We start from the raw sequence: 57671 nt of genomic DNA on the forward strand, positions 1-57671 counted from the left end.
GCGTCCAGGCTGACCGTCGCGCGGCGGCGCTCCGCCACGCGGCCGACGGCGGAGAGTCCGGGCGGCGCGGCCAGCGGGGCGACGGCGGCGCGCCAATAGTCGAGTTCGCCGGCCAGCGCGGGCGCGGCTTCCGCCAGCGAGCGCGCCCAGGCCCGGTAGCTGACGGCCACCGGCGGCAGCGAGATCTCTACGCCGTCCGCGGCCTGGCCGTAGGCCTGGTCCAGGTCGTCCAGCAGAATGCGCCAGGACACCACGTCCACTACCCAGTGGTGGGCGATCAGCAGCAGTTCGGGGCGGCCGTCCGGCCCGGCCTCGATCAGCACGGCGCGCAGCAGCGGGCCGCGCTCCAGGTCCAGCGAGGCTTGCAAGCGCGCGCCGTGGGCTTGCAGCTCCGCCTCGCGCGCGGCCGCTTCCGTTTCCCGCAGCGTCAGCGTTTCAAGCGGCGGCGCGGCGCGCGGGCCGTAATGCTGGCTCCAGCCGCCGTCGGGCTCGCGGCGCAGCTTCAGGCGCAGCGCGTCGTGCCGCAGGGCCACGGCCGTCAGCGCCGCCCGCAGCGCGGCCGGGTCCGCGGCGGCGTCCAGGCTCAGCCGCAGGCTGAGGTTCCAGTGCTGCGGCGTGGGCCAGTCTTGTTGCAGGAACCAGCGCTGGATGGGCGCCAGCGGCGCCTCGGCCTGTTCCGGCTCCTCGATGTGGGGCCGCCGCGCTGTCGCGCCGGCCACCGCCGCCAGTCCGGCCACCGTGGGATGGGCGAACAGCGCGCGCGGCTCGATGTCGAAACCGGCCTGCTTGGCGCGCGAGACGATTTGCAGGGCCAGGATGGAATCGCCGCCGGCGGCGAAATAATTGTCGTGAACGCCGATGCCGCCGCGTCCCAGCGCCGAGCGCCAGATCTCCAGCAGCGCGGCCTCGGCCGGGCTCAGCGCGGCGTCCGCGTCCGGCGCGTCCGGCGCGGCGTCTTCCGGCGACGGCAGCGCCGCGCGGTCTATCTTGCCGGCCGGGGTCAGCGGCCATTGGCGCAGGATCAGGATGGCCTGCGGCAGCTCGTGGGCCGGCAGCCGGGCGGCCAGGTGTTCGCGCAGCGTGGCGGCGTCGGCGGCGGCCTCCGGCTTGAGCCGGGCGTAGGCCAGCAGCTGGCGGCGCTCGCCGTCCCGGCGGATCAGTGCCAGCGCTTCGTCCACGTCCGGATGGGCGTTCAGCGCGGCGGCGACGCCGTCCAGCTCGATGCGGTAGCCGCGGTGCTTGACCTGGCCGCCGGCGCGGCCCAGGAAGCGGATGCCGCCGTCGGGCAGGTATTCGCCCAGGTCGCCGCTGCGGTACAGCCGCGCGCCGGGCAGGCCGGACACCGCGTCCGGCACGAAGCTGGCGGCGGTGCGGCCGGGCTGGCCGATATAGCCGCGCGCCAGCGCCTCGCCGCCGATGTGCAGCTCGCCGGGCACGCCGGGCGGCACCAGGCCGCCCCAGCGGTCCAGCAGATAGAGGCGGACGCCGGCCATGCCGCGGCCTATGGACGGCAGCGGCTCGAGCGCGTCGCAGGCCTGCATGCTGGCGCAGACCGTGGCCTCGGTCGGGCCGTAGGCGTTGACCACGCGGCGCTTGGCGGCCCAGCGCGCCAGCAGGCCGGGCGCGGCGGTTTCGCCGGCGGAGATCAGGGTGCGCAGGCCGGGCAGGTCGTCTTGCTCCAGCGCCGCCAGCAGCGCCGGCGGCAGGGTGGCGTGGGTCAGGCCGTGACGCCGCGCGGCGCGGCGCAGCGCGCCGGCCGGGTCTTGCGCGGCGTCGGCCTCCGGCAGGCACAGGGCCGCGCCGCTGCCCAGGGCCATGAAGATTTCCGACACCGAGGCGTCGAAGCTCAGCGGGGCGAACTGATAGACGCGGCTGCCGGCGTCCACCTGGAAAACCTCGCATTGGGCGCGGCAGAGGTTGGCGACGCCGCGATGGCTGACGCCCACGCCCTTGGGCCAGCCGGTGGAGCCTGAGGTGTAGATCAGATAGGCCAGATTGTCGACGCAGGCGGCGCAGGGCGGCGCGGCGTCCTGCGCGGAGTCAGCAGCGTCAGGAGCTTGATCCAGCAACAGTAGCTTGGCCGGCAGCCGGCTCAGCGTCGGCAGCAGGCGCGTTTCGCTGAGCAGGATGGCGGCGCCGCTGTCGGCCAGCATATAGTCCAGCCGTTCGGCCGGATAGGCCGGGTCCAGCGGCAGATAGACGGCGCCGGCCTTCAGCGTGGCCAGCAGCGCCGTCACCGCGTCCGCGCCGCGCGGCAGCAGCACGCCCACCACGGTTTCCGGGCCGGCGCCCAGCGCTTGCAGCCGGTGGGCCAGTTGGTTGGCGCGGCGGTCCAGTCCGGCGTAATCGAGCGCGCCGTTCTCGTCCAGCAGGGCCGGCGCGCGCGGCGCGGCGGCGGCCTGGCGCTCGAACAGGCGCTGCGCCAGTTCCGGCGAGGCCAGCGGCGGCCGGGCGGCGTCGGCGATCCGCGCCCGCCGCGTGTCCGCGGGCAGCAGCTCGATGGAGGCGACGGCGGCGTCCGGCGCGGCGACCATGCGTTCCGCCACCGCAAGCCAGCGTTGCAGCAATTCCTCGGCCGCCGCGTCGGCGACGCGGCTGCGGTCGAAGGTGAGCTTGACGGTCAGGGCCGCGCCGGGGATCACGGCCAGCGTCAGCGGGTAGTTGGTGTGTTCGCTGAAGCGCGGCGTTTCAAAGCCCAGGCCGGCGGCCTCGTCGCGCAGCAGCGCGTCGGCGGGGTAGTTCTCGAAGACCAGCAGCGAGTCGAACAACTGGGCGTTGTCGCGGCCGGCCCAGCGCTGGACGTCCACCAGCCGGTTGTGGGCGTAGTCCTGTACCCGGGCCTGATCGGCCTGCACCTGGGCCAGCAGCGCGCGCGCGTCGGCGGCCGGATTGAGCCGCACCCGCAAGGGCAGGGTGTTGATGAACAGCCCTATCATTTCGCCTATGCCGGGCAGATCGCCGTTGCGGCCGGACAGGGCCGCGCCGAACACGATGTCCTCGCCGTGGCCGCTGCGCGCCAGGGTCAGCGCCCAGGCGGCCTGGAACAGGGTGTTCAGCGTGCTGGCGCAAGCCTGCATCGCGGCGGCGGCGCGCGCGCTCCACTCCGGCGACAGCCGGATTTCCCGCTCGACGAAGTCGGCGCCGCCGCCGGCGGGGCCGGCGAGCAGGGTGGGCTGTTCCAGCCCGGAGAAATAGCGGCGCCAGAAGCGCTCGTCCGAGCGGGCGCGGCGGCCGGCGCGGTCCAGCCAGCCGATATAGGCGGAGAACGGCCGCGCCGGCGGCAGGGCCGGGGCCTCGCCGCGGCTGAGCGCGCGGTACAGGGTCAGCAGCTCGCGGAAGAACAGCGGCAGCGACCAGCCGTCCAGCAGCAGGTGGTGATAGCTCCAGATCCAGCGCCAGCGGTCCTGGCCCAGGCGGATCAGCGCCAGCCGCATCAGCGGCGCGGCGTCCAGCGCGAACGGCCGCGCGGCGTCGGCGGCCAGATAGTCGGCCAGCGCTGCCTCGGGCTCGGCCAGGCCGGACCAGTCCAGCCGGCTGATCGGCAGCGGCGCCGCGCGCATCGCCGCCTGCAGCGGCTGGGCCAGGCCCTGCCAGTGGAAGCCGGAGCGCAGCAGCGGATGGCGCGCCAGCATCGCGCGCCAGGCCTCGGCGAAGGCGTCCGGGTCCAGAGGGCCGTTGACCACGCTGCTGAGCTGCTCCAGATAAGCGCCGTCGGCGGCGTCGGCCACGCTGTGGAACAGCATGCCCTGTTGCAGCGGGGACAGCGGATAGAGATCGTCGAAAGGGCCGCTCCGGCGCGCCAGCTCCTCCACGGCGGCCTGCTCCAGCCGCGCCAGCGGGTAATCGGCGGCCAGCAGCGGCGCGGCCTCGATCTCGTCCAGCGCCAGCGCGAGTTCGCGGGCGAAGGCGTCGGCCCAGCCGGCGACGGTGGCCGCTTCGAACTGGCCGCCGGGGTAGCGCCAGTCCACGCGCAGCCTGCCGTCCAGCACCACCAGCACCAGGTCCAGCGCGAAGGGGCGCAGGTTGGCGGCGGCGCGTTCGCCGGCAATCAGCTCGGGCCGCAGTTGGAACCAGGCGTTGTCGACGCCGCGCGGCGCGCCCAGGTAATTGAAGCTGATTTCCGGCAGGCCGGCCGCGTCCAGCCGCCGGCGCGCCTCTTTGTCCGGCCCCAGCCAGCGCGCCTGGCCGTATTCCGGCGCGATGGGGGTCAACAGCGACAAGGGCGCGGCGATGGCGGCCAAGAGTTCGGCCGCGCCGGCGACGGCGGCGTCGCCGGCCACGCTCAGCGGATACAGCGCGGTGAACCAGCCCATGGTGCGGGACAGGTCCAGGCCGGATTCCGCGTCGCGGCCATGGTGTTCCAGCGTCACAGCGAAGCGCGGCGCGTCCAGCCGGGAGGCCAGCGCGCGCCATAAGGCCAAGAGCAGCAGGGCGCTGACGCGCTGGCCGGCGGCGCGGGCCCCGGCGGCCAGCAGGCGGCCGGTCAAGGCCGCGTCCAGCTCGCGGCTGAGCAGCCGCGAGGCGGCTTCGGTATTGGCCGCCGGCGCAGCGAAGTCGCGGCGCAGCGTCGGGAAGCCGGCCGCGGCCTGGCCGAGCCAGGGCGCGGGGTCTGCCTCGGCGGCGTCGGCCCGCTGCCGCTCCGCCCAGCGCCGCCAGTTGGCGGGCACGGCGGCGAGCCGCGGGGCTTCGCCGCGCGTCAGCGCGTCCAGCGCTTGCGTCAGATCGTCCAGCAGAATGCCCCAGGACACCGCGTCCACCGCCAGATGGTGGACGATCAGCGCCAGCAGCGGCGCTTGCCGGCCGCGGCGCAGCAAGAGCGCGCGGGCCAGCGGGCCGGCGTCCGGGTCCAGCTGGCGCTGGGCCTGTTCTATCGCCGCGCGCGCGGCCTCCTCGCTCTCGTCCGCCAGCTCCAGTTCGCGGCAGGGCCAGCCGCCGGCCGCCTCGGCCAGCGTCGGCTCCGGCGCGAAGCGCAGGCGGAAGGCGTCGTGACGCGCGGCCACGGCGTCGAGCGCGGCTTGCAGCCGGGCCGCGTCCACGGGACGGGCCAGTTGCAGCGCCAGCGCCTGGTTCCAGTGCCGCGGCTCGGCCAGCTCCTGGCCGGCGAACCAGCGCTGGATGGGCGTGGCCGGCAGCGGGCCGGCGGCCGCGGCGTCTTCCTCGGCCGCCGCCGTGCTGAGCGCGGCGGCCAGCTGGCGGATGCTGGGCTCCAGCAGCAGCTGGCGCGGACTCAGCGCCAGGCCTTGCGCGCGGGCGCGGGCGACGACTTGCAGCGAGAGGATGGAATCGCCGCCGAGGGCGAAGAAGTTGTCGTCGATGCCGGGCAGCGGCACGGCGAGGACCTCGGCCCAGATCTGGGCCAGCGCGCGTTCGGCGTCCGAGCGGGCTTCGACGCGCAGGGCGGCGCTGGCCGCTTGCGGCGCGGGCAGCGCGGCGCGGTCCACCTTGCCGTGATGGGTCAGCGGGAAACGCTCCAGCGCCACGATGACGGCGGGCAGCATGTGTTCGGGCAGCTCGGTGGCCAGCGCGGCGCGCAGCGCGGTGGGTTCGGCGTCGCCGACGGCGTAGGCGACCAGCCGCGGTTCGCCGGCGGCGGGGCGGTCCAGCAGCACCAGCGCCTCGCGCACCGCGGGCAGCCGGCACAGCGCGGCTTCGATTTCGCCCAGCTCGATGCGGAAGCCGCGCAGCTTGACCTGGTGATCGGCGCGGCCCAGGTATTCGATCTCGCCGTCGGCGCGGCGGCGGGCCAGATCGCCGGAGCGATAGAGGCGGGAGCCGTCCGTGGCGAAGGGATTGGGCAGGAAACGGGAGGCGGTCAGCGCCGGACGGTTCCAATAGCCGCGGGCGACGCCGGGTCCGCCGACATAGATCTCGCCAGGCACGCCGACGGGCACCGGCTGCAGGAAGCGGTCCAGCAGATGGAAGGCCAGATCGGCAATCGGCTGGCCGATCACCTGGCCGCGACGGGCGTCGAGATCGGCCTGACGGATGGCGCGCTCGGTCACGTGCACGGTGGTTTCGGTGATGCCATACATATTGACCAGCTCGGGACGCTGATCGCCGCGTTGTTGGAACCAGGGCTCCAGGCTGGCCAGTTCCAGCGCCTCGCCGCCGAAGATCACCAGGCGCAAGTCGGGCAAGGCGTGAGCGGCGGCGGCGGGAATCAACTGGCGGAAGGCGGCCGGGGTCTGGTTCAACACCGACACCCGGTGTTGTTGCAGCCAGCCGGCGAAGGCTTCGGGCGAACGCGACACCCAATAAGGCACCACCAGGCAAGTGCCGCCGAACAGCAGCGGCCCCCAGATCTCCCAGACCGAGAAATCGAAGGCGTAGGAGTGGAACAGCGACCAGACATCGTCGGGGCCGAAGGCGAAACGCTCCGAGGTGGCGGCGATCAGGCGGACCACATTGTGGTGGCTGACCACGCAGCCCTTGGGCGTGCCGGTGGAGCCGGAGGTATAGATGACGTAGGCGGCCTGCTGCGGATGCAGGCGGCGCGGCGGCGGCGTGTCGTCGCCGGAGGAGACGGCGACGTCCAGCCAGCGCAGCGCCAGTCCGGCGGGCAGGGCATCGGCGGATTCGGCGTCGCCGACGACGACGTGGATGGCGCTGTCGCGGACCAGGAACTCCAGGCGCTCGGCGGGATAGCCGGGGTCCAGCGGCACATAGGCGGCGCCGGCCTTGAGGATGGCGAGGATGGCGACCAGCAGATCCGGCTGGCGTTGGCAGCAGAGGCCGACGCGCTGTTCCGGGCTGACGCCGAGCTGGAGCAATTGGTGGGCCAGTTGGTTGGCGCGGGCGTCCAGTTCGCGGTAGCGCAGCGCGGCGGTGTCGCCCTGGACGGCGACGCGTTCGGGGAAGGCCTGGGCGGCATGCTCGAACCAGCTGCACAGATCGGGATGCGGCGGCGCGACGACGAGAGGCGTCGGGCCCAGGGCCTGGGCGGCTTGTTCGGCGTTCAGCAGCGGCAGCCGGGCCAGCGGGCAATCCGGCTGCGCCGTCGCCGCCTGCAATAGCTGGCGGTAGTGTTCCAGCCAGCGGGCGGCGGTGTCGGCGCCGATCAGGCCGGCGCGGTATTCCAGCGTGGCGCGCAGGCCGTCGCCGTCCGGCTCCAGCATCAGGCTCAGGTCGAACTTGGCGTCGGCGGGGAACAGCGGCAGCGCTTCCGCCTCCACGCCCTGCCAGTCCAGGCGGCCCAGCGGCGCGTTCTGCAACGCGAACAAGGCGCGGAACGGCGCGTCCTGCGCCTGGGCGCGCGGGCCGGCCAGCTTCACCACTTGATCGAAGGGCGCGTGCTGATGGGCGAAGGCGTCCAGGCAGGCGGCGCGGTTGCGCGCCAGCAATTGGGCGAAGCTGGGCGCGCCGCTCAAATCCTGTCGCAGGATCAGGGTGTTGACGAAGAAGCCCAGGGTTTGTTCGAACTCGGCGCGGTCGCGGTTGGCCACCGGGCTGCCGACGCAGATGTCCTCGCGTCCGCTCAGCCGCTGCAGCAGCGCCTGGAAGCCGGACAGCAGGGCCATGAACAAGGTGGAGTCGGCGGCGCGGGCCTGGACGCGCAGCGCCTCGGTCAGCGCGGCCGGCAGCGTCAGGCTGACGTGGCCGGCGGCTTCGCTCCGGCTTGGGCCGGCGGCGTAATCGCCGGGCAGCTCCATCTCGCCGTCCAGGCCGGCCAGCCGTTCGCGCCAGTAGTTCAAGGCCTCGTCGTCTTGGACGCGGGTTTCGCGTTCCCATTCCGAGAAATCGGCGTATTGCAGCGCCTCGGGCAGGGCCGGCGCGGGCAGGCCGGCGGCCAGCGCCGGATAAAGCGCGCCCAGCTCGCGCACCAGCACGCCCAGCGACCAGCCGTCGCAGGCGATGTGATGGATCACGATGGACAGCACATGGTGTTGCGGGCCGAGGACGAACAGGCGGGCCCGGATCACCGGATCGCGCCGCAAATCGAAGCGCAGGGCGGCTTCCGCGCGCAGCAGCGCCGTCAGGCCGGCCTCGTCGCAGGCGCTGCGCGGCAGTTCGCAGCCGGCTTCCGGGCGGATCAATTGGCAGGGTTCGCCGTCGATCAGATCGTATTGGGTGCGCAGGATCTCGTGGCGCGCCACCAGGGCGCCCAGCGCGGCTTGCAGCGCGTCGGCGTCCAGCGCGCCGCGCAGGCGCAGGGCCAGCGGGATGTGGTAGGCGGTGGAGTCCGGCTCAAGGTCCGTCAGCGTCCATAAGCGGCGCTGGGCGCCGGATTGCGGGAAAACATAGGCGTCGAAAGAGGCGTGGGCGTCGATTGCGTTCATGGTTGGCCTTGCTTGGACTGCTGGAATGAGGTGTCGCCGTCGGCGCCGGGGGTGACGCGCGCGAGTTGGCGGCGCGCCGGCCGCACCGGCGCGGCGGCCGAGGCCTGGCCGCGCAGCGCGTCGGCGGCTTGCGCCAGTTCCGCCGCGCGTGGATGTTCGAACAAGAGGCGCAGCGGCAGCGGCACGCCCAGGCGCTCGCGCAGCCGGTTGGCGGCGCGCACCGCCAGGATGGAGTCGCCGCCCAGCTCGAAGAAGCTCTCGTCGCGGCTGACTTGCGGCAGCTGCAAGAGCTCGGCGAAGGCTTCGGCCACCAGGTATTCGCTGGGCGTGCGCGGCGCTTCGAAGGCGCGCCGGGCCAGCGGCTCCGGCGCCGGCAGCGCGGCGCGGTCCACCTTGCCGTGATGGGTCAGCGGGAAACGCTCCAGCGCCACGATGACGGCGGGCAGCATGTGTTCGGGCAGCTCGGCGGCCAGCGCGGCGCGCAGCGCGGTGGGTTCGGCGTCGCCGACGGCGTAGGCGACCAGCCGCGGCTCGCCGGCGGCGGGGCGGTCCAGCAGCACCAGCGCCTCGCGCACCGCGGGCAGCCGGCACAGCGCGGCCTCGATCTCGCCCAGTTCGATGCGGAAGCCGCGCAGCTTGACCTGATGATCGGCGCGGCCCAGGTATTCGATCTCGCCGTCGGCGCGGCGGCGGGCCAGATCGCCGGAGCGATACAGACGGGAGCCGTCCGTGGCGAAGGGATTGGGCAGGAAACGGGAGGCGGTCAGCGCCGGGCGGTTCCAATAACCGCGGGCGACGCCGGGGCCGCCGACATAGATCTCGCCGGGCACGCCGACGGGCACCGGCTGCAGGAAACGGTCCAGCAGATGGAAGGCCAGATCGGCAATCGGCTGGCCGATCACCTGCCCTTTGCGGGCGTCGAGATCGGCCTGACGGATGGCGCGTTCGGTCACGTGCACGGTGGTTTCGGTGATGCCGTACATATTGACCAGCTCGGGACGCTGATCGCCGCGTTGTTGGAACCAGGGCTCCAGGCTGGCCAGCTCCAGCGCCTCGCCGCCGAAGATCACCAGGCGCAAGTCGGGCAAGGCGTGAGCGGCGGCGGCGGGAATCAACTGACGGAAGGCGGCCGGGGTCTGGTTCAACACCGACACCCGGTGCTGTTGCAGCCAGCCGGCGAAGGCCTCGGGCGAACGCGACACCCAATAAGGCACCACCAGGCAAGTGCCGCCAAACAGCAGCGGTCCCCAGATCTCCCACACCGAGAAATCGAAGGCGTAGGAGTGGAATAGCGACCACACATCATCGGAGCCGAAGGCGAAGCGCTCGGCGGTGGCGGCGATCAATCGGACCACATTGTGATGGCTGACCACGCAACCCTTGGGGGTGCCGGTGGAGCCGGAGGTATAGATGACGTAGGCGGCCTGCTGCGGGTGCAGACGGCGCGGCGGCGGGGTGTCGTCGCCGGAGGAGACGGCGACGTCCAGCCAGCGCAGCGCCAGTCCGGCGGGCAGGGCGTCGGCGGATTCGGCGTCGCCGACGACGACGTGGATGGCGCTGTCGCGGACCAGAAACTCCAGGCGCTCGGCGGGGTAGCCGGGGTCCAGCGGCACATAGGCGGCGCCGGCCTTGAGGATGGCGAGGATGGCGACCAGCAGATCGGGCTGGCGCTGGCAGCAGAGTCCGACGCGCTGCTCGGGCAGCACGCCGAGTTGCAGCAATTGCCGGGCCAGCTGATTGGCGCGGGCGTCCAGTTCGCGGTAGCGCAGCGCGGCGGTGTCGCCCTGGACGGCGATACGCTCGGGGAAGGCCCGGGCGGCGTGCTCGAACCAGGCGCAAAGATCGGGATGCGGCGGCGCGACGACGAGAGGCGTCGGGCCCAGGGCCTGGGCGGTTTGCTCTGCGTTCAGCAGCGGCGCGGCCAGCCAGTCGGCGTCCGGGTCGGCGGCCAGCGCCGTCAGCGCCTGTTGCAGATAGGCGGCCATCTCCTCGATCTGCGGCGCGTCGAATTCCGCCTCGTCCCAAGCCAGCGTCAGCTCCAGGCCCTGGTCGCGCGGGTCGCGGCTGAACTGCACCAGGCAGGGGAAGTCGGTTTCCTCGAACACTTCCACGCCTTCCACCGTCACCTCGGGCAAGCGCAGGGCCTGTCCGTAGACATGGAAGTGGATGTAGTTGAAACCGACCTCGAAGCCGCGCCGCCCCTGGTTCAGCTGCATGACGGCGGCCAGCGGCAGGCGGCGCAAGGGCTGCAGCGCGGTTTCCTCGGCGAAGACGCCGCGCGCCAATTGCGCCCAGCTGCCGGCTTGCAGCGCCACGTTCAGCGGCAGGGTGTTCAGGAACAGGCCCAGCGCGGCGGCGCTGTCTTCGCGCTCGGGGCGGCTGTGGGTGACGTAGCCGGTGCTGGCGGCGGCGGAACCGGTCAGCAGCGCCAGCACGCGCAGATGGGCGGTGAGCAGCACGGTCTTGAGCGGCAGCGCCAGCCGCGCGGCGGCGGCGTCCAGCGCGCCGGACAGTTCGGCCGGCAGCATGCGGCTGAGGCGGCGGACGCTGCGCGCGCCGGCGGCTGGGCGCGCAGGCCTCAGCCGGGGCAGGATGGACGCTTCCGTTCCGGCCAGCCGGCGTTGCCAGGCCGCTTTCAGCGCCGGGTCCTTCTCGGCCTGTTTCTCTTGCTGGATGAACAGCGCGCTCAGCGCGCCGTCCGCGTCGCTGGCGCCGGCGGTCTCGGGCTGGCGCGCCAGCCGCAGCAAGTCGGTGACCAGGGTGGCCACGCTCCAGCCGTCCAGAATCGCGTGATGGAAGCTCAGCGTCAGCCGCGCGCGGCCCGTTTCCAGCCGGAACAGGGCGAGGCGCAGCAACGGTGGGGATTGCGGCTGGAAGGGCCGGGCTTTTTCCGCGGCGACGAAGTCGGCCAGCGCCCGGCTTTGCGCCTCGGGCGCCAGCGCGCGCAAGTCGGCGACGCTCAAGGGGATGTCGCCGTCGCGATGGATCAGTTGCAGCGGTTCCGAGTAGGCGTTCCAGTGGAAGGTGGTGCGCAGCGCGGCGTGGCGTTCCGCCAGGCGGCGAACGGCGGCGCGCCAGGCGGCCTCGTCCCAGGGCAGACGCAGGTCGAAGCTGAAGATGTCGTGGAAGATGGCGCCGTTTTGCGACAGCTCGCTGTGGAACAGCATGCCGGCTTGCAGCCGCGACATCGGCAGCGCTTCGATCACATCGTCGGGCAAGCGCAGCCGGTCGGCGTCGGCTATCTGGGCGAAGGCTTGCCGCGCGGCGGCTTCGTCGTTGCCGGCCGCGTCCGGCGCTTCGCACAGCTGACGGATGGTGGGCAGGCTGAACAGTTTTTGCACGCTCAGGGCCAGTCCCTGGTCGCGGGCGCGGGCGACCACTTGCAGGGAGAGGATGGAATCGCCGCCGAGGGCGAAGAAGTTGTCGTCGATGCCGGGCAGCGGCACGGCGAGGACGTCGGTCCAGATCTGGGCCAGCGCGCGTTCGGCGTCCGAGCGGGCTTCGACGCGCAAGGCGGCGCTGAGCGCTTGCGGCGCGGGCAGCGCGGCGCGGTCCACCTTGCCGTGATGGGTCAGCGGGAAACGCTCCAGCGCCACGATGACGGCGGGCAGCATGTGCTCGGGCAGTTCGGCGGCCAGCGCGGCGCGCAGCGCGGCCGGCTCGGCGTCGCCGACGGCGTAGGCGACCAGGCGCGGTTCGCCGGCGGCGGGACGGTCCAGCAGCACCAGCGCCTCGCGCACCGCGGGCAGCCGGCACAGCGCGGCCTCGATCTCGCCCAGCTCGATGCGGAAGCCGCGCAGCTTGACCTGGTGATCGGCGCGGCCCAGGTATTCGATCTCGCCGTCGGCGCGGCGGCGGGCCAGATCGCCGGAGCGATAGAGGCGGGAACCGTCGGCGGCGAAGGGATTGGGCAGGAAACGGGAGGCGGTCAGCGCCGGACGGTTCCAATAGCCGCGGGCGACGCCAGGGCCGCCGACATAGATCTCGCCGGGCACGCCGACGGGCACCGGCTGCAGGAAGCGGTCCAGCAGATGGAAGGCCAGATCGGGAATCGGCTGGCCGATCACCTGCCCTTTGCGGGCGTCCAGATCGGCCTGACGGATGGCGCGCTCGGTCACATGCACGGTGGTTTCAGTGATGCCGTACATATTGACCAGCTCGGGACGCTGATCGCCGCGTTGTTGGAACCAGGGCTCCAGGCTGGCCAGTTCCAGCGCCTCGCCGCCGAAGATCACCAGGCGCAAGTCGGGCAAGGCGTGAGCGGCGGCGGCGGGAATCAACTGGCGGAAGGCGGCCGGGGTCTGGTTCAACACCGACACCCGGTGTTGTTGCAGCCAGCCGGCGAAGGCTTCGGGCGAACGCGACACCCAATAAGGCACCACCAGGCAAGTGCCGCCGAACAGCAGCGGCCCCCAGATCTCCCAGACCGAGAAATCGAAGGCGTAGGAGTGGAACAGCGACCAGACATCGTCGGGGCCGAAGGCGAAACGCTCCGAGGTGGCGGCGATCAGGCGGACCACATTGTGGTGGCTGACCACGCAGCCCTTGGGCGTGCCGGTGGAGCCGGAGGTATAGATGACGTAGGCGGCCTGCTGCGGATGCAGGCGGCGCGGCGGCGGCGTGTCGTCGCCGGAGGAGACGGCGACGTCCAGCCAGCGCAGCGCCAGTCCGGCGGGCAGGGCATCGGCGGATTCGGCGTCGCCGACGACGACGTGGATGGCGCTGTCGCGGACCAGGAACTCCAGGCGCTCGGCGGGATAGCCGGGGTCCAGCGGCACATAGGCGGCGCCGGCCTTGAGGATGGCGAGGATGGCGACCAGCAGATCCGGCTGGCGTTGGCAGCAGAGGCCGACGCGCTGTTCCGGGCTGACGCCGAGCTGGAGCAATTGGTGGGCCAGTTGGTTGGCGCGGGCGTCCAGTTCGCGGTAGCGCAGCGCGGCGGTGTCGCCCTGGACGGCGACGCGTTCGGGGAAGGCCTGGGCGGCATGCTCGAACCAGCTGCACAGATCGGGATGCGGCGGCGCGACGGAAGCGGGCAAGGCGGCGGCGCGCGGCGGCTTGGCCAGCGTTTGCTCTGGATCGCGCAACAGGCTGTGCAGCAAGGGTTCCACGCCGTCGATGAAGGCGGCGGCGTCCAGCTCGGCGAAGCCGGCCAGATTGTAATCGAGGTCCACTTTCACCGGCTGGCGGGAGTCCGCCTCGCGCACGAAGACCTTCAGCGGATAGTGCTGCGACAAGGCGCGCATCGCGGTCATATTGCTGACGGTGCCGTCGAACATGGCGTCGTAATCGTGCTTCTCAAACGACAGGCTGATTTCGTAGGGCAGCCGGTCCCGGCTGAGGCCTTCGGTTTCGCCTATCGGGAAGCGGTGATGGCGGAAGTCGGCTCTCAGCTCGCGCTGGATCAGGCTGAGCAGCTCGGCGAAGCTCCAGTGCGGCCGCAGCTTCAGACGCAGCGGGCACAGGCTGGCGAACAGGCCGGGGGTGTTCTTGGCCAAGGCGCTGCGGCGGTTGAGGATGGGCAGCGCCAGCAGCAGATCGTCGGCGCCGAATTCCCGCAGCGCGTGGGTGTAGATCAGGCCGATGAAAAAGTGGAAGACGGTGGCCTGGTGCGCGGCGGCCAGTTCGCCGATGCGGCTATAGCTTTCCGCCGATAGCTGGAAACTGCGCTGGCCGCAGGCCAGTTGTCCGCCGGCGTCGGCGAACAGCCGGGTTGAGTAGCCGGCGAGCTTGTCTTGCCAGTATTGCCGGTCTTTCTCGTAATGGCGCGACGCGTAGTAGCCGTCCTCTTCCTCCACCTGCTCGGCCGGCGTCATCGTCGACGCCGGTTCCGGCGACAGGCCTTGGCGCAGGCTGTTGTAGTAGCGGCATTTCTCGCCGTAGAGCCGGGCGATGGCCCAACCGTCGAAGGCGATGTGGTGGAAACGGCCGTACAGGATGAAATCCTCTTCCCCGTGGCGCAGCAAGGTGTAGGCGGCCAGCGGCGTTTGGCCGTCGAAGGGGAAGGCGCGGGCGAAATCGCGCTCGGTCCATTGCTTGGCCGCGCCCTCCGGATCCGCCTCGCCGCGGGTGTCTATCACCGTCAGCGGGCAAGGGTGGCGCGGGCAGAGCACTTGGCGCGGCTGACCGCCGGCTTCGTCTATGGCGATGCGCAACGCCGGCGTGTGTTCCATCAGGGAGACGAGCGCGGTTCGCAGGGTTTCGATATCGAGAGCGCCCTGGATTTTGATGAAACCGCCGATATTGAACAGTTCGGGCGCGGAGAATAACGATTGATGAAAATAGATTTCCAGCTGCCGGCGTGTAAGCGGGAAGGTTTTCATTTGAGTTATTCCAATCTTATTTAGAAAGTATTATGCCGAAATATGCTTTTGTACTGCCTTGTGTGTCGCGTAAATCTACACCGATGTGAATTAAATTAGTGAAGCAATTTAACTGGTAAATAAGTCAGGTTTTTAATACTTGCGGTACATGATAGCGTCATTCTATTAAGATAATGGGATAGCTGATGCAGCGATTCGCATTATTGATTTTCAAATATTCTTGCTGAATACGGTTTAAATGCTGCTTGTTTAACTCGTATTGTTTTTATCTTTACTTTTGCATTTGCGAGGAGTTTTGAAATGAGTTCGAATGATGCGGAAAAACCCTTGGCCGCCAGCCGTCGCGACTTTTTGACCGGGGCCTTGAAATTGACTTCCGCCGGGGCTTTGGCGGGCTGGTTGCCGGCCGAGCGGATCATGGCGGCGAGGCTGACTTGCAGCCAGCCCAACAACTTCCCGGCGGACATTCCCCTATATAAGCAAAGCTTCAAAAACTGGGCCGGCGACATCAAGGTGGACGATGTCTGGACTTGCGCGCCGCGTTCCGCGGACGAAGTGGTGAAGGTGGCCAACTGGGCCAAGGACAACGGCTACAAAGTGCGCGCGCGCGGCATGATGCACAACTGGTCGCCGTTGACGCTGGCCGCCGGCGTCAGCTGCCCGGCGGTGGTCTTGCTGGACACCACGCGCTATCTGACCGCGATGTCCGTCGACGCCTCGGGCCCGGTGGCCAAGGTCACCGCCCAGGCCGGCATCACCATGGAAGCCTTGCTCACCGGAATGGAAAAGGCCGGTCTGGGCGTGACCGCCGCGCCGGCGCCCGGGGATCTGACCCTGGGCGGGGTGCTGGCCATCAACGGCCACGGCACCGCGATTCCGGCCAAGGGCGAACGCCGCCTGGCCGGCGCCAGCTACGGCTCGATCAGCAATCTGGTGCTCAGCCTCACCGCCGTGGTCTACGACAAGGCCAGCGGCGCTTACGCCTTGCGCAAGTTTGCCCGCAACGATCCGCAGATCGCGCCGTTGCTGGCGCACGTGGGCCGCTCGCTGATCGTGGAAGCCACTTTGCAGGCGGCGCCCAACCAGCGCTTGCGCTGTCAGAGCTGGTTCAATATTCCCTACGGCGAAATGTTCGCCGCGGCGGGCAGCGGCGGGCGCACCTTCGCCAGCTATCTGGACAGCGCCGGCCGGGTGGAAGCGATCTGGTTCCCCTTCACCAGCAACCCCTGGCTCAAGGTGTGGACGGTGACGCCGAACAAGCCGCTGTTCTCCCGTCAGACCGACAAGCCGTTCAACTACCCCTTCTCGGATAATCTGCCCGACGAAGTGACCGATCTGGCCAACAAGATTCTGTCGCTGGGCGACGGCAAGCTGACGCCGGCCTTCGGCAAGGCGCAGTTCGCCGCGGCCAGCGCCGGCCTGGTGGCGACGGCCAGCTGGGACCTGTGGGGCTGGTCCAAAAACCTGCTGCTCTACGTCAAGCCCACCACCTTGCGCGTCACCGCCAACGGCTACGCGGTGCTGACCCGCCGCGAAAACGTGCAGCGCGTGCTCAACGAGTTCGTCACCTTCTATCAGGCGCGGGTGCAGGCCTATCAGCAACAGGGCCGCTATCCGATGAACGGGCCGGTGGAAATCCGCGTGACCGGGCTGGACGATCCTAGCGAGACGGCCTTGAACGGCAGCGTAGCGCCGGCCTTGTCCGCCATCCGCCCGCGGCCGGACCATCCGGAATGGAACGCCGCGGTGTGGCTGGACATCCTGACGCTGCCGGGCACGCCTTACGCCAACCAGTTCTATCGCGAGATAGAGCAGTGGATCGAGGCCAATTTCAACGGCTCCTACGCGGCGGTGCGTCCGGAATGGTCCAAGGGCTGGGGCTATACCGACCAGGCGGCGTGGGCGGATTCCGCCATGCTGCAAACGACCATTCCCAACGCCTTCCGCGCCGGCCAGCCGGCGGCGGCCAATTGGGACGCGGCCAAGGCGGCGCTGGCGACGTATGACCCCTACCGCCTGTTCTCCTCGCCCTTGCTGGACAGCCTGGGCCTCTAACGGCTTTCCGACGCTGGAGCCTGTTGAAGACGGCGCGCCCTCCGATGACGGCGCGCCGTTTTTTGCCGCGCGCTCGCCTCCGCCGGGCCGCGGGCGCTACACTGCAAGCATCGCCGCCGCGCCGGATTCGCGCCCTTAGCCCAGCCATGTCCACCTGCTACGCCCAAGTCGATTGCAATTCCTTCTACGCTTCCTGCGAGCGGGTGTTCAACCCGCGCCTGGCCGGCGCGCCCATTGTCGTGTTGTCCAACAACGACGGCTGCATCGTGTCGCGCTCGGCCGAGGCCAAGGCGCTGGGCGTGCCGATGGGCGCGCCTTACTTCCTGCACAAGGCGCGGCTGGAGCAGCTGGGCGTGGCGGTGTTCTCGTCCAATTACACGCTGTACGGCGATTTGTCCGGCCGCGCGATGCGGCTATTGGCCGGCTTCGCGCGCGCGCAGGAGGTGTATTCGATAGACGAATGCTTTCTGGACATCGGCGGCGAACCGGAACCGGAGCGGCTGGCGCAGCGGATGCGCGACGCCATGTCGCGCGGCCTGGGCCTGCCGGTATGCGTCGGCATCGGCCCCAGCAAGACCTTGGCCAAGCTGGCCAACCACCTGGCCAAGCTGGACCCGTCCCGCGACGGGGTGATGAATCTGCAAGCGCTGGACGCGGCGGAGCGGCGAACGCTGCTGGCCGAGGTGGCGGTGGAGGAGATCTGGGGCGTGGGCCGCAAGCTGTCGGCCAAGCTGCGTCTGGAGCGCATCGGCCACGCCGCGGCGCTGGCGGCGGCGGACCGGGATTGGCTGATCCGCCGTTTCGGCGTCACCGTGGCGCGCATCGCCGACGAACTGGACGGCCTGTCCTGCCTGAGTCTGGAGGAGGCGCTGCCGCCGCGGCAATCCTTGATGTCCACGCGCTCTTTCGGCCACAAGGTGACGCGTTTGGAAGAGGCGCGCGAGGCGGTGGCGATGCACGCGGCGCAGGTGGCGGAGCGCTTGCGCCGCCAGGGCTCGCTGGCTTCCTTTCTGCAGGTGAGTTTGCAGCGCGGCGTGTATCAGCAAGGCACGGTGCAGCGGGACAGCGAGGTGGTGCCCTTGTTGCCGGCCAGCGCGGACAGCCGGGTGCTGGCGGCCGCGGCCGGGCGGGCGGTGGAGCGTTTGTGGCGGCCCGGCGCCGGCTATCAGAAATGCGGGGTGATGGCCTGGCAGCTGGTGGACGCGGAACGGGCGCAGCCGGATTTGTTCGCGGAGGGACCGGATCCGGAAAAGGCGCGGCGCCTGATGGCGGCGCTGGACGCGATCAACCATCGCATGGGCCGCGGCACGGTCAAGCTGTTGGCGGAAGGGCTGGAGCAGCCGTGGAAGATGAAGCAGGACATGTTGTCGCCGGCCTACACCACGCGCTGGGAGGACATCCCGGTGGCGAAGGCGAAGTAGGCGCGGCCGGATGCGGCGGAAAGCGGATGGGGCCACGGCTCTTGGAGTAAAATGCCGCTCTTGATTTGCAACCTGCGGGGCCAGGGCGGCGGCTATAGTGCAATCAAGCCGCCGCGCGCCGCACTTGAAAGCCAGACATTGAACCCTCTGTTTGCCCAGCCTTGCGCCATCGTCGACTTGGAAACCACCGGCGGCCACATCAGCCGCGACCGCATTACCGAGGTGGGCGTCATCCTGATCGACGGCGACCGGGTGGAGCGCTTCAGCTCTCTGATCAACCCCGGCCAGCCCATCCCTCCCTTCATCGAGAACATGACCGGCATCTCCGACGCCATGGTGGCGGCGGCGCCGAGCTTCGCCGATCTGGCCGAGCGCTTGCTGACCATGCTGTCCGGCCGCCTGTTCCTGGCGCACAACGCGCGCTTCGATTACGGCTTCCTGAAAAACGAATTCCGCCGCGCCGGACTGCGCTTTCAGAGCCAGTCGCTGTGCACGGTCAAGCTGTCGCGCCGGCTCTACCCGCAGTTTTTCAAGCACAGCCTGGACAGCCTGATAGAGCGTTACGACATCCGCCTGCCGGAGCGGCACCGGGCCTTGGCGGACGCGGAAGCGGTGCATCGCTTCCTAGGCATCGCCAGCCAGGAACTGGGCGAAGCGGCCGTGGGCGCGGCGATGGCGGCGGTATTGGCCGCGCCGCCGGAACTGGCCGGCCTGCCGGCGGCGCTGCAAGAGCAACTGGAGCTGCTGCCGGACGTGCCGGGGGTGTACGCGCTGTACGGGGAGGAGGGCAAACCCTTGTACGTGGGCAAGGGCGGCAATCTGCGCACGCGGGTGCTGGCGCATTTCGCCGCGGTCAAGGGCGGCGGCAAGAGCCGCGAGGTGCATATCGGCGAGCCCATCGGCCGGGTGGAGTGGCAGGAGACCCTGGGCGAGTTCGGCGCGCACTTGCTGGAACTGCGCTTGATTCACGCCTTGAAGCCGCAGCATAACCACCGCGGCAAGCTGAGCCCGGAGCTGTGCTCCATCCAGCTGGAGACGGAGGACGGCTTCACCCGCCCCAAGGTGGTGTACGCGCGCGAGCTGGATTTCAGCCGCACCGCGGATTTGTACGGCCTGTTCCGCCATGCGCGCGAGGCGCGCAAGATCCTGGCGGAAATCGCGCTGGGCAACGCGCTGTGCCAGTCGGTATTGGGCGTGGAGGCGGTGACCAGCCGCAAGGGCGCGCCGTGCGCGGCTTTGAAGCTGGGCCGCTGCCGCGGCGCCTGCATCGGCCGCGAGCCGGCGGAGGTGCACAATATCCGGCTGCTGGGCGCCTTGGCCAAGTTGAAGGTGAAAGCCTGGCCGTTCGCCGGCGCCATCGCGGTGGTGGAAACCGACGAAGTGACCGGCGAGCGCGCCGAGCATGTGTTCGACCGCTGGTGCTATCTGGGCTCGCGCCAGGGCGACGGCGGCCCGCTGGAGGGCGCGCCGTCCTTCGATCTGGACAGTTACAAGCTGCTGGAAGGCTGGCTGCGCAAGCCGGCGGAGGGCACGGCGCTGCGCGAGCTGTGAATGGATGCGCTGTTGCATTCATGCCCGTCTCGGGCTTGGATAATCATGCGGGCACAGCTCAAACCGTGCCGGGCCGCCGCCGGAACCTTAAGGCGATGCGCGGAGGCGGGCGTTTCCCTTTTTCATTACACCGCCTCTGTCCGTCCTTTGCATGTCATGCTTATAAAATGCTTGATGCCGCCGCTGGGCAAGCGTGGTCAAAGGCGGGGCGGACATGAGATGCCTTGTTTTGTCCGTTCATGAAACCCCTGCTCAGCCGTTGCATAGGCAACTGGCTTGTTGGCGTAAGCGGTATGAGCGCCTGGGTCTCGGGAGAGATTCATTGTGCCCGCCCTTGCGAAAACCCAGGGCCAGCATTCCCCTTCAGAAAGTCAAAAGCATCTTGGCCGCCTTATTTGAAATGTATCGATGTGAATAAGTGCTGTATGGCATAACTTGCCCAGGAATTCGCTGAACGCCATCGCCATGGATGGATGCTTGCGAAGCGAACTTTCTTGGAAGCTACGAAAATCAATAGCTATTGACGATATTTTTAAAGGCTTGATTTTAAATAGCGCGTGAAGTAAATCCGTTTGTGAGCTTAGCCATGAACGGAGGTGGAATTGTCAAACCGCACTCTCGGATATCTGATGTTGACGTTGGCGATGATGACTGTTGGTTCTACCGTGATCGCCTCAAAATTCATCGCGGGCAGCATGCCCCCTTTTTTTGCGACGGCGCTGCGGTTTGCTCTCGCACTGCCTGTGTTGATTCCCTTGCTTCTCCTGCAGAGGGAGAGGTGGCCAAAACTGACGCGCAGCGACGGGTTTTTGCTTCTGCTCCAGGCGGGGGCGGGGAGCGTCGGTTACACGACCTTGTTGATTTCCGGCCTGTCCTATCTTCCTGCCGCCGATGCGGGCGTAATCATTGGAACGCTCCCTGCAGTCTCCGCGCTTTTTTCTGTCATGGTTTTGGGGGAGCGGCCAAGCGCGCGGCTGCTCATTGCGGTAGGGCTCGCCACCATTGGCGTGATGGCGGTGGCGTGGAAAGGCTCCGGGCCGCTGTCTCTCATCGGCATGGCCTGCATCTTGGGGGCCGTCGTCTGCGAAAGCGCTTTCATTCTGCTCAACAAGCGCATGCGAGTGCCTTTGCGGCCATTGTTGCAGACCACGGCGATGACAATTCTGGGTCTGTTGGTGTCCTTGCCCGTTGCCTTCCTCGAGCTGCCGTTTGCCATGCCGGGTTCCGAGGCGATTGCGGCGGTGATCTGGTATGCGCTGGTGCCGACCGTTGGCGGTTTTCTGTTGTGGTATGGCGGGGCCGCGCGGGTAAGCGGAAGCGAGGCCGCCACATTCACCGCCGTTGCGCCCTTGACTGCGGTGCTGCTTGCCGCGCTGGTTCTGGGCGAGCAAATTGAAATGAGCCAAGCCGTTGGCGTCGCGGCGGTGATGCTCGCCATTCTGGTGCTGACGATTCCGGCGCGTTTGAAGACGGTGCCGCAAGTGTGAGAGGCATTCGTTCATTCCGTGATGGCAAACCCAGGCATGAGGACAGAGGGGGCTAGGAAAGATGTACTTTCATCATTCTGACGAAGTGTGGGGGCGATTCCCGGAACTGAGAGCCCTGGTTCTGGTTCTGCGACAGGCTGGAAACGCCGGACTGAATGCGGGAGCGCTTGACTCCACTTATGCGGAGGTTGCCGCTCTGCAGGCGGAGAGGGCCGAGAGCGAGGTCCCGTCGCTGCAGGCATGGCGCCAAACCTATGCTGAGATGGGTTTGAAGCCCACGCAGTATCGCTGCGCGGCAGAGGCGCTGCTGCGCCGTTTCCGGAAGGAGGGATGCCTACCTCATGTCTTGCCGCTGATCGACGCGCTTAACGCGGAGTCCATGCATGCGGCCATTCCGATTGCGGCATTCGATTGCGCATGCCTTAGAGGAGGCGTGGTGGTCAGACCGGCGAACGGCCTGGAGGCGTATCAGGCATTTTCCGGCGAGATTGAGCGGCCGGCCGTGGGTGAAATCATTTTTGCCGATGAGGATCATCAGGCGCATTCCCGCCGCTGGGTTTTCCGGCAAGGCGCTCAGTCGGTGATTTCCCCGACCACGGACACCGTGCTGATGGTGGCCGAGGCGCTGCACCCGCAGGCATGGGAAGACTTGCAGGCCTTGCGTGATCGGATTGGCATCCGGATGGGTGAAATGGGCGTGGCGATTGCCGAGGAAGACATGTTGTCGCCCTCAAACCGGCGTTTCGAGTTTTCCTTGTGAAGAATGGAAGAGCTGTCCGTCCCGTCAGCCGCACCCAATAAAGATAAAAGCCCCGCTTGGCTTGGCAAGGGGGCTTGCAGACGCACGGAGCGTCGCCATTGAAACGGGCGCTCCTGTTTGCAGGATGGCGGGCGGCTGAAGCTTGGAAACCTTGATCCCGCCATGCCTGCTTGAGGGCCTGATGAAGCAGGGCATGAGTGAAATCATGCTTTACGAGGTCAGAGCCAGTTCTTCAGCAGCAAGGCCGCCAGCAGGATGGCGATCAGTGCCAGCAGCCAGTTCTGGCGCTTCTGTTCCCGCATCAGCTGGATGTAGCCGCTGATCAGCAGCTCGCTGTTGGCGGAGGACAGCGCGTCATTCAGCTTGCGCGGCAGCGTGGGCAGGGTGGTGGCCCATTGCGGCGCTTCGTGCTTCAGCGTGCGCAGCAGGCCGCGCCAGCCTATCTGTTCGTTCATCCACTTGGTCAGGAAGGGCTTGGCGGTGTCCCACAGATCCAGATTGGGATCCAGCTGGCGGCCCAGGCCTTCGATATTGAGCAGGGTCTTTTGCAGCAGCACCAGTTGCGGCTGGATTTCCACATTGAAGCGGCGGCTGGTTTCGAACAGGCGCAGCAGCACCATGCCGAAGGAGATTTCCGACAGCGGCTTCTCGAAGATGGGTTCGCACACGGTGCGCACCGCCGCTTCCAGCTCCTCGGCGCGGGTGTCTTTCGGCACCCAGCCGGATTCGATGTGGGCGGTGGCCACGCGGTGGTAGTCGCGGTTGAAGAAGGCGAGGAAGTTGACCGCCAGATAGTGCTTGTCGGTGTCGGTCAGGGTGCCGACGATGCCGAAGTCCAGCGCGATGTAGCGGCCGTCGGCGGCGACGAAGATATTGCCCGGGTGCATGTCGGCGTGGAAGAAGCCGTGGCGGAACACCTGGGTGAAGAAGATTTCCACGCCGAAGCGGCTGAGCTTGGTGAGGTCCACGCCGGCTTCGCGCAGCCGGTCCACCTGGCCCACCGGGATGCCGTGCATCCATTCCAGCGTCAGCACGTCGCGGCTGGTGTAGTCGTAGAACACCTCGGGCACGATCAGCATGTCCGAGTTCTTGAAGTTGCGGCGCAGCTGCGAGGCGTTGGCGGCCTCGTGCATCATGTCCAGTTCGTCGTGCAGGTATTTGTCGAACTCGGCCACCACTTCGCGCGGCTTCAGCCGCTTGCCGTCGGTGAACAGCTTCTCCACCCAGCCGGCCAGCGTGCCCATCAGCGCCAGGTCTTGCTCGATCACCGGCTGGATGCCGGGGCGCAGCACCTTGACCGCCACTTCGCGGCCGCGGCCGCCGTCGGGCTGGCGCAGCCAGGCCTTGTGCACCTGGGCTACGGAGGCGCTGGCCACCGGGGTGTTGTCGAAATCGACGTAGAGTTCGTCCACCTTGCGGCCCAGGCTGCGTTCTATCATCTCGCGCGCCTGCAGGCCGTCGTAGGGCGGCACCCGGTCTTGCAGCCGGGCCAGTTCGTCGGCGTAGTCCGGCGGCAGCAGATCGCGGCGGGTGGACAGCACCTGGCCGAATTTGACGAAGATGGGTCCCAGGCTTTCCAGCGCCAGCCGTACCCGCTGCGGCAGCGGCGCGCTGGTGTCGCGGCGCAGCGGCAGCAGGCCGAACAGCTTGTGGACGAAGCCGAGCTTGGAATGGCCTTCCAGGAAGTCGTCCAGGCCGAAGCGGTAGAAGGTGGAAACGATCTTGATGAAGCGCGAAGTCCGCATGTGCCGTCAGGCCTTTGTCTGTTCTTGTTGCAGCGCGGCCTGCAGCCGCGCCAGGCGTTTTTCCAGGCGGCCGGCGTCGTCGCGCAAGGTGTCCACCGCGGCGACGAAGCCTTGCACCTGGCGGCGGCCGGCCAGCACCGGCGTTTCCTCGCGCAGATGCTCCACCCAGTTGGCGGCCAGCCGCCAGGCCACCTGGCCCTTGAAGCCGAGCAGGCCGCGGGCCAGGGTTTCCGCGCGCTGGGCGGCGGCGTCGCCCACCAGCCGGGACAGGTCCTCGGCGGCGTTCCATTGCAGGCGGCCCAGCAGGCGGCCGACGGCGGCGGCCAGTTCGGCGTCGCCTTCCAGCTGGATGTCGCTCAGCGCCGGGTCGCGCCCGGCCGCCGCCGCCAGCGCGACGGCGTGTTTGAGGCGCACCGTGGCTTCCGGCTCGCCCTCGCAGGCGGCCAGCCAGCCGTCGTCGGTGAACACGCCGGCCACGTGGAAGGGCGGCAGCGCCACGGCGACGCGCCGGCCGGCGTGCGCGGCCAGTTCCGCCCGCACCGCCGGGTGTTGGTTCAACAGATGGTTGAATGCCGCGATCTGGATGCCCATGCGCTGTCTCCGCCGTGATTGGAAGGTGAAGGGGTCTAGTCTGATCAAGGCCGCATTGCCGGAGCGCCGCGGATCGTAATCAGGCTCTTAGAAGCTGTTCAAAGTCTTGCGAGCCAGAGCGAGACAAGGCGAAAACGAGCGAAAAAGCGGAATGTACGCGTGGCACATGAGCATTTTGAGCTTGGTTTCAACGCCGTATCGCTGACACGCAGCGGACTTTGAGCAGGGTCTTAGAACTTGTAGCCCTTGTGCAGGGCCACCACGCCGCCGCTCATATTGTGGTAATCCACCTTGCCGAAGCCGGCGTCCAGCATCATCTGCTTCAGCGTTTCCTGATCGGGATGCATGCGGATGGATTCGGCCAGGTACTGGTAGCTGTCGGGGTCGTTAGCCACCAACTTGCCCATCACCGGCAGCGCCTTGAAGGAGTAGAAATCGTAGAACGGCGACAGCGGTTTCCAGACTTTGGAGAACTCCAGCACCATCAGCTTGCCGCCCGGCTTCAGCACCCGGCACATTTCCTTCAGCGCCGCGTCCTTGTGGGTCATATTGCGCAGGCCGAAAGCCACCGACACCGCGTCGAAGTAATTGTCGGGGAAGGGCAGCTTCTCGGCGTCGGCCAAGGACACCGGCAGCACAAGGCCGTCGTCCAGCAGCCGGTCGCGGCCCACGGTCAGCATGGAGCTGTTGATGTCGGTCAGCCACACTTCGCCGCTCTTGCCCACGCGCTTGGCCCAGCCGCGCGACAGGTCGCCGGTGCCGCCGGCGATGTCCAGCACCTTGTCGCCGGCCTTGACGCCGGAAGTGGTCAGGGTGAAGTGTTTCCACACCCGGTGCAGCCCGCCGGACATCAGGTCGTTCATCACATCGTATTTCTTGGCCACCGAGTGGAACACATCGGCCACCTTGGCGGCTTTTTCGCTTTCGGCAACGGTCTTGAAGCCGAAGTGGGTCGTCTTGTCCATGGTCACTCCCTGCTCGCGCCTGCGGCGGCGAGGCGATTGAGATAATCCTGCCAGTACTGGTCGCGCTTGGCGCCCAGCTCGTATAGATAGCTCCAGCTGTACAGTCCGCTGTCGTGGCCGTCGTCGAAGGTGATCTTCAGCGCGTAATGGCCCACCGGCTCCAGCGCGGTGACGGCGACATGGCGCTTGCCCACTTGCAGCACTTCCTGGCCGGCGCCGTGGCCGCGCACTTCCGCCGAGGGCGAGTAGACGCGCAGGTATTCGCAGGGCAGCTCGAAGCGGGCGCCGTCGTCGAAGCTGATTTCCAGCACGCGCGACACCGCGTGCAGCTGGATTTCCTGCGGCGCGGGCGCGTCGGGAGAGAGTCCGGACATGGTCTGATCCTCAAAGGCGGCCGATTAAGCCGCGCATCAGTCTTTGCGTTCCAGCAGCATGGCGTCGCCGTAGCTGAAGAAACGGTATTCCTGCTCCACCGCGTGCTGGTAGGCGGCGCGGATTTCCTCGTAGCCGGCGAAGGCGGACACCAACATCAGCAGCGTGGACTTGGGCAGGTGGAAATTGGTCAGCAGGCGGTCCACCACCCGGAAGCGGTAGCCCGGGGTGATGAAGATGTCAGTTTCGCCGCAGCCGGCGGCCAGTTCGCCGCCGCGCGCGGCGGATTCCAGCGCGCGCATGCTGGTGGTGCCCACCGACAGCACTTTGCGGCCGGCGGCGTGGGCTTCTGCGATCAGCGCGCGGGTGGTTTCCGGCACTTCGTAGATTTCGCTGTGCATCTTGTGCTCGGCGATATTGTCCACCCGCACCGGCTGGAAGGTGCCGGCGCCGACGTGCAGGGTGACGTAGGCCAGTTGCACGCCCTTGGCGCGCAGCTGTTCCAGCATGTCTTCGGTGAAGTGCAGGCCGGCGGTGGGCGCGGCCACCGCGCCGCGCTCGCGGGCGTAGACGGTCTGGTAGCGCTCGTCATCCTCGTGGCCGGCGCCGCGTTCTATATAAGGCGGCAGCGGCAGCTTGCCGGAAGCTTCCAGGATGTCGAAGAGATTGTCCTCGGCCAGGAAGCGCAGCTTGAACAGTTCGCCGTGGCGCTCTACCATTTCCGCCTCCCAGCGATCCGCGAAGATCAGCCGGGTGCCGGGTTTGGGCGATTTGGACGCGCGGACGTGGGCCAGCGCGGTATGTGCGTCCAGCACGCGTTCTATCAGCGCCTCGATCTTGCCGCCGCTGGTTTTTTCGCCGAACAGCCGGGCCTTGATCACGCGGGTGTCGTTGAACACCATCACGTCGCCGGGGCTGACCTGATCGATGAAGTCGGTGAAGCGCAGATTGGCGCGGTCATGGCCGGCCACGCGCAGCAGGCGGCTGGCGCCGCGCTCTGCCGGAGGGTGCTGGGCGATCAGGTGCTCGGGCAGGTGGTAGTCGAAGTCGGAAAGCTGCATAAGGCGTAAAAGATTCAGAATCGGCAAATTATACCCGCGCCGCCGCCGGCCGGCATCAGCTTAGTGAGCGAAGTGGCGGGATTTGCGCTGAATCAACATCGATTTTCGGCCAGGCGGTAAAAACTTCCCAGGCGGAAAAACGCCCGTGGATACTAGTGCTTTGACTCGAAGATCCGCCGTGTTCGCCATCCAAACAACTGTTTGAAATGATGCAAAAGCTAGACATCTTGCAGCGAATTGCGGCAAACTCGCGCCCAAGATGATAAACAGGAGCAGGCTTTGACCGGAAAAATCCTCGTGTTGCATGGCCCCAACCTCAATCTGCTGGGACAGCGGGAGCCGCAGCACTACGGCCGGGAAACGCTTGACGATATCAACCAGCGGCTGGAACAGCAGGCTAGCGCCGCGGGGTTTGAATTGTCGGCATTGCAGAGCAATGCGGAACATGTGTTGATTGATCGCGTGCAGCAGTGCCTGCATGACGGTACTGCCTTCATTCTGGTCAATCCGGCCGCTTTCACCCATACCAGCGTCGCCTTGCGCGACGCGCTGGCGGCGGTGCAAGTGCCGTTTATCGAAGTCCACCTTTCCAACGTTCATGCCCGCGAACCGTTCCGCAAGCATTCCTATTTCTCCGACCTCGCGGTCGGCGTGATCTGCGGACTCGGCGCCCACGGCTATGAACTGGCGCTTGCGCACGCCATCCGGCATCTTGCCGCGCAGGCCTAACTCACTCTACCGAATATCCCACTCGAAGGATTATCAATGGATCTCCGTAAACTCAAGAAGCTGATCGATCTCGTCGAGGAATCCGGCATCGCCGAACTCGAAGTGACCGAGGGGGAAGAAAAAGTCCGCATTACCCGCGTATCCGCCGCGCCGCAGATGGCCTACGCTCAGCCGATGACCGCGCTGCAAGTGCCCAACGCCCAAGCCGCCGCCGTGGCCGCGCCGGCAGCCGAAGCCGCCGCGCCGGCCAACAACGACAAGAATGCGATGAAGTCGCCGATGGTGGGCACCTTCTATCGCTCGCCGAGCCCGGGCGCCAAGAGCTTCATCGAAGTGGGTCAGAGCGTCAACGCCGGCGACACCCTGTGCATCATCGAAGCGATGAAGCTGATGAACGAGATCGAAGCCGACCGCTCCGGCGTGGTCAAGGCCGTTCTGGTCGAAGACGGCCAGCCGGTGGAATTCGGCGAGCCGTTGTTCATCATCGAGTAAGCCAGACGACAGGCAGACGGCAAGGGGGCACGGCGCAGCGTCTGTGCCCTTGTCGTTTGCCACGACAGCATTGGCGGCCCCCGCCGGCGACGACGCCGGCCGCGGAATCCGCCAGCGGAGAATTCCATGTTTGAAAAAATTCTGATTGCCAACCGGGGTGAAATCGCCCTGCGCATCCAGCGCGCCTGCCGCGAGATGGGCATCAAGACCGTGGTGGTGCATTCCGAGGCCGATCGCGAAGCCAAGTACGTGAAGCTGGCCGACGAATCGGTCTGCATCGGCCCGGCGCCCAGCGGCAAGAGCTATCTGAACGTGCCGGCCCTGATCGCCGCCGCCGAGGTGACCGATTCCCAGGCCATCCACCCGGGTTACGGCTTCCTGTCGGAAAACGCCGACTTCGCCGAGCGCGTCGAGCAGTCCGGCTTCGTGTTCATCGGTCCGCGTCCGGACACCATCCGCATGATGGGCGACAAGGTGTCGGCCAAGAACGCGATGATAGAGGCCGGCGTGCCCTGCGTGCCGGGCTCCGAAGGCGCTTTGCCGGACGATCCGGCCGAGATCGTCAAGATCGCCAAGAAGATCGGTTTCCCGGTGATCATCAAGGCCGCCGGCGGCGGCGGCGGTCGCGGCATGCGCGTGGTGCATACCGAGGGCGCGCTGATCAATTCGGTGCAGATGACCCGCACCGAAGCCGGCGCGGCTTTCGGCAATCCCACCGTCTACATGGAAAAATTCCTGGAAGAGCCGCGCCACATCGAAATCCAGATTCTGGCCGACGAATACGGCAACGCCATCTATCTGGGCGAGCGCGACTGCTCGATGCAGCGCCGCCACCAGAAGATCATCGAGGAAGCGCCTGCGCCGGGCATCACCGACAAGCAGCGCCAGAAGATTGGCGAAGCCTGCGCCGAAGCCTGCCGCCGCATCGGCTACCGCGGCGCCGGCACTTTTGAATTCCTGTTCGAGCGCGGCGAGTTCTACTTCATCGAGATGAACACCCGTGTGCAGGTTGAGCACCCGGTGACCGAGATGATCACCGGCATCGACATCGTGCAGGAACAGATCCGCATCGCCGCCGGCGAGAAACTGCGCTACAAACAGAAGGACGTGGTGTTGCGCGGCCATGCGATGGAGTGCCGGATCAACGCCGAGGACCCGTTCACCTTCGTGCCGTCCCCGGGCAAGATCGAAAGCTATCACCCGGCCGGCGGCCCGGGCATCCGCATCGATTCGCATATTTACCAGGGCTACACCGTGCCTTCGCATTACGATTCCATGGTGGGCAAGCTGATCGCCTTTGGCGATACCCGCGAGCAGGCGATGGCGCGGATGCGGGTGGCGCTGTCGGAAATCTCCATTTCCGGCATCAAGACCAATATCCCGCTGCATCAGGAACTGTTCATGGACGCGGCCTTCCAACGCGGCGGCACGTGCATTCATTATCTGGAGCAGCGTTTGTCGCAGCAGAAAAAAGGGGGCGCGTGATGGCCTGGCTGCAAGCCACCATTGACGCCGAGTCAACCGTCGCCGAGCGTCTGGCCGACGCGCTGATGGACGCCGGCGCGCTGTCCACCGCGATCGAAGACGCTTTTGCCGGCACCGAGCGCGAAGAGCCGATTTTCGGCGAACCCGGCGAGCCGGTGGACAAGCTGTGGAGCCGCAGCCGCATCATCACGCTGTTTGATGAAGCGGCCGACGTGGCCCTGCTGATCGCCGCCGCCGCCAACGCCTGCGGTCTGGCCCTGCCCAGCTACAATGTGGAGCGGGTGGAAGAGCAGGACTGGGTGCGTCTGACCCAGTCGCAGTTCGACCCGATCCGGATTTCCGACCGCCTGTGGATCACGCCGACCTGGCACGAGCCGCCGGCGCCAAACGCGGTCAATCTGCAACTGGATCCGGGCCTGGCCTTCGGCACCGGCAGCCATCCGACCACGCGCTTGTGCCTGCAATGGCTGGACGCCCAGCTGCAAGGCGGCGAAAGCGTGCTGGACTACGGCTGCGGTTCCGGCATTCTCGCCATCGCCGCGCTCAAGCTGGGCGCGGCCTCCGCCTTGGGCGTGGACATCGACGCGCAGGCGGTGCGGGCCAGCCAGGACAACGCGGAACAGAACCAGGTCAAGGCGGACTTCTGTCTGCCTGACCAGAACCCGGAAGCGGTCTACGACGTGGTACTGGCCAATATTCTGGCCAATCCGCTGCGCATGTTGGGCCAGTTGCTGGCGAGCCACGTCAAAACCGGTGGTAGAATCGTGCTTTCAGGCATTCTCGCTGAACAAGCCGAAGAACTGTCGGCCATCTATGAACAGTGGTTCCAGATGGACGCTCCGGTGTTCGACGAAGGATGGACCAGACTGACAGGAACCCGACGCCCCACGGTATGACATATACGACACAGTGCCCCAATTGCCAGACACGCTTCAAGGTCAATGATGCCCAGTTAGCGGCCGCCAATGGCTTGGTGCGCTGCGGGCGCTGTTCGCATGTGTTCAACGCCACCGAGCATTTCGTCGCGGCGGAAGCGCCGCCGGCGGAACCTCCGCGCGCCGCGGCGCCGCCGCCCGTCCAGACTCAGGTTCGGCAGAGCGAGGCGCTGGACGATTTCGAGCTGGAAGTGCCGGATTTCGATCCGGGCTCCAGCGCGACGGAAGCGCCGCCGGACGAACTGCTGATGCCGCCGCCGATGGCGGAGGCGGAGGAAGCCCCGGCCGCGCGCGCCGATGTCGAGGAGTTCCAGCGCGCGTTGGCGGAGGCGATGCAGAATCGCCATGTCAGCGCGCCGCTGGGCAACCCCTTTGACGCCGAGCCGTCTGCCGTGGTGGAACCCGCGCCGGAGGTGTTCGGCAACCGCCGCCGCCCCGCGCCGGAGTCGGTGGCGGAGCCTGCGCCGGTAGCGGTTCCGGAACCCAAGTTCGAAGAGCCGCCTGCCAAGCCGGCGCCGGAGGCGCGCGTCGAGCCGCCGTCCAGCCATGGCGAAGACGAGCCGGACGAATCGCCGCGAAGACGCCATCCGGCGCTGACCTTCCTGGCCGTCGTCGCCTCGGCGATAGGCGTGCTGGTGTTGGCCGGTCAATTGGTGTATTTCAACCGCACCCGCATCGCCGCGGAAGTGCCGGAATTGCGCCCGACGCTGGAAAACCTCTGCGGCGCCGTAGGCTGCGCCGTGCCCTGGCCCACCGATATCGCCCGCGTGCGCACGGAGTGGTCGGAACTGGCTTTCGTCCCGGATTTCCCCAATCTGATCCAGCTGTCCGCCACGCTGAAGAACCACGCCACTTACTCCCAGGCCTATCCGATGCTGGAAGTGACGCTGAAGGATTCGGACGATCAGGTGCTGATCCGCAAGGTGTTCGCGCCCAAGGAGTATTTGAAGCCGGACGATTTCAAGCTCGGCCATTTCAATTCCAATAGCGAGGTCAAGGTCACCATGCGGCTGGACGCCGGCAAGGTGCATGCGATGGGGTATAGCCTTTACTGGTTCTATCCCTAGCGACCAACGGAGATAGCACCTCTCCCGTACTGATGTATGGTTGCCAGTGCGCTGTTTACCTCTAGTGGCCGCTCCGACAGTAGGCTGCTTCTTCAAAGGCCTGCCATGCCTGGCAGGCCTTTTTGTCTCCTTGGAACTTGGTGATCTGCCCTTTGTGACAGTCGGCAGAGCATTTTTTTATTGTAATTTAATAAATTAATAAATTTGGTAAAACACTCTGCCCCGGGGATGCGCTCATAACTTGCGATGCGAGGTGAGGAATGCTGCACCGTGTAAGCTGTGTGCTGCTGTTGTCTGGCGTACCATTTCTGACTGCTAAGGCCGAAACGAGGCCTGTCCAGCGCGCGGATGTTGTCAGGTGTGGCTCCAATGGCACCTTTCTGATGACGGGGGAGGCTTGTGGCAGCAAGGCTGGATATGAAAAGTTGGTCGCGAACCATTGTGGCTCGATACCAAACTGGGGACCGGTTGTCACTTTTGTGTTCGACGAAGTCGATACCCCGAATTATCAATATGAGAAAGTTCAATGTAATAGCCCTAGCGGCGGGGCTTTTGATACTTACTATTACTCTCGCTGGATTGGGGAGGGCCCAGCCTTCTGCCCGGACGCTTCGTGGACTTTATCCGCGGATGGCCTTAGTTGCAGCAGGCCAGACCTAGAGCAATGCGTAGAAACCGCAATGCTGGCCCCGTGGGCCAAGGCCGCTCCCGGCAAACCCTGCCCGCCACCTTGCAAGCCCGATATCAATGCCGTTACCCAAGAAAAGCTGCTGGCCGCCATCGTGTACGGTGAAAGCTCGGTGCAGCAAGTGAAGGAGGAGATGTACGGCATTGCTTCGGCGATGGTCAGGAAACGCGATGTCTGGCAACAAGGAGGGTCGCTGCAAAAGTTCCTGAAGAAGTACCCACAATATGCTTATGCGGTTACCGATGGCAATGTGCGTTACAAGGAGTTGATGTGCGCTAGTGATGCTAAAAAATACACGCAGGCATATGAGGCGGCGAGGAATGCTCTGGCCTATGGAGTGGATTACAGCAATGGAGGATGTTTTTGGGATGGCCGAGATCTGAAAGTGAAAGGAACGAGTGCTTATCGATATATAGAAGGTTTTAAATTTACATCTCCTTCTCATAATGTTTTTGATATCGCTGAACCTCCTGCTAAAAATAAGATAGCAGAATTTGGATTTTATGATTATGTTTATGAGTCAACCTCCGCATATGGCGAAACCATTTTTTGGAAAATTAATGATCGTTATATGACGGCAAGAGGAGCAAAGCAATGCAATTGATTAGATTTTTTGCAGGGGTGTGGGGGGTTTATGCGGTGAGCTCTTTGGCGTCGCCATCAGCGGATATTGTGGAAAGCTGTCGCAAAATGAAGGTGGTATCACAAGGGGTGCAAGTTGAAGATGTGGTAAGTGGGTTTGCGAAGAAGGCTGCTGCCGGCTGTGAAAATCAACTGGAGGCTAAAGTTGATGGGAAAATATATGGGTATAGTACTTGTAATAGTCAGCAATATTTGATTGTGTCTAATAAATTCTTCCTAGCTTCTCAGGCAATTAATCATTCAATTGATAAAAATATTGTCCCGGGCAATACTTTTTCGGGTAGCTCAACAACTTTGCTGAATGTCAAAAAAGGAAGTGAATCTTACCTTTGTATCATTTCCCCCATTTTTGATAGTGGAAAATGGAATAATTATCTAACTTTCTATTTGATCAAGCATGGCCAGTCTAGTATAACCCCTGAAGTTGACTTTTATTTTATAGATAAAATCGATTGGGATAAATAATATTTGTCTTAATGAGCAGGGCTGATCGTGCTAGCCCACTTTTATTAGCAAACAGGCCTGTACTTACCGGCCTGTTTTTTTACACCTCAAGCTTTAGCGCTGGTAATGATTAGGACATGCGATACCTGGCAACAGGTTGGGTCGCTTCAAAAATTCATGAAAAGTACCCTCGGTATGCCTATGTGCTTACCGATGGCAATGTGCGTTACAAGGAGTTGATGTGCGCCAGTGATGCTAAGAAATACACGCAGGCATATGAAGCGGCGAGGAATGCTCTGGCCTATGGAGTAGATTATAGCAATGGAGGATGTTTTTGGGATGGGGCTGATCTTAAGACCAAAGGAAAAAAGCATTATAGGTATAGCGATGGATTTCGCTTTGTCATGCAAGAGCATAATATTTATGGCATTGCCTCCCCTGTAGGTTTAAATAGAAAAGGAGGACTTGGCTCATATTACAATTATGCCTATGACTCCACTGCAGCATATGGAGGTACTATTTTTTGGAAATACAATGCTGATTTTATAGCGGCAGAAGGAGTAAAACAATGCAGGTGATTAAGGTTTTTTTAAGTTTGGTTGTGCTGTCATCTTGCGCTTGGTCCGCTCCATATGTTGATGTTGTTAATAGCTGTCGTAATGGAGTGCCTGCTGCAAAAGAGATAGGACTGACGAGGCTGGACGGCGGTGCTTTTGTTTTAAAGCAAAATAGTGGTTGCGAGTACCAATATCAAATACCATTTGGTGGTCGAAACTATGGTTATAGCACTTGCAATGATCAGCAGTATTTAATAGTTTCTGATCGATTTTTTCTCTCATCACAAGCGATTAATCACTCCATAGATAAGAATGTTTCCCCGGGTTATCCCTTTGCTGCGGGCTCTACTCGTTTCTATAGTGTCTTGAAAGGGAAGGAGTCTTATATTTGTGTGACGGCACCTGCTTATGAAAGTGGGAAGGGGGCTGCTTATGCTACTTTTTATCTTATCAAGCATGAGCCAAATTTGGCTACGCCAGAAGTGGATTTTTATTTTTTAGATGAAATAAAATAATTGAAAATACTAGTATTGGCTGCAGGAAAGCAAGGGAGTAAAAGCAATGCAATTAATTAAATGTACGGTTGGTATGATGATGAGTTCAAGCTATGCTATAGCAAATCGATCTGTTGTTATAATTAATAGTTTCTATCAAGGCAAGGTGGCTTCTAATGATGTGAAAATGGATAATATGGAAGGCATTTTTTTGATAAGTTTAGAGCTGGTTGTGAAGATTAATTAGAAGCTGGTTTTGAATGAGAAACCTATGGGGCTGCTACTTGTGATGAGAATCAATGCTTGATAGTTGCCAATAAAATTTTCCTCGCCTCGCAAGCCATTAACCGGTCAATTGATAAGCGGATTAGGCTCTGTGGTGCTTTTCAGCAGCAAGATCGGTTTGGCTTGCACTTTCGAAAGGCAATGAGTCCTATGTGCGCATGTTTAGAACTGCATTTGAAATAGGGAGGGAGCGTGGATATGCGCCTTTTTATTTAATGAAACATAGGTCCGCTCCTACTAAGCCGGAAGTATGTTTTATTTTCTATATAAAATTGACTGGTCTAAATGAATTTTGTCTGTGAATGGGTGGCTCGCATCACATCGTTGTCATTAATAAACAGGCCGGCATTCGCCGGCCTGTTCGCTTTTCCCGCTTAGTAAGGATCTTATTGCCGCGCGGTGCGGGTGTTGCCCACCGGCATCTCGCCGCAATTGCTGCGGAAGGGGTTGATGTCCAGTCCGCCGCGGCGGGTGTAGCGCGCGTAGACGGTGAGGCGGCTCGGCGCGCAGGCGCGGAGCAGATCGGTGAAGATGCGCTCCACGCATTGCTCGTGGAATTCATTGTGCTGGCGGAAGCCTATCAGGTAGCGCAGCAGCGCCTCGCGGTCCAGCCGCGGGCCGGTATAGCGGATCTGCACGCTGCCCCAGTCCGGCTGGCCGGTGACCAGGCAGTTGGATTTCAGCAGATGGCTGCACAGGGTCTCGCTGACAACGTCGCCGGCGTCGGCGCGCAGGATCTGCGGGCAGGGCGCGTAGTTGTCCACCTCGATGTCCAGATCGTCGATGCAGTCGCCGGCCAGTTCGGCCACGGTTTCGCCGCCGAACTGCTGCGGCAGCATGATGTCGACGCCTATCGGCTTGCCGGCGGCGGCGGACAGGTCCGCGGCCAGCTGGCGGCGCAGCGCGTCCAGGCCGGCCATCCGGGTCTGGTTATAGCTGTTCAGATAGAGCTTGAAGGATTTGGATTCGATCAGGTTCGGGCTGTCGGCCGGGATGCGGAAGGCGGCGATGCCCACCTGGGGCTTGCCGCGGGCGTTGAGCCAGGACAGTTCGAAACCGGTCCAGATGTCCACGCCGGCAAAGGGCAGCGCGGCGGCGTCCACGCCGATTTCGTCGCGCTTGGCCTGGCGCGGGATCGGAAACAGCAGATGGGGATCGTAATGATCCTGGTAGCTGACGGTTTTGCCCAGAGGGGATTGCTCCGGGGACATGGCTTGAGTGTTCATGGCTTGAATTATATCGATTTTCAAAGAGGCGGCAGATCGTGAGCCGCTTTTTAAAGCAGGCCCTTGCGCCACAGCGCCATCAAATCCATGGTCAGCGCCACGCTGCAATGCAGCGCGATGCCCAGCCAGATGGAACGGTAGCGGTAGCTGAGCGCGCCCAGCGCGACGCCGGCGACGATGGCGGCCAGGCTCTCCAGCAGCGGTTTCTCAAAATGGATCATGCAGTAGGGCAGCACCATCACGAAGACGGCGCTGACGCCCAGCCGCGGTTTGAGACCGTGCACCATATAGCCGCGGAAGAAGAACTCCAGCGCGGCGAACTGGGCGAAATACAAGAGCTCCCACAGCAGCCAGTGCGGCCATAAGCTCTCGCCGGGGCTGAGCCGGAAGAAGGGGTAGATCTTCAAAAAGCCCGGCTGGCCGGACGCCCACCACACCAGGGGCAGCATCAGGGCGTAGAACAGCGGGAACAGCTTCAGGTCCGTCTTCAGCGTGGCGCGGTCCGGCCAGGCCAGGCCGAAGTCAGCCAGCGGGCGGCGATCCAGCAGCCGGATGGCCAGCAGCGGCAGCAGGCAGTAACTGGCGATGCTGGCCAGCGCCCAGTAGGCGGCGCGGTAGAGATCGGTGTCCGGGTTGTGCACCACCTGCTGGCGGAAAGACAAGCCCAGCGCCGGCCACCATTGCAGCAGCCAGTCCATCATCCAGTAACGGTTGGCGGGGTAGTACAGCAAGGTCAGGCACAGGCAGCTGACCAGCAGCACGCCGGCGGTCTGACGGTCGGCCGGCGTCAGAAGAGGTGCGCGCGGGCCGGCCGGCATCTCAGCGCTCGCGGCGCATGAAGTCGCGCGGGCGGAAGCCGAGCGCGAACAGCGCGGCGAAATAGACGGCCGCGCCGGCCGACACCAGCAGGCTCAGCCAGGCCACGCGTTGCCAGGCCGGGCCGTGCCAGTGGACGGGCAGCAGCCATTGCAGCGCCAGCAGCGCGGCGGCCATGGCCGCGATGGCCACGGCCATCTTGCTGAGGAAGCCGCCCCAGCCGGCGGAGGGCTGGTAGATGCCGCGCTTGAGCAGCGCGCGCAGCAGCAGGCCGGCGTTGAGGCAGGAGGCGAGGCCGATGGACAGCGCCAGGCCGGCGTGCTTGAGCGGAAACACGAAGGCCAGGTTCATCAGCTGGGTCAGGCACAGGGTGATCAGCGCGATGCGCACCGGGGTCTTGATGTCCTGGCGCGCGTAGAAGCCGGGCGCCAGCACCTTGACCAGGATCAGGCCGAGCAGGCCGAAGGAGTAGGCGATCACCGCCTGCTGCGACATCAGCGCGTCGTGGGCGGTGAATTTGCCGTAGGTGAACAGGGTGGCCAGCAGCGGGCCGGACAGCAGGCCCAGGCCCACCGTGGCCGGCACCGCCAGCAGCAGGGACAGGCGGATGCCCCAGTCCAAGAGCACGCTGAACTCCCCGTCGGAGCGGGTGGCGGCGTGTTTGGACAGCGAGGGCAGCAGGATGGTGCCCAGCGCCACGCCCAGCACGCCGGACGGGAACTCCATCAGCCGGTCGGCGTAATACATCCAGGACACGCTGCCGGTGGGTAGGAAGGAGGCGAAGGTGGAGTTGATCAGCAAGGAGATCTGCGCCACCGACACGCCGAAGATGGCCGGTCCCATTTGCCGGATCACGCGCCAGACCGCCGGGTCGCGGAAGGCGAACACCGGGCGCGCCAGCATGCCTATCTGCTTCAGGAAGGGCAGCTGCCACACCAGTTGCACCAGGCCGCCGACGAAGACCGCCCAGGCCAGCGCCATGATGGGCGGATCGAAGCGGCTGCTGAAGAACAGCGCGAACACGATGAAGCTCAGGTTGAGGAAGGTGGGCGTGAAAGCCGGAATCGAGAACTTGCCCCAGCTGTTGAGCACGCTGCCGGTCATGGAGGACAGCGAAATGAAGAAGATATAAGGAAAGGACACGCGCAGGATGTCGGCGAACAAGGCGGCCTTGGCCGGCTCGCGGTAAAAGCCGGGCGCGGATATCCACATGATCAGCGGCGCGGCCAGCATGCCCACGGCGGTGACCAGCAGCAGCACCGAGCCCAGCACGCCGGTGATTTTGGCGATGAATTCCCGGGTTTCCTCTTCGCTGCGCTGGTTCTTGTATTCGCCGAGAATGGGCACGAAAGCCTGCGAAAACGCGCCTTCGGCGAACAGGCGGCGCAGCATATTGGGAATCTTGAAGGCGGCGTTGAAGGCGTCGGCGGCCATGCCGGCCCCGAAAACGCGGGCGATGATGGTATCGCGGACCAGACCCAGGATGCGGGACACCATGGTCATGCTGCTGACAGCAGCCAGAGCCTTGAGCAGATTCATGTTGCGGGTGGTTTATCTAGCGTTGAGCAAGCCCGCTAGTGTACGCCGCCAGGTTTATTGTTGCAAAACCTGAGTTTAGGGCTTAGAATCGCGGGTTTCAGATTCCGCTCATCAGGAGAAAGATTCATGGCTAACAGCGCACAAGCTCGCAAGCGTGCACGCACAGCCCTTAAGCAGCGCGCGCACAACGCCAGCCTGCGTACTGCGTTCCGTACCGCAGTTAAGAAAGTGCTCAAGGCAGTTGAAGCAGGCGATAAAGCCGCTGCCAAGGTAGTGTTCCAGACTTCCGAAAAAGTGATTGACCGCATTGCTGACAAGGGCGTGTTCCACAAGAACAAGGCCGCTCGTCACAAGAGCCGTCTGTCGGCTCAGATCAAGGCCATGGCCTGATCACAGCCCAGCGCTGAAGAATACGCAAAGGCTCCGCATCGCGGAGCCTTTTGTGTGTCTGGCGCATCGATTTCCCTCGCTGGAGGCATGGCTATGTCGGGATGGACGGCTTGGGCGCTGGCTTTGTGCGCGGCGCAGACCCTGGCGGCGGAACTGCCGCAGCAACTGGCCGATTGCGGCCGCCTGGCGGACGCCAGGCTGCGTCTGGCCTGCTACGACGGGCTGGCGGCCGCTGTGCCCGCCGCTGCGGCGCCCGCAGCGCCGTCTTCCGCCGCCGCCGCGCCTCCGGAGCGCCCGCTTCCGGCCGCCGGCGTAGAGCCGGATGCCGCGCCGGCTCCCAGCCGGCTGGCCGAAGCCTGGGATCTGGACGGGCGCTCGCGCGGCGACACCTTCGGGTTTCGCTTATACCGCCCCAATTACTATCTGCCGGTCTGGCAGATGGCCAAGCCCAATAACGAGCCGCAGTCGCCGACCCGGCCGCCCAGCCAGACGCCGGGCGGGGAACTGGACAAGACCGAGGCCAAATTCCAGCTGTCGTTCAAGACCAAGGTGTGGGAAGACATTTTCGATACCCCGCTGAACCTGTGGTTCGCCTACACCCAGCAATCGCATTGGCAAATCTACAACCAGGCGCATTCCGCGCCGTTCCGCGGCACCGACTACGAGCCGGAACTGATTCTTACCTTCCCCTTGCCGTCCGCCTGGGCCTGGGGCGACACCCGGCTGCGCATGGGCGGCCTGGGTTTGTTGCATCAATCCAACGGCCGCGCCAATCCCTTGTCGCGCAGCTGGAACCGGGTGTACGCGATGGCGGCGCTGGACAACGGTCCGTTCACGCTGCAAGGCCGCTGGTGGGCCAGGCTGCCGGAGTCCGGCGACAAGGACGACAATCCCGACATCGTCAAATACATGGGGCACGGGGATCTGCAGGCGATCTACCAGTACCGCGGCCAGACTTTCAGCGCCATGTGGCGGCCCAATTTCGACAGCGGCAAGCATGGACTGCAACTGGACTGGAGTTTCCCGGTGAAGGGCAAGCTGCGCGGTTATGTGCAGGCTTTCGATGGTTACGGCGAAAGCCTGATCGATTACAACGTGCGCACCCGCGCGCTGGGCGTGGGGCTGACGATGAGCGACTGGCTGGAGTGAGTCTCGCCAGCTTTGGAGTTCGCTGCGCGGCTGTTGAAAAGATTGTGAACAGGTCCGAAGCAGGCCCACCCATGGGCGGGCCCTGCGCTTATTGCAGCAGCGCGGCCGCCTGGCGCGCCATTTCGCCTTCCTCGTCGGTAGGCAGCACATAGGCCGCGCGCGGGCTGGCGGCGGTGGTCAGCCGCCGCGCCTGGGCCAGATTGGCGGCCTGGTCGGCTTCAAAGCCCAGCCAGGCCAGCTGTTGCAGCACCCGGCCGCGCACTTCCGGCGAGTGCTCGCCCACGCCGGCGGTGAACACCACCGCGTCCAGCCCCTTCATCGCCGCCGCCAGGCTGGCCACTTCACGCGCCACCCGGTAACAGAACAGCTCGATGGCCTCGCGCGCCGCCGGCAAATCGCTGGCCAGCAGTTCGCGCATGTCTGAGGACAGGCCGGAGACGCCGAGCAGGCCGGAGTTCTTGTACAGCTCGCGCCTCACCTCGGCCACGCTCATGCCGGCCTGTTCCTGCCAGTAGAGAATGACTTCCGGATCGATATAGCCGGGGCGGCTGCCCATCATCAAGCCGTCCACCGCGGAGAAGCCCATGCTGGACGCCATGCTGCGGCCGGCGTCCAGCGCGCAGGCGCTGGCGCCGCTGCCCAGGTGGCAGACCACCACCTTGGCGCGCTCCAGGCCCAGCTCCGGCAACCGCCGCGCGATGGCGGCGTAGGACAGGCCGTGGAAGCCGTAGCGGCGGACGCCGTCGTCGTGCCAATGGCGGGCGATGCCGAAGCGGGTGGCCACTTCCGGCTGTTGAGCGTGGAAGGCGGTGTCGAAGCAGGCGAACTGCGGCAAACGGGCGTCGTATTCCTCGAAGGCGGCGATCACCGACAGGCTGACCGGCTGATGCAGCGGCGCCAGCGCCACGTAGTCCTCCAGCTGGGCGCGGATGTCGGCGTCCAGCCGCATGGCGGCGGTGAAACGGCCGCCGCCGTGCACCACGCGGTGCACCACGGCCAGCGGTTCCAGCTGCTGATCGGCCAGGCTGTTGATCACCGCGGCGATGGCGCTGCCGCGGCTGCCGTCGTCCAGCGCGTGGCGGCTCAGCGTCTGGCCCTTGCCGTCCAGCAATTGCAGCTCCGGCTTGGCCTGGCCGAAGCGGTCCACCATGCCGCGCGCCAGCAATTGGCGGCCGTCCGGCGCGAAGGCGCGGAATTTCAGCGTGGAGGAGCCGGCGTTGACGGCGAGCAGCACCCGGCTCATGTCCGCTGTCCGCTTTGCCGGCGTTTGTGCGCCAGCAAATTGGCCACGGCGGCGGAGGCGAGGCGGCCGGTGGCGTCGTCGGCGCGGCTGGTCAGCACGATGGGCGCGCGCGCCCCCATCACGATGCCGGCGGAGGCCGCGGCGGCCAGATAGGTCAGCTGCTTGCCCAGCATATTGCCGGCCTCAAGATCCGGCACCAGCAGGATGTCGGGATCGCCGGCCACCGGCGAGACGATGCCCTTGCTGTCGGCGGCTTCGCGCGAGATGGCGTTGTCGAAAGCCAGCGGGCCGTCGAGGATGGCGCCGGTGATCTGGCCGCGGTCCGCCATCTTGCACAGCGCGGCGGCGTCCAGCGTGGAGCGCATCGCCGGATTGATGGTTTCCACCGCGGCCAGGATGGCCACCTTGGGCTGGCGTATGCCCAGCGCCTGGGTCAGATCGATGGCGTTCTGACAGATGTCGCGCTTGGTCAGCAGGTCCGGTTCGATATTGATCGCGGCGTCGGTGATGAAGAGATAGCGCGGATAGGTCTCCACCTTCATGATCCAGACGTGGCTGATGCGGCGGTCGGTGCGGATGCCGGTGCCGCGCGCCAGCGCTTCGCCCATGAATTCGTCGGTGTGCAGGCTGCCCTTCATCAGGATGTCGGCGTAGCCGTCGCGGACCAGGCTCACCGCCTGTTCGGCGGCGGCGTGGCTGTGCGGCACGTCAACCAGCTCGAAGCGGCTCAGGTCCACTTCCAGTTCGTCGGCCAGCTTGGCCAGCCTGGCGGAGGGGGCCACCAGGATGGGGGTGGCGATGCCGTGGTCGGCGGCTTCCACCGCGCCCAACAGCGCCTCGCGGCTGCAGGGGTGGGTCACCGCCATCGGCAGCGGCCCCAGGCCGACGGCCTGTTGCAGGATGTCGGAAAAAGCGTGTTCGTCGCGTGTCATGGCGTGCTCCCTCAGGCCTTGATGTGATGGCCGCCATCGACATAGATGGTCTGGCCGGTCAGGCCGCGGGCGGCTTCGGAGATCAGGAAGGCGCAGGTGGTGCCCACGTCCTCGATTTCCACCAGGCGGTTTTGCGGCGCGCGGGCGATGGCGTCCTCGATCAACTGGTCGAAGTGGGCGATGCCGGAGGCGGCGCGGGTGCGCAAGGGGCCGGGGGACACCGCGTGCACGCGGATATTCTTGGCGCCCAGCTCGCTGGCCAGGTAGCGCGACACGCTTTCCAGCGCCGCCTTGACCGGACCCATGATGTTGTAGTTCTCCACCACCTTGTCGGCGCCGTAATAACTCATGGTGATCAGGCTGCCGCCCTGGCTCATCAAGGGTTCGGCCAGACGCGCCATTTCGATGAAGGAGTAGCAGGACACGCGCATCGCCTGCTGGAAGCCTTCCAGCGAGCAGTCGGTGACGCGGCCGTGCAGATCGTCCATCGGACAATAGGCGATGGAGTGAATGACGAAATCCAGTTTGCCCCATTGCTGACGAATGGCCTCGAACACCGCTTCCATCTGCCCCGGCTGTTCCACGTCCAGCGGCAGCACCAGCGGCGAACCCAGCTGGTCGGCCAGCGGACGCACGTGTTTTTCCGCTTTCTGGTTCAGGTAGGTGACGGCGAACTCCGCGCCCAGGTCGCGCAGCACGCTGGCGCAGCCGTAGGCGATGCTGTTTTCATTGGCGATGCCTACGATCAGGCCTTTCTTGCCGGCAAGAATGTTGCGAATGCTTTCCATCTGACCCTCTTGGTAAACCATGTGACCTCCGGGATTTGTAGGGTTGCAGGGCAGTATTGCGGGCTAATGAAGCAAAGGGATTTTTGTATTGACGATTCAGTCGGATATAATCGACGATTTGGCGGGAACGAAGGCTTGATCTTGGGGGCGTTCGTCCGCATCTGTCCGACTAGGCATGCCGAGCGTAAGTTCACGCTCGGATAGTGCAGTGCAGCATGAGTTCGGTTTATTATGCCATCATGATTACTGGTGGGGAAGCAAAGCTATGCCAATCTACGAATACCGTTGCGGCGCCTGCGGCGTCGCCAAAGAGCATCTGCAAAAACTCAGCGACGAGCCTGTCGCGCAATGCCCGGCCTGCGGCAGCGCGGAGTACCGCAAGCAGCTGTCCGCGGCCGGCTTCCAGCTGAAGGGTTCCGGCTGGTACGCCACGGACTTCAAGGGCGGCGCGTCCGCGTCCGGCTCTTCCTCCTCCGCGTCTTCGGACAGCGGCGGCGGTCATAGCTGCGGCACCGGCTGTGGGTGCGCGTAAACCTCGATGACGCCGCAAATCAAAATGACGCTTAAGGGCTATCTCGTCACCGGCTTGCTGGTGTGGCTGCCTTTGGCCGTGACGCTGTGGGTGTTGAACCTGATCGTCACCTCGCTGGACCAGACGCTGAACCTGCTGCCGCAGGAATGGCAGCCGGAGGCCTTGCTCGGCTTCCATCTGCCGGGCCTGGGCGTGGTGCTGTCGGTGCTGATTCTGTTGGGCACCGGCATGCTGGCCGCCAATGTGCTGGGTCAGCGCGTGCTGGACATGTGGGACGCGCTGCTGTCCCGCATCCCGGTGGTGAAAAGCATTTACAACAGCGTCAAGCAAGTCAGCGACACGCTGTTGTCCGACTCCGGCCAGGCCTTCAAAAAGGCGCTGCTGGTGCAGTTCCCTCATTCCGGCATGTGGACGGTGGCGTTTCAAACCGGCCCGCTGCCTGAAGTCGTGTCCGAATCGCTGTCTGACGACGAGTTCATCGGGGTCTACGTGCCCACCATCCCCAACCCGACCTCGGGTTATTTCGTGATGGTGGCCAAGAAGGACACCCGCGCCTTGAACATGAGCGTGGACGAAGCGTTGAAATACGCGATCTCCATGGGCATGGTGGCGCCGAACCCGCCGCCGGCCGCCCAGCGTCCGCGTCTGAACGACGAACATAATCGGCAGGGCTAGACCGACACCCTGTCTAGCCCTTAACGCCTTTCTTTCCCCCGGGCGGGGAAGCCTCACCGAATTTGAATAAAAAGGGTTTACCCAAATGCGTACCGACTATTGCGGACTTATTGACAAGAAATACCTCGGCCAGACCGTTACCGTGAAGGGCTGGGCTCACCGCCGCCGCGACCATGGCGGCGTGATCTTCATCGACCTGCGCGACCGCGAAGGCCTGGTGCAGGTGGTGATCGATCCGGACACCCCGGAAGCGTTCCAGCTGGCCGACAGCAGCCGCGGCGAATACGTGCTGTCCATCACCGGCATCGTGCGCGAGCGTCCGGCCGGCACCGCCAACAGCAAGATGATTTCCGGCGAGATCGAAATCCTGGCCAAGGACATCGAGATCCTCAACGCCGCCGCCACGCCGCCGTTCCAGATCGACGACGAGAACCTGTCCGAGAACGTGCGCCTGACCAACCGTGTGATCGATCTGCGCCGTCCGGCGATGCAGAAAAACCTGCGTCTGCGCTACAAGGTGGCGATGGGCGTGCGCAACCATCTGGACAAGCAGGGCTTCATCGACATCGAAACCCCGATGCTGACCCGCTCCACGCCGGAAGGCGCGCGCGACTACCTGGTGCCGTCCCGCGTGCACCCGGGCGAATTCTTCGCGCTGCCGCAATCGCCGCAGCTGTTCAAGCAATTGCTGATGGTGGCCGGCTTCGACCGCTACTACCAGATCACCAAGTGCTTCCGCGACGAAGACCTGCGCGCCGACCGTCAGCCTGAATTCACCCAGATCGATATCGAGACCTCGTTCCTGAACGAGGACCAGATCATGGACATCACCGAGGGCATGACCAAGGAGATCTTCCGCGACGTGCTGGGCGTGGAACTGCCGCAGTTCCCGCGCATGACTTACGCCGACGCGATGTTCTACTACGGCTCCGACAAGCCGGACATGCGCGTGGACCTGAAATTCACCGAACTGACCGATGTGATGAAGTCGGAAGAGTTCAAGGTGTTCCGCGGCGCGGCCGACATGGCGGGCGGCCGCGTGGTGGCCCTGCGCGTGCCGGGCGGTTCCGGCCTCAGCCGCAAGGAAATCGACGACTACACCCAGTTCGTCGGCATCTACGGCGCCAAGGGTCTGGCCTACATCAAGGTCAACGACGCCAGCAAGCCCACCGAAGAAGGCCTGCAGTCGCCCATCGTCAAGTTCCTGTCCGCTGACGGCCTGAAAGCCATCATCGAGCGCACCGGCGCGCAAAACGGCGACATCATCTTCTTCGGCGCGGACAAGGCCAAGGTGGTGAACGAGGCCATCGGCGCGCTGCGCATCAAGATCGGCCACGAACACGGCCTGGCCAACGGCTACTTCGTCAAGGAATGGCGCCCGCTGTGGGTGGTGGACTTCCCGATGTTCGAGCACGACGAGGACGACGACCGCTGGACCGCCTGCCACCATCCGTTCACCAGCCCGAAGCAGGGCCACGAGGACCTGATGGCCACCAATCCGGGCGCCTGCCTGGCGCGCGCCTACGATATGGTGCTGAACGGCTGGGAAATCGGCGGCGGCTCCATCCGTATCCACCGCGCCGAGATCCAGGAAAAAGTGTTCGGCGCGCTGAAGATCAGCCCGGAAGAGCAGCAGAACAAGTTCGGCTTCCTGCTGGACAACCTGAAGTTCGGCGCGCCGCCGCACGGCGGCCTGGCCTTCGGCCTGGATCGTCTGGTGACGCTGATGTGCGGCGCGGAGTCCATCCGCGACGTGATCGCCTTCCCGAAAACCCAGCGCGCCCAGTGCCTGCTGACCAACGCGCCCAACGCGGTGGACGACAAGCAACTGCGCGAACTGAACCTGCGTCTGCGCCAGAAGGCCGAGCCGTCCGCTTGATGCCGGTTTGACGCGATGCCGACGGCCGCTGCCATGCAGCGGCCGTTTTTTATTCCGGGCCGGCCGGAGACGTCGGCTTGAACCTTGCGCTTTTGGCCCAATCTAATAGCGGCCTCATACTTGTAAGCGAGCGCCTGCCGGGCCGACATTGCAAAACTTTATCGCAACGATATGGATTTACAATTTGCCGATGTCGGCGGCCCTGTTTTATAAAGCCTCGCATTCCGCCGCGTTTCCCGATGCCCGAACAGGGAAGCGCAGTCATACCAAGACCTTTAAGGAGATCCGCAATGGCCGTACTCGTTGGCAAACAAGCCCCCTTCTTCGATGGCGCGAAAACCTTCTCCGCCGTGCTGGGCGATGGTCAGATCGTTGACAACTACTCCTTCAAGCAAGCTACCGCCGGCAAGTACGCGGTAGTGTTCTTCTACCCGCTGGACTTCACCTTCGTGTGCCCGTCCGAGCTGATCGCTTTCGATCACCGCCTGGCGGACTTCAAAGCCAAGAACGTGGAAGTGATCGGCGTGTCCATCGACAGCCAGTTCTCCCACGCCGCATGGCGTAACACCCCGGTGGAAAAAGGCGGCATCGGCCAAGTTGGCTACACCCTGGTGGGCGACATCCAGCACGAACTGTGCAAGGCCTTCGACGTTGAAGCCGACGGCGGCGTCGCTTTCCGCGGCTCCTTCCTGATCGACCGTTCCGGCGTGGTGCAGCACCAAGTGGTGAACAACCTGCCGCTGGGCCGCAACGTCGACGAAATGCTGCGCATGGTTGACGCGCTGCAATTCACCGAAGAGCACGGCGAAGTGTGCCCGGCCGGTTGGAACAAGGGCAAGAAAGGCATGAAGCCGAGCGCCGAAGGCGTGGCTTCCTACCTGGCCGAAAACGCCAAGGACCTGTAATTCGTCTTTAACGGATTGCGTCCGACCCTGCCCCGCGCGCCTTGGCCCGCGGGGCTTTTTCTTGCGCGGCCTTGGCCGGTTTGGCGCATTGCTCGCTATAACTAACAATAAGTTTCCAAAATAGGACAGGCCCAAGCCATGTCTTTGCCGATCAGCCAGCTGGACAGCTTCACCATGCTGCATGCGATGCGCTCCACCCACCTGTCCGTGCCGCACGCCTTATTGGGCGCGGCCCTGCTGACCGGTCTGGAATGGGGGCGGGCGCCGCTTGTGGCCGCCTTGCTGTGGCTATTGCTTTTCAGCCTGCTGCTGCTAAGCCTGTGGGGCACCACGTGGCGCGCCTGCCGCTGCCCCGAGCACGACGCCTGGCAGATCGCCGCCTTGCATAGGCGTTTTTCGGCGCAGATCGTCGCCGCGGGCGCGGGCTGGGGCCTGGCCGCCTGGATTCTGATGCCCGGCGACGATCTGACTTACAGCCTGATCGTGGTGCTGTGGGGCATCGCGGTCAGCGCGGTGCAAGGCGCGATGCTGTCCGCGCGCCGGGAGCTGTTTTACGGCTTCGTCGGCCCGCTCTGGGGCCTGCTGCTGCTGCGCATGTTTCTCTCGCCGGAGGCGGTGCTGCGCTGGGTGGGCGCTTCCGGCATCATCTATTGCCTGTCGCTGACGCTGTTCACCGCCTTATTGCATCGCTTCGCGCTGGAATCCATGGGGCAGCGCGCCGAAAACGCCAGCCTGATGCGCGAGTTGACGCTGGAGCAGACGCAGCTGGACAGCTACAACGCGATACTGGAGCGGCAAAACATAGAACTGGACGGCGCCGTGGAGCGCATCAGCGAACTGGCCTCGCGCGATCCCTTGACCGGGGTGCTGAACATGCGAACCCTGATGCGGGAAATGGAGCGCCTGTTGGAGCTTTCGGAAACCCAGGGCGCGCCTTTCGCCATCGCCATCATCGACCTGGACCATTTCAAGCGCATCAACGACAGCTGCGGCCATGCGCGCGGCGACGAAGTGTTGCAGCAGCTGTGCGAGCTGGCGCAGCAGGCCCTGGCGGACGGCGAGCTGTTCGGCCGTTACGGCGGCGAGGAGTTCCTGCTGCTGGCGCCGGCCTGCAGCGGCGCCGAATTGAGCCGACGCATGGAAACGCTGCGCGACAAGGTGGGCGGCTGGGACTGGCGGCGCTGGACCGGCGACTTGCCGGTGACCTTGTCCTGCGGCGTGGCCGCCTGGCGGCCGGGCGTGGACCCGCTGGGCTTGCTGCAACAGGCGGACAAGGCCTTGTACCAGGCCAAGGCGCAAGGGCGGGACCGCGTCTGCCTGGCGAGAGAGGCCGGGGCGTGAGGCGAAGACTGGGCATTCTGATGCCGTTTCCCTGGCAGGCCGCGCACCCGCAGCTGGAGGCGGAGCTGGTGCGCCAGTTCGTCTCCATGCTTCAGCTCTCTATCCTGCAGTCCTTCATCGCCATTCCCCTGTTTGGCGTGCTGATGTACGGGCACGCGCCCGGCTGGCGCATCCTGTGCTGGGTGGGCATGTTCCTGCTGATGCAGCTGCTGTTCGCGCGCCTGGTCTACCGCTTTCGCCGTTACGCGCATACCCAGGACCAGGTGTTCCGGCATTACCAGGCGCTGCGGCAACTGATGCTGTTCAGCGCCTTGGTGTGGAGCATGATGATGTGGTTCATGTTTCCGCAGGAGGAAGGGCCCTACCGCATCGTGGTCGTGCTGTGGCTGGCCGGCGGCTTCGCCGCGGTATGCCTGCTGCTGGCGCCGTGCCGCGATCTGCACCTGACCTTCTTCGTCGGCTACTGGGTGTATCCGCTCTACCGCTTCCATTGCGAGGGCACCTTGCTGTACAGCGCCTTGCTGGTGGGCGCGGTGATCTTCATCCTGGTGCAATGGGAGTTCCTGTCCAGCTTCAACCCCCTGCTGCGCGACACCGTGAGGCTGCGCGAGCGCAATGCGGTGGTGCTGCGCCGGCTGCAAGATCTGTACGCGGAAAGCGCGGCCAAGCGGGAACTGCTGGAACAGCGCAGACAGATGCTGCAGCAGGCGGCGGAGCAGATGCATCTGCTGGCGGACTCCGACGTGCTGACCGGCTGTTTGAACCAGCGGGCCTTGCGCTGCCGCATGGCAGAGCTGGATCAGTCCGACGCGGGCCCCTGGAGCCTGGCGATGCTGGATCTGGACGAGTTCAAGCAGGTGAACGACCGTTTCGGCCACTTGGTGGGCGATCAGGTGCTGCAGCAGGCGGCCAAGCATATCGCCTCCTGTCTGGAGGCCTGGATGACGCTGGCGCGCTATGGCGGCGAGGAGTTCGTGGTGTTGGCGCCGGGCTTGGCGCCGGAGGGCTTGGCGGAAAGAATGGAGGCGGTCAGGCTGCGCCTGGCGCAGGCCCAGTTGGACGGCTTGCCGGAGGGCTATGCGCAGACGGTGTCCATCGGCGTGGCGGGCCAGCCGCCGCTGAACGGCAGCCAGCAGGCCTTGTTGCAGGCGGACGCCGCCTTGTACCGCGCCAAGGCGTCCGGCCGCAACCGGGTATGCCTGTGGAACGCGGAGCCGGAGCGGGGCCAGGCCGGCTGAGCCGCTGATCAAGGCCCGCAGCGTTTCGTGAGCGCCGCTCCGGCCGGCTCGCGCGCCGCCTGTGCATGCCGTTTCTTCAGCTGTTTCCGCCTTGTCTCGCGCGGGCTTGCGAGAGCTTGTACGGGTTTGGGGGCGCCGGCTCGGGCTCATTAGCGAGCATGGCGCGCAGCGCCGGCTGCTGGATCAGCGCCGACAGACAGACGGCGGCGGCGCACAGCCACCATAGCACAATGCCGCCCACGGCGCCGTACAGCCAGGTGCCCAGCGCCGGGGCGAACAGGGTGCGGCCCTGCCACACCGCGTTGTACAGCCCCAGATAGCGGCCGCGAAGCCGGCCTTCCGAGCGGTGCATCACCAGCATGGCGTAGCAGGGCGACACCAGCAGTTCGCCCAGCGTCAGCGTCGCCATCATCAGTACCGCCCACAGCGGACCCTGGCCCAGGGTCAGCCACAGGAAGGCGAAACCGGTCAACAGCACCCCGGCTTGAGTGCTGGCCAGCAGGCCCCAATCCAGGATGCGGCGGCTGATGGCGATCTGCAGCGCCACCACCATCAGGCCGTTCAGCGTGAACAGATAACCCACCCATTGCGGCCCCAGCTGGTAATGCTCGCGCAGGAACAGTCCCAGCGTCACATAGATCTGGTCGAATACCGCGGTCATCAGCACCATGCCCAGCAACATGCGCAGAAAGGGCGCGTCGCGCCAGGGGCCTTGGCGGCCGCCGGCGTCTTCGCCGGCCCGCGGCGGCTCTGCGTGGGCCGCGCCGGCGCGGCGGTAGGCCCAGGCCAGCCATAGCGCCGCGCTCAGCGTGGCGGCGGCGTTGGCGGCGTAAACCCAGCCATAGCCGATGGCGGCCAGCGAGCCGCTGAGCAAACCGGCGCCGGCGACGCCCAGGTTGAAGGCCACCCGCAACATGCCCTGGGCCACCGCGCGCTGCCGCGGCAGACAGGGCTCCAGCGCCAGGCGCAGATTGACCGGCCGGAAAGCGCCGTCGGCGAAACCGGAGACCAGCAAGACCGGCGCGAACAGCCATAGCGGGATGGCGAGCGCCAGCAACAGCAGGCACAGGCCGGAAACGGACAGGAACAGCGTGGCCAGCTTGCGGCCGTCGAAGCGGTCGGACAGCGAGCCGCCGTTGAGGGAACCGAGCAGCGCGCCGGCGCCGTAGGCCGCCATGGTCAGGCCGATCTGCGCATAGCCCAGCTGGTAGCTCTCGCGCAGATAGAGCGGTAGGAATAGTTTGGAAATGCCGCCGATATTGTTGATCAGGCTGCACAGCACCTGGATGTAGACCGTGGCGGGCAGGCCGCGATAGGGGGACAGCAGGCGTTTCAGCCAGGGGGAGGGGGGCGGGCGGCTCATAAGAATCCAGGATATGATTATGCTTTTGACTTATCTTGCTGCGTTGCAACGAAGAAAGTCAACACCATGAATATCCGTCCGCCCGGGACGCCGTGGCTTTTCAGCTCAGCGGCAGCTTGGCCTTGACCGTGCGCATCATCGCGGGCTGGGCGGCGGCGGCCGGGTGCAAGCCATCCGGCTGGAACTTGGACAGATCGGCCTCGAATCCGGCCACCAGCAGCGGAACGAAGGACAGGCGCTCGCGTCTGGCCAGGTCGGCGTAGGCTTTGCGGAACTCGGCGCCGTATTGCGGGCCATAGTTCGGGGGCAGAGCCATGCCCACCAGCACCACCTTGGCCTTGCTTTGTTTGGCCAAGGCGATCATCTTGGACAGGTTGCCGCGCATTTGCTCCAGCGGCAGGCCGCGCAGGCCGTCGTTGGCGCCCAATTCCAGCACCACGATGTCCGGGCGATGGCGCGCCAGCGCGTCCGGCAGGCGGGCCAGGCCGCCGGCGGTGGTTTCGCCGGAAATGCTGGCATTGACGATGCGGTGCTTCGCCCCCATCTCCTTGGCGAGCAGGCTGACCCAGCCCTGGCCGGGAGAGAGGCCGTAACCGGCTGACAGGCTGTCGCCGAAGACCAGTATCGTCGCGGCGGACGCCGGCAGCATCAGCAGGCACAGGCCGGCGGAAAGTAGAACTTTGCTTAGTATCGAGCGCATAAATGAATCCAATTGAAACCCAGGCGGTGTTGGCGGCCAGCGAGCTGGCCAAGCAGGTGCATTTCCACGGCGAGCCGCTGAACATCCTGCGCAGCGCCACGCTGACCCTGTATCCGGGCGAGAGCGTGGCCATCGTCGGCGCTTCCGGCTCCGGCAAGTCTACCTTGTTGTCCCTGTTGGCGGGGCTGGATCATCCGTCCGGCGGCGAGGTGTCCTTGTTCGGCCAGGCGCTGTCCGGCTTGAGCGAAGACGCGCGCGCGCTGCTGCGCAGAGACAAGGTGGGGTTCGTGTTCCAGAATTTCCAGCTGATGCCGCAACTGACCGCGCTGGAAAACGTGATGCTGCCGCTGGAGCTGGCCGGCCGCGCCGACGCGCGCGAAGCGGCTCGGCAGATGCTGGACCGCGTCGGCCTCAGCCACAGGCTGGGCCATTATCCTCGCCATCTGTCCGGCGGCGAGCAGCAGCGGGTGGCCTTGGCGCGCGCCTTCGTCATTCATCCCGGCCTCTTGTTCGCCGACGAACCCACCGGCAATCTGGACCCGCACAGCGGCCGCCAGATCATCGATCTGCTGTTCCAGCTCAACGCCGAACAGGGCACCGCCCTGGTGCTGGTCACCCACGACACCGAGCTGGCCAGCCGCTGCGACGCCATCTACCGGCTGGTGGAAGGCAAGCTCAACGGGGCGCGCTCATGACTCTGGCCGGCCGCTTGACCCTGGTGTTGCGCTTCATCCGCCGCGAACTGGTGTCCGGCGAACTGACCATCCTGGCCCTGGCCCTGGTGGTGGCGGTGATGGCGATGAGCAGCGTGGCCTTTTTCTCCGATCGCGTGGAACGCGCGCTGACCACCCAGGCCACGCAGTTGCTGGCCGCCGACCTAGTGCTCAACGGCAATCAGCCGGCGCCGGAACCCATCCGCCGCGAGGCGGAAAAGCGCGGTCTGCGGCTGGCCGACAACATCAGCTTTCCCTCCATGGTGTTTTCCGGCGGCCAGGCGGCTTTGGCCACGTATAAATCGGTCAGCGACAACTACCCCTTGCGCGGCGAAGTCAGCGTGCGCCTGGCCGACGGCCGCGTGGAAACCGGCAGCTTGCGGCCGGCCGCGGGCACCGCCTGGGCCGACGCCCGTCTGATGCGGCGCTTGAAGCTGAAACTGGGCGACACCCTGGGCGTCGGCGGCGTGCAACTGCGGCTGGCCGGCGAAATCGTCCGCGAGCCGGACGGGGCGATGGACCTGTACAACTTCGTGCCGCGGCTGATGTTCAACCGCGCCGACCTGGCCGCCACCGGCCTGATCCAGGAAGGCAGCCGCGCGCGCTGGCGGCTGATGTTCGCCGGCGACGACCGCGGCATCGCCGACTTCCGCCAATGGCTGGACAAGGCCAAGCCCAAGGACGCGCGGCTGGAAAACGTCGAGGAGGCGAGGCCGGAAGTGCGCACCGCGCTGGAGCGCGCGCGGCGTTTCCTGGGCCTGACCGCGATGTTGACCGTGGCGCTGGCGGCGTCGGCGGTGGCGCTGGTGGTCCGCCGCTATCTGGCGCGCCATTGGCAGCAGGTGGCGGTGCTGCGCTGCCTGGGCCTGACGGCGGGCGAGGTGTGGGGGCTGTTCGTCAGCCTGTTCCTCTTGCTGGGCCTGCTGGCCGGCGCCTTGGGCACCGCCGGCGGCTTCGGCGTGCAGCTGGCCTTGATGCGCTTGGCCAGCGGCTATGTCGGCGAAATACTGCCGGACCCGGGCTGGCTGACCTGGCTGGTGGGGCCGCTGGCCTCGCTGGTGTTGCTGGCCGGCCTGGCTCTGCCGCCCTTGATGGGCATACGCGACGTGCCGCCGGCCGCGGTGCTGCGCGATGAATTGACGCCGACTCGCCAGGGCGTGCTGGCGCCCTTGCTGGCCCTGGTGGCCTTGCTGGGCCTGGCCGCCTGGCAGGTGGGCGATCTGGCGGTGGCCGGCTGGCTGCTGGCCGGCATGCTGGGCTTCTTCGCCGCCGTGGGCGCGCTGGCGCTGGGCGTGGTCTATCTGATGCGGCGGCTGCCGCGCGGACGCCGGGTGGGCTGGCGCTTCGGCATCGCCAATATCGCGCGCCGCCACTGGCTGGCGGTGATCCAGATCGTGTCCTTGTCGGTGGGCCTGATGGCCTTGCTGACGCTGACCATTGTGCGCGACGACCTGATCGGCGCCTGGCAGCGCAGCGTGCCGGCGGACGCGCCGAATAAATTCGTCATCAATATCCAGCGCCACCAGCTCGACGGCGTGCGCAACGCCTTCGCGGTGGAGGGACGCGCGGCGCCGGAGCTGGCGCCCATGGTGCGGGCGCGGCTGATCGCGATCAACGAGCATCCGGTGCGGCCGTCGGCTTACGAGGACGAACGCGCGCGTCGGCTGGCCGAGCGGGAGTTCAACCTGTCCTGGCGCGACGAGTTGCCGCTGGGCAACAAGCTGACGGCGGGCCAGTGGTGGCAGCCTCAGAAACGGATTCCGCCGCAGTTCTCGGTGGAGCGCGAGCTGGCCGCCACCTTGGGCATCAAGCTGGGGGACACGCTGGTCTTCGATCTGGCCGGCACCGCTTACCGCGCCAAGGTGAGCAGTTTGCGGGAGGTGCCGTGGGACAGCTTCCGCGTCAATTTCTTCGTGATCGGCACGCCGGGCCAGTTCAGCCAGCAGCCGGCCAGCTGGATCACCAGCTTCCGGCTGGAGGCGGCGGACGAGGACTTCGTCAACCGCCTGGTGGGCGAGTTTCCCAATCTGACCGTGATCGACGTCGGGGCGATCCTGAGCGAGGTGAGGGCGATGATGGACAAGCTGTCGCGCGGCATCGAAGCCATGTTCGGCCTGGCCCTGGCCGCCGGCGTGCTGGTGTTGTGGGCGTCGCTGGCGGCCACTCGCGACGAGAGGCTGTTCGATGTCGGCCTGATGCGGGCGCTGGGGGCGTCGCGGCGGCAGGTGCGCAGCGTGGTGCTGGCGGAGCTGGCCTGGTTGGGCGCGTTTTCCGGTTTATTGGCGGCCTTGGGCGCCATGGGCATCGGCGCTTTGGCTTCGGTCAAATTGTTCAATCTGCCCTTGGTGTTCAATCCGTGGCTGTTGCCCGCCGGCGTCGCCAGCGGCGCGCTGGTGGTGGTGGTGGCCGGTTGGCCGCTTGTGGGGCGGGTGACCAGAACGTCGCCGATGGCGGTGTTGAGAGCGATCTGAGTGTAGTGGTCAAAGCTGAGAATCAAGCGGGAGCAAGCCCGCAAGGAGACGCATGATGGATGCGATAGTACAGGCGGCAATGGCCAAGTGGCCGAACGTGCCCGCCGTGTTCGGCTGGCTGCGGCTGGATGCGCGCGGCCAGTGGTGGATCAAGGACGAACGCCTGCAGCACGAGGCGATGGTGGAGTTTTTCGGCCGCAATTACAGCCGCGACGGGCTGGGGCGCTGTTATGTGCAGAACGGGCCGCAGAAAGTCTATGTGACGCTGGACGCCGCGCCGCTGGTGGCGCGGCGCACTCCGTCGGGCTGGCGCACGCTGCCCTACGACGACGACGTGCCGGCGCGCTCCGCCTGGCTGACGCCGGAGGGCATGTTGCTGATCGAGATCGGCGGCGAGCTGGCGGCGGTGGACGACCGCGACCTGGCCGCGGTGCTGGAAGAAGGGGCGCCGGGCTGGGACGGCGACATGGACTCGCTGCCGGACCGGCTGGCCTTGGGCAAGAGCGCCATCCCGCTGGGCAAGGAGAGCCTGCCGGACTTGTGGCGGCGTTACGGCATTGTCGGCCGGCCCAAGGGCTGAGCCGTTTCACCTCCAAACAAAACCCCGGGCAAGCCCGGGGTTTTGTTTGGTCCGCGGATGGCTTAGAACCGGTTTACGATCTCGCGAGCAATGGCGAGACAAGGCGAAAACGGCTGAAAAAGCGGAGTGTACACACGGTACATGAGCATTTTGAAGCCGTACTCACCGTGTAACGCTCCACGACGCGTAGCAGATCGTAAACAGGTTCTTAGAGCGGACGCGACTCCACCTGCACCAGACGTTTGCGCCCGGCCAGCATGCCCATGGCGAAGGTGGCGGCGGAGATCAGCGAGAACAACAGGCCCAGCGGCCACAGCGCGTGGGTCTGGTCGCGGATCAGGCCCACGCTGAGCGGGCCGAGCGAGGCCAGCGCGTAGCCGACGCCCTGAGCCATGCCGGACAAATGGGCGGCGACATGGGGGTCCGGCGAGCGCAGCGCCAGCAGGCTCAGCGCCATGCTGAACAGGCCGCCCTGGCCCAGGCCCAGCAGCACCGCCCAGAACAGCAGGCTGTCGGTCGGCGCGAACAGCATGCCCAGCAGACCGCTGATCACCAGCGCCACGGTGGCGGCGATCGGCGGCCGCTGGTCGCGGCAGCGCTGTCCCAGGGCCGGCACCAGCAGCGAGGACAGCACCTGCACCATGATGGAGATGGACAGCAGCAGGCCGGCGTGCAGCGCGGTCTCGCCGCGGTCAATCAGAATGGACGGCAGCCAGCCGAACACGATGTAGGCCATCGAGGACTGCAGGCCCATGAACAAAGTCACCTGCCAGGCCAGAGGGTCGCGCAGCAGGCCGCGCACCAGCCATTGGCCGTGGTGGGACGCCTGCCGGCTCCGCGTCTGCGGCCACCACACCAACAGCGCCAGCAGCGCCGGGCTCGCCCAGATCGCCAGCGCGCCCTGCCAGTTGTTCCCCATCCAGCGCATCGCCGGCACGGTCAGGCCGGCGGCCAGCGCCGCGCCCAGGCACAGCGCCATGGTGTAGACGCCGGTCATCAGGCTGACCTGGGCGGGGAAGTCGCGCTTGACGATGCCGGGCAGCAGCACGCCGATGATGCCTATGCTGGCGCCGGCCAGCGCCGAGCCGGCGAACAGGCCGAATTGGCCGAACTGGGTGCGCAGCAAAATGCCCAGCGCCAGGGTCACCAGAATCAGCGCGATGGTCTTTTCACTGCCCCAGAGGCGGGCCAGCCGCGGCGCCAGCGGACCGAACATGCCTAGGCAAGCGACCGGCAGCGTGGTGAGCAGGCCGGCCATCAGGCCGCTGAGCCCGCGGCTGGCGGCGACGTCGTGCAGCACCGGGGACAGGCTGGACAGCGCCGGCCGCAGATTGACGCCGACCAGGATCAGGCCCAGCAGCAAGAGCCAGGGACGGTGCAGCGCGGGGCGCTGGCTTTGCACGCCGGCGTCGTCGATCTCGGCGTCGATTAGCGTGTCTTCAACCGGCAGATGATCCGGCATGGATTTGGGTGTGGACATGGGTTTTCCTTCTGCGCTTTTGTTGTTGTCGGAGCCGGCTCCCCGCGCCTGGGGGCCGGCTCAAATCGGGCTTAATCCGTGTTGGAGCGATTCAGCAAGCGGTCCAGCGCCTCCAGCAAGGGGCGGGTGATGGCGGCGGCGGCGCGCGCCGCCTCGTCCGGCCGGCGCTGGCGTATGGCTTCGTAAATGGCCTGGTGGGCGGCGAGGTCCGGGTCCGGCAAGGCCTCGTCCAGGATGGATTGCTGCACGTGCTGGCGCACCGCGCGCGAAAAATAGGCGTAGAGCTCGGCCAAAGCCTGGTTGCCGCTGGCGTTGGCGATGGCGAGATGAAATTCCAGATCCCGCTCGATGAAGTCCTCCAGCGGCTCCTGCGGCAGGCGTTCGCCGCGCCGTGCCAGCGCGTCCGCTATCGCGCTGAGATCCGCTTCCGGGCAGCGGCCGGCCGCCAGCCGCGCCGCGCTTTCCTCCAGCATGCAGCGTACTTCCAAGTGTTCGCGCAGGCTGGCGCGGCTGATGGCGCGCATCGCCTCGCCGGGGTTGACCGTGGCGCGCACATAGCTGCCGTCGCCCTGGCGCACCTCCAGCAGGCCGGCGTAGAGCAGCACCCGCACCGCCTCGCGCACCGTGTTGCGGCTGACCCCCAGCTGCTCCGCCAGTTCCGGTTCGGTGGGAATGCGAGCGCCTATCGGCCAGTCGCCGTCCGCCAGACGTTTGGCGATGTTTTCCACGGCGATGTCGACCAGCGAGCGTTTATAGGGCAGCGCCAGCATGCGGCCTCCTTATTCATCCAATCATCCGATGAATTTTAACGAGACAATACGGCGCAGGCAATGCTAGATGAAAAACAAATAGCAAATATCAATCATGCATAAGTGGAGATGCCGTTGCCGCTGTTGCCGTTGCCGGACAGGCCCAGGCCGTTGTTCAGAATCTGGGAATTGACCGCATAGGGCGCGCCCAGAGAGTAAACCATCGCGTACAGCGATAGCGCGCTGATCTGCTGCGCGCTCAGCTGGATGGTGCCGGACTGGTTGCCGGTCAAGGAGGCGAGGTTGGCGGGGACGGTGTTGGACGTCGGGGTGGCCGACTGACGCAGCTGCAGGCTGAATTGCATTTTCTGCAAGGCGGTCAGGGTTTGCGGAATGGTGCCGTTGCCATAGGAGGCGTAGCTGTTGGCCAGCCAGTTCAGCGCCCGGGCGGCGGTGTAGAGCAGATTGGCCACGCCCTGGGAGTCGCCGCTGTAAGCGCTTTGCAGGCTGTTGTTGCTCAGGCTGAGGCTGCCCATC

Annotated in this window: 43 protein-coding genes (2 of these 43 cut by a window edge); 25 read left to right on the forward strand and 18 right to left on the reverse strand. The window is 65.6% G+C overall.

What is annotated here, in order from left to right:
* Both hmlB and hmlA read right to left on the reverse strand, forming a co-directional pair.
* A protein-coding gene (gene hmlB, locus AB1Z25_RS02550; RefSeq protein WP_486636513.1) for a jagaricin-like haemolysin non-ribosomal peptide synthetase HmlB crosses the window boundary here: on the reverse strand, window positions 1–8276 show its 5' portion. The gene continues 733 nt to the left of window position 1, outside the view; the window shows 8276 of its 9009 coding nt (coding positions 1–8276); the start codon lies at window positions 8274–8276; its stop codon lies beyond the left edge, outside the window.
* Entirely contained in the window at window positions 8273–14599 is a 6327-nt protein-coding gene (hmlA, locus tag AB1Z25_RS02555) for a jagaricin-like haemolysin non-ribosomal peptide synthetase HmlA (RefSeq protein ID WP_486636514.1), read from the reverse strand. Before hmlA ends, hmlB begins: the two co-directional genes overlap by 4 nt.
* A 300-nt stretch (window positions 14600–14899) precedes the next feature.
* On the opposite strand from hmlA, the gene AB1Z25_RS02560 reads away from it, so the two are divergent.
* From AB1Z25_RS02560 to AB1Z25_RS02580, 5 genes are all read left to right on the forward strand, one after another.
* Window positions 14900–16654, forward strand: a complete 1755-nt coding sequence (locus tag AB1Z25_RS02560; RefSeq protein WP_227106810.1) for a cholesterol oxidase substrate-binding domain-containing protein — start codon at window positions 14900–14902, stop codon at window positions 16652–16654.
* A gap of 146 nt (window positions 16655–16800) precedes the next feature.
* Window positions 16801–18075: a Y-family DNA polymerase gene (locus AB1Z25_RS02565; protein WP_486636515.1), complete on the forward strand. Its 1275-nt coding sequence runs from the start codon at window positions 16801–16803 to the stop codon at window positions 18073–18075.
* Between the two features lie 51 nt (window positions 18076–18126).
* The gene (locus AB1Z25_RS02570) at window positions 18127–19626 is read left to right on the forward strand and encodes an exonuclease domain-containing protein (RefSeq protein ID WP_107798085.1); all 1500 of its coding nucleotides are present in this window, start codon (window positions 18127–18129) and stop codon (window positions 19624–19626) included.
* A 629-nt stretch (window positions 19627–20255) separates the two neighbouring features.
* Entirely contained in the window at window positions 20256–21113 is an 858-nt protein-coding gene (locus AB1Z25_RS02575; RefSeq protein ID WP_486636516.1) for a DMT family transporter, read from the forward strand.
* Window positions 21114–21174: 61 nt separating this feature from the next.
* Window positions 21175–21873, forward strand: coding sequence for a B3/B4 domain-containing protein (locus tag AB1Z25_RS02580; RefSeq protein ID WP_486636517.1), 699 nt, complete (start codon window positions 21175–21177; stop codon window positions 21871–21873).
* Between the two features lie 218 nt (window positions 21874–22091).
* Here AB1Z25_RS02580 and ubiB read toward each other — a convergent pair whose 3' ends face one another.
* From ubiB to queA, 5 genes are all read right to left on the reverse strand, one after another.
* A complete protein-coding gene (gene ubiB / locus AB1Z25_RS02585; RefSeq protein WP_486636518.1) occupies window positions 22092–23618 on the reverse strand; it encodes a ubiquinone biosynthesis regulatory protein kinase UbiB in 1527 nt (508 codons plus the stop codon).
* Between the two features lie 6 nt (window positions 23619–23624).
* Window positions 23625–24209, reverse strand: a complete 585-nt coding sequence (locus AB1Z25_RS02590) for a ubiquinone biosynthesis accessory factor UbiJ (RefSeq protein WP_227106829.1) — start codon at window positions 24207–24209, stop codon at window positions 23625–23627.
* A 230-nt stretch (window positions 24210–24439) separates the two neighbouring features.
* Window positions 24440–25174 (reverse strand): bifunctional demethylmenaquinone methyltransferase/2-methoxy-6-polyprenyl-1,4-benzoquinol methylase UbiE, encoded by a 735-nt coding sequence (gene ubiE / locus AB1Z25_RS02595; protein ID WP_048409245.1) that lies wholly within the window; start codon window positions 25172–25174, stop codon window positions 24440–24442.
* 2 nt (window positions 25175–25176) lie between these two features.
* Window positions 25177–25548, reverse strand: coding sequence for a gamma-butyrobetaine hydroxylase family protein (locus tag AB1Z25_RS02600; RefSeq protein ID WP_107798089.1), 372 nt, complete (start codon window positions 25546–25548; stop codon window positions 25177–25179).
* A gap of 36 nt (window positions 25549–25584) precedes the next feature.
* Complete coding sequence (gene queA / locus AB1Z25_RS02605; protein ID WP_486636519.1) at window positions 25585–26607, reverse strand: tRNA preQ1(34) S-adenosylmethionine ribosyltransferase-isomerase QueA; 1023 nt, start codon at window positions 26605–26607, stop codon at window positions 25585–25587.
* Window positions 26608–26886: 279 nt separating this feature from the next.
* Between queA and aroQ the strand changes: the two genes are divergently transcribed.
* The 9 genes from aroQ (at window position 26887) to AB1Z25_RS02650 (ending at window position 34161) form a co-directional block, all read left to right on the forward strand.
* Window positions 26887–27336, forward strand: coding sequence for a type II 3-dehydroquinate dehydratase (gene aroQ, locus AB1Z25_RS02610; RefSeq protein ID WP_107801626.1), 450 nt, complete (start codon window positions 26887–26889; stop codon window positions 27334–27336).
* 36 nt (window positions 27337–27372) lie between these two features.
* A complete protein-coding gene (gene accB / locus AB1Z25_RS02615) occupies window positions 27373–27828 on the forward strand; it encodes an acetyl-CoA carboxylase biotin carboxyl carrier protein (RefSeq protein ID WP_107798091.1) in 456 nt (151 codons plus the stop codon).
* 126 nt (window positions 27829–27954) lie between these two features.
* Window positions 27955–29313 (forward strand): acetyl-CoA carboxylase biotin carboxylase subunit, encoded by a 1359-nt coding sequence (accC, locus tag AB1Z25_RS02620; protein ID WP_235084448.1) that lies wholly within the window; start codon window positions 27955–27957, stop codon window positions 29311–29313.
* Entirely contained in the window at window positions 29313–30209 is an 897-nt protein-coding gene (gene prmA, locus AB1Z25_RS02625) for a 50S ribosomal protein L11 methyltransferase (RefSeq protein WP_107798093.1), read from the forward strand. The genes accC and prmA overlap by 1 nt, the downstream gene beginning before the upstream one ends.
* Window positions 30206–31315 (forward strand): DUF3426 domain-containing protein, encoded by a 1110-nt coding sequence (locus tag AB1Z25_RS02630; RefSeq protein ID WP_486636520.1) that lies wholly within the window; start codon window positions 30206–30208, stop codon window positions 31313–31315. Before prmA ends, AB1Z25_RS02630 begins: the two co-directional genes overlap by 4 nt.
* A 680-nt stretch (window positions 31316–31995) precedes the next feature.
* Window positions 31996–32607: a hypothetical protein gene (locus AB1Z25_RS02635; RefSeq protein ID WP_486636521.1), complete on the forward strand. Its 612-nt coding sequence runs from the start codon at window positions 31996–31998 to the stop codon at window positions 32605–32607.
* Window positions 32598–33110 (forward strand): hypothetical protein, encoded by a 513-nt coding sequence (locus AB1Z25_RS02640; RefSeq protein ID WP_166450542.1) that lies wholly within the window; start codon window positions 32598–32600, stop codon window positions 33108–33110. Before AB1Z25_RS02635 ends, AB1Z25_RS02640 begins: the two co-directional genes overlap by 10 nt.
* Window positions 33111–33226: 116 nt before the next feature.
* Entirely contained in the window at window positions 33227–33667 is a 441-nt protein-coding gene (locus AB1Z25_RS02645) for a hypothetical protein (RefSeq protein ID WP_486636522.1), read from the forward strand.
* Window positions 33658–34161, forward strand: a complete 504-nt coding sequence (locus tag AB1Z25_RS02650; protein ID WP_486636523.1) for a hypothetical protein — start codon at window positions 33658–33660, stop codon at window positions 34159–34161. The genes AB1Z25_RS02645 and AB1Z25_RS02650 overlap by 10 nt, the downstream gene beginning before the upstream one ends.
* Before the next feature lie 650 nt (window positions 34162–34811).
* Here the strand turns inward: AB1Z25_RS02650 and queF are convergent.
* The 3 genes from queF to murJ are packed head-to-tail and all read right to left on the reverse strand — an operon-like array spanning window position 34812 to window position 38006.
* On the reverse strand, window positions 34812–35651 hold the full coding sequence (gene queF, locus AB1Z25_RS02655) for an NADPH-dependent 7-cyano-7-deazaguanine reductase QueF (protein ID WP_264372995.1): 840 nt from the start codon (window positions 35649–35651) through the stop codon (window positions 34812–34814).
* Window positions 35652–35701: 50 nt separating this feature from the next.
* Complete coding sequence (locus tag AB1Z25_RS02660; protein ID WP_053077365.1) at window positions 35702–36469, reverse strand: CPBP family intramembrane glutamic endopeptidase; 768 nt, start codon at window positions 36467–36469, stop codon at window positions 35702–35704.
* Window position 36470: 1 nt separating this feature from the next.
* The gene (gene murJ / locus AB1Z25_RS02665; RefSeq protein WP_227106845.1) at window positions 36471–38006 is read right to left on the reverse strand and encodes a murein biosynthesis integral membrane protein MurJ; all 1536 of its coding nucleotides are present in this window, start codon (window positions 38004–38006) and stop codon (window positions 36471–36473) included.
* Between the two features lie 126 nt (window positions 38007–38132).
* Between murJ and rpsT the strand changes: the two genes are divergently transcribed.
* The gene (rpsT, locus tag AB1Z25_RS02670) at window positions 38133–38396 is read left to right on the forward strand and encodes a 30S ribosomal protein S20 (RefSeq protein WP_048409254.1); all 264 of its coding nucleotides are present in this window, start codon (window positions 38133–38135) and stop codon (window positions 38394–38396) included.
* A gap of 93 nt (window positions 38397–38489) precedes the next feature.
* Window positions 38490–39545, forward strand: a complete 1056-nt coding sequence (locus tag AB1Z25_RS02675) for a phospholipase A (protein WP_227106847.1) — start codon at window positions 38490–38492, stop codon at window positions 39543–39545.
* Window positions 39546–39633: 88 nt separating this feature from the next.
* On the opposite strand, the gene AB1Z25_RS02680 is transcribed toward AB1Z25_RS02675, so the two are convergent.
* The 3 genes from AB1Z25_RS02680 to fabI are packed head-to-tail and all read right to left on the reverse strand — an operon-like array spanning window position 39634 to window position 42508.
* The gene (locus AB1Z25_RS02680; protein WP_253313785.1) at window positions 39634–40788 is read right to left on the reverse strand and encodes an acetate/propionate family kinase; all 1155 of its coding nucleotides are present in this window, start codon (window positions 40786–40788) and stop codon (window positions 39634–39636) included.
* Window positions 40785–41720 carry a phosphate acetyltransferase gene (locus tag AB1Z25_RS02685; RefSeq protein WP_486636524.1) on the reverse strand — a complete coding sequence of 312 codons (936 nt, stop codon included), beginning with the start codon at window positions 41718–41720 and terminating at the stop codon, window positions 40785–40787. Before AB1Z25_RS02685 ends, AB1Z25_RS02680 begins: the two co-directional genes overlap by 4 nt.
* 11 nt (window positions 41721–41731) lie before the next feature.
* Complete coding sequence (fabI, locus tag AB1Z25_RS02690; protein WP_486636525.1) at window positions 41732–42508, reverse strand: enoyl-ACP reductase FabI; 777 nt, start codon at window positions 42506–42508, stop codon at window positions 41732–41734.
* Between the two features lie 265 nt (window positions 42509–42773).
* Here fabI and AB1Z25_RS02695 point away from each other — a divergent pair, with 265 nt between their 5' ends.
* The 6 genes from AB1Z25_RS02695 (at window position 42774) to AB1Z25_RS02720 (ending at window position 49078) form a co-directional block, all read left to right on the forward strand.
* On the forward strand, window positions 42774–43040 hold the full coding sequence (locus AB1Z25_RS02695; protein ID WP_107798100.1) for an FmdB family zinc ribbon protein: 267 nt from the start codon (window positions 42774–42776) through the stop codon (window positions 43038–43040).
* A 6-nt stretch (window positions 43041–43046) separates the two neighbouring features.
* The gene (locus AB1Z25_RS02700) at window positions 43047–43715 is read left to right on the forward strand and encodes a DUF502 domain-containing protein (RefSeq protein ID WP_081550658.1); all 669 of its coding nucleotides are present in this window, start codon (window positions 43047–43049) and stop codon (window positions 43713–43715) included.
* 85 nt (window positions 43716–43800) lie between these two features.
* Window positions 43801–45594, forward strand: a complete 1794-nt coding sequence (gene aspS / locus AB1Z25_RS02705) for an aspartate--tRNA ligase (RefSeq protein ID WP_227106853.1) — start codon at window positions 43801–43803, stop codon at window positions 45592–45594.
* Window positions 45595–45884: 290 nt separating this feature from the next.
* Entirely contained in the window at window positions 45885–46499 is a 615-nt protein-coding gene (locus AB1Z25_RS02710) for a peroxiredoxin (RefSeq protein WP_107798102.1), read from the forward strand.
* 138 nt (window positions 46500–46637) lie between these two features.
* A complete protein-coding gene (locus AB1Z25_RS02715) occupies window positions 46638–47840 on the forward strand; it encodes a GGDEF domain-containing protein (RefSeq protein WP_107798103.1) in 1203 nt (400 codons plus the stop codon).
* Window positions 47837–49078: a GGDEF domain-containing protein gene (locus AB1Z25_RS02720; RefSeq protein ID WP_146176562.1), complete on the forward strand. Its 1242-nt coding sequence runs from the start codon at window positions 47837–47839 to the stop codon at window positions 49076–49078. The genes AB1Z25_RS02715 and AB1Z25_RS02720 overlap by 4 nt, the downstream gene beginning before the upstream one ends.
* Window positions 49079–49154: 76 nt before the next feature.
* Here AB1Z25_RS02720 and AB1Z25_RS02725 read toward each other — a convergent pair whose 3' ends face one another.
* Together AB1Z25_RS02725 and AB1Z25_RS02730 are read right to left on the reverse strand one after the other, a co-directional pair.
* Complete coding sequence (locus AB1Z25_RS02725; RefSeq protein ID WP_486636526.1) at window positions 49155–50441, reverse strand: MFS transporter; 1287 nt, start codon at window positions 50439–50441, stop codon at window positions 49155–49157.
* Window positions 50442–50541: 100 nt separating this feature from the next.
* Window positions 50542–51141 (reverse strand): arylesterase, encoded by a 600-nt coding sequence (locus AB1Z25_RS02730; protein ID WP_227106861.1) that lies wholly within the window; start codon window positions 51139–51141, stop codon window positions 50542–50544.
* Window positions 51142–51143: 2 nt separating this feature from the next.
* On the opposite strand from AB1Z25_RS02730, the gene AB1Z25_RS02735 reads away from it, so the two are divergent.
* From AB1Z25_RS02735 to AB1Z25_RS02745, 3 genes are read left to right on the forward strand one after another with little or no spacing between them, the layout of a single operon-like run.
* Window positions 51144–51836: an ABC transporter ATP-binding protein gene (locus tag AB1Z25_RS02735; protein WP_048414370.1), complete on the forward strand. Its 693-nt coding sequence runs from the start codon at window positions 51144–51146 to the stop codon at window positions 51834–51836.
* Window positions 51833–54325 carry an ABC transporter permease gene (locus AB1Z25_RS02740; RefSeq protein WP_486636527.1) on the forward strand — a complete coding sequence of 831 codons (2493 nt, stop codon included), beginning with the start codon at window positions 51833–51835 and terminating at the stop codon, window positions 54323–54325. The genes AB1Z25_RS02735 and AB1Z25_RS02740 overlap by 4 nt, the downstream gene beginning before the upstream one ends.
* A gap of 55 nt (window positions 54326–54380) precedes the next feature.
* Entirely contained in the window at window positions 54381–54905 is a 525-nt protein-coding gene (locus tag AB1Z25_RS02745) for a DUF2946 family protein (protein WP_227106865.1), read from the forward strand.
* A gap of 208 nt (window positions 54906–55113) precedes the next feature.
* On the opposite strand, the gene AB1Z25_RS02750 is transcribed toward AB1Z25_RS02745, so the two are convergent.
* The 3 genes from AB1Z25_RS02750 to fliD all read right to left on the reverse strand — a co-directional run.
* Window positions 55114–56385: a CynX/NimT family MFS transporter gene (locus AB1Z25_RS02750; protein WP_486636528.1), complete on the reverse strand. Its 1272-nt coding sequence runs from the start codon at window positions 56383–56385 to the stop codon at window positions 55114–55116.
* Window positions 56386–56456: 71 nt separating this feature from the next.
* Window positions 56457–57155 (reverse strand): FadR/GntR family transcriptional regulator, encoded by a 699-nt coding sequence (locus AB1Z25_RS02755; protein ID WP_253313789.1) that lies wholly within the window; start codon window positions 57153–57155, stop codon window positions 56457–56459.
* 92 nt (window positions 57156–57247) lie between these two features.
* Window positions 57248–57671 carry the 3' end of a flagellar filament capping protein FliD gene (fliD, locus tag AB1Z25_RS02760; protein ID WP_158274223.1) on the reverse strand. It continues 1058 nt past the right edge of the window, so the window shows 424 of its 1482 coding nt (coding positions 1059–1482); the start codon falls outside the window, past its right edge; it ends in the stop codon at window positions 57248–57250.

Source organism: Chromobacterium sp. HL1, from assembly GCF_057418835.1.

Bases quoted from the DNA above. Each gene is read 5' to 3' on its own strand.
- prmA (WP_107798093.1), top strand. From the start codon at position 29,313: ATGGCCTGGCTGCAAGCCACCATTGACGCCGAGTCAACCGTCGCCGAG.
- murJ (WP_227106845.1), bottom strand. From the start codon at position 38,006: ATGAATCTGCTCAAGGCTCTGGCTGCTGTCAGCAGCATGACCATGGTG.
- AB1Z25_RS02755 (WP_253313789.1), bottom strand. From the start codon at position 57,155: ATGCTGGCGCTGCCCTATAAACGCTCGCTGGTCGACATCGCCGTGGAA.
- AB1Z25_RS02660 (WP_053077365.1), bottom strand. From the start codon at position 36,469: ATGCCGGCCGGCCCGCGCGCACCTCTTCTGACGCCGGCCGACCGTCAG.
- AB1Z25_RS02735 (WP_048414370.1), top strand. From the start codon at position 51,144: ATGAATCCAATTGAAACCCAGGCGGTGTTGGCGGCCAGCGAGCTGGCC.
- accC (WP_235084448.1), top strand. From the start codon at position 27,955: ATGTTTGAAAAAATTCTGATTGCCAACCGGGGTGAAATCGCCCTGCGC.
- AB1Z25_RS02740 (WP_486636527.1), top strand. From the start codon at position 51,833: ATGACTCTGGCCGGCCGCTTGACCCTGGTGTTGCGCTTCATCCGCCGC.
- AB1Z25_RS02685 (WP_486636524.1), bottom strand. From the start codon at position 41,720: ATGACACGCGACGAACACGCTTTTTCCGACATCCTGCAACAGGCCGTC.
- aspS (WP_227106853.1), top strand. From the start codon at position 43,801: ATGCGTACCGACTATTGCGGACTTATTGACAAGAAATACCTCGGCCAG.
- queF (WP_264372995.1), bottom strand. From the start codon at position 35,651: ATGAACACTCAAGCCATGTCCCCGGAGCAATCCCCTCTGGGCAAAACC.
- AB1Z25_RS02725 (WP_486636526.1), bottom strand. From the start codon at position 50,441: ATGAGCCGCCCGCCCCCCTCCCCCTGGCTGAAACGCCTGCTGTCCCCC.
- ubiB (WP_486636518.1), bottom strand. From the start codon at position 23,618: ATGCGGACTTCGCGCTTCATCAAGATCGTTTCCACCTTCTACCGCTTC.
- AB1Z25_RS02580 (WP_486636517.1), top strand. From the start codon at position 21,175: ATGTACTTTCATCATTCTGACGAAGTGTGGGGGCGATTCCCGGAACTG.
- AB1Z25_RS02645 (WP_486636522.1), top strand. From the start codon at position 33,227: ATGCGATACCTGGCAACAGGTTGGGTCGCTTCAAAAATTCATGAAAAG.
- AB1Z25_RS02590 (WP_227106829.1), bottom strand. From the start codon at position 24,209: ATGGGCATCCAGATCGCGGCATTCAACCATCTGTTGAACCAACACCCG.
- AB1Z25_RS02695 (WP_107798100.1), top strand. From the start codon at position 42,774: ATGCCAATCTACGAATACCGTTGCGGCGCCTGCGGCGTCGCCAAAGAG.
- ubiE (WP_048409245.1), bottom strand. From the start codon at position 25,174: ATGGACAAGACGACCCACTTCGGCTTCAAGACCGTTGCCGAAAGCGAA.
- AB1Z25_RS02640 (WP_166450542.1), top strand. From the start codon at position 32,598: ATGCAATTGATTAGATTTTTTGCAGGGGTGTGGGGGGTTTATGCGGTG.
- AB1Z25_RS02635 (WP_486636521.1), top strand. From the start codon at position 31,996: ATGCTGGCCCCGTGGGCCAAGGCCGCTCCCGGCAAACCCTGCCCGCCA.
- AB1Z25_RS02600 (WP_107798089.1), bottom strand. From the start codon at position 25,548: ATGTCCGGACTCTCTCCCGACGCGCCCGCGCCGCAGGAAATCCAGCTG.
- fabI (WP_486636525.1), bottom strand. From the start codon at position 42,508: ATGGAAAGCATTCGCAACATTCTTGCCGGCAAGAAAGGCCTGATCGTA.
- hmlA (WP_486636514.1), bottom strand. From the start codon at position 14,599: ATGAAAACCTTCCCGCTTACACGCCGGCAGCTGGAAATCTATTTTCAT.
- AB1Z25_RS02650 (WP_486636523.1), top strand. From the start codon at position 33,658: ATGCAGGTGATTAAGGTTTTTTTAAGTTTGGTTGTGCTGTCATCTTGC.
- AB1Z25_RS02730 (WP_227106861.1), bottom strand. From the start codon at position 51,141: ATGCGCTCGATACTAAGCAAAGTTCTACTTTCCGCCGGCCTGTGCCTG.
- AB1Z25_RS02680 (WP_253313785.1), bottom strand. From the start codon at position 40,788: ATGAGCCGGGTGCTGCTCGCCGTCAACGCCGGCTCCTCCACGCTGAAA.
- AB1Z25_RS02750 (WP_486636528.1), bottom strand. From the start codon at position 56,385: ATGTCCACACCCAAATCCATGCCGGATCATCTGCCGGTTGAAGACACG.
- AB1Z25_RS02570 (WP_107798085.1), top strand. From the start codon at position 18,127: ATGCCGCTCTTGATTTGCAACCTGCGGGGCCAGGGCGGCGGCTATAGT.
- AB1Z25_RS02565 (WP_486636515.1), top strand. From the start codon at position 16,801: ATGTCCACCTGCTACGCCCAAGTCGATTGCAATTCCTTCTACGCTTCC.
- AB1Z25_RS02575 (WP_486636516.1), top strand. From the start codon at position 20,256: ATGTTGACGTTGGCGATGATGACTGTTGGTTCTACCGTGATCGCCTCA.
- AB1Z25_RS02675 (WP_227106847.1), top strand. From the start codon at position 38,490: ATGTCGGGATGGACGGCTTGGGCGCTGGCTTTGTGCGCGGCGCAGACC.
- AB1Z25_RS02560 (WP_227106810.1), top strand. From the start codon at position 14,900: ATGAGTTCGAATGATGCGGAAAAACCCTTGGCCGCCAGCCGTCGCGAC.
- AB1Z25_RS02715 (WP_107798103.1), top strand. From the start codon at position 46,638: ATGTCTTTGCCGATCAGCCAGCTGGACAGCTTCACCATGCTGCATGCG.
- AB1Z25_RS02700 (WP_081550658.1), top strand. From the start codon at position 43,047: ATGACGCCGCAAATCAAAATGACGCTTAAGGGCTATCTCGTCACCGGC.
- AB1Z25_RS02710 (WP_107798102.1), top strand. From the start codon at position 45,885: ATGGCCGTACTCGTTGGCAAACAAGCCCCCTTCTTCGATGGCGCGAAA.
- AB1Z25_RS02630 (WP_486636520.1), top strand. From the start codon at position 30,206: ATGACATATACGACACAGTGCCCCAATTGCCAGACACGCTTCAAGGTC.
- queA (WP_486636519.1), bottom strand. From the start codon at position 26,607: ATGCAGCTTTCCGACTTCGACTACCACCTGCCCGAGCACCTGATCGCC.
- accB (WP_107798091.1), top strand. From the start codon at position 27,373: ATGGATCTCCGTAAACTCAAGAAGCTGATCGATCTCGTCGAGGAATCC.
- rpsT (WP_048409254.1), top strand. From the start codon at position 38,133: ATGGCTAACAGCGCACAAGCTCGCAAGCGTGCACGCACAGCCCTTAAG.
- AB1Z25_RS02745 (WP_227106865.1), top strand. From the start codon at position 54,381: ATGGATGCGATAGTACAGGCGGCAATGGCCAAGTGGCCGAACGTGCCC.